General features: G+C 61.9%; 52 protein-coding genes and 2 pseudogenes (2 of these 54 only partly in view). 39 read left to right on the top strand and 15 right to left on the bottom strand.

The annotated features are described in order from the left end of the window. The 6 genes and pseudogenes from J3A64_RS08600 to J3A64_RS08575 form a co-directional block, all read right to left on the bottom strand. Window positions 1-160, bottom strand: partial view of an SIR2 family protein gene (locus J3A64_RS08600; RefSeq protein WP_210064076.1) — the beginning only. It extends 1,139 nt beyond the left edge of the window; 160 of the gene's 1,299 nt are visible here — the first part of the coding sequence; it begins with the start codon at window positions 158-160; its stop codon lies off the left edge, out of view. 90 nt (window positions 161-250) lie between these two features. Next, window positions 251-481, bottom strand: a pseudogene (locus J3A64_RS08595) (IS3 family transposase); the annotation flags it as partial. A gap of 57 nt (window positions 482-538) precedes the next feature. Further along, a complete protein-coding gene (locus tag J3A64_RS08590) occupies window positions 539-1,021 on the bottom strand; it encodes a hypothetical protein (RefSeq protein ID WP_210064075.1) in 483 nt (160 codons plus the stop codon). A gap of 141 nt (window positions 1,022-1,162) precedes the next feature. Next, window positions 1,163-1,513: a hypothetical protein gene (locus tag J3A64_RS08585; RefSeq protein ID WP_210064074.1), complete on the bottom strand. Its 351-nt coding sequence runs from the start codon at window positions 1,511-1,513 to the stop codon at window positions 1,163-1,165. Between the two features lie 248 nt (window positions 1,514-1,761). Further along, entirely contained in the window at window positions 1,762-2,220 is a 459-nt protein-coding gene (locus tag J3A64_RS08580; RefSeq protein ID WP_210064073.1) for a hypothetical protein, read from the bottom strand. 351 nt (window positions 2,221-2,571) lie between these two features. Continuing rightward, window positions 2,572-4,521, bottom strand: coding sequence for a hypothetical protein (locus J3A64_RS08575; protein ID WP_210064072.1), 1,950 nt, complete (start codon window positions 4,519-4,521; stop codon window positions 2,572-2,574). A 1,135-nt stretch (window positions 4,522-5,656) separates the two neighbouring features. Here J3A64_RS08575 and J3A64_RS08570 point away from each other — a divergent pair. Beyond that, window positions 5,657-6,763, top strand: coding sequence for a hypothetical protein (locus J3A64_RS08570; RefSeq protein ID WP_210064071.1), 1,107 nt, complete (start codon window positions 5,657-5,659; stop codon window positions 6,761-6,763). Window positions 6,764-7,224: 461 nt separating this feature from the next. On the opposite strand, the gene J3A64_RS08565 is transcribed toward J3A64_RS08570, so the two are convergent. Together J3A64_RS08565 and J3A64_RS08560 are read right to left on the bottom strand one after the other, a co-directional pair. Next, window positions 7,225-7,797, bottom strand: coding sequence for a hypothetical protein (locus J3A64_RS08565; RefSeq protein WP_210064070.1), 573 nt, complete (start codon window positions 7,795-7,797; stop codon window positions 7,225-7,227). Further along, window positions 7,794-8,345 (bottom strand): annotated as a pseudogene (locus tag J3A64_RS08560) (hypothetical protein); the annotation flags it as partial. The pseudogene J3A64_RS08560 and the gene J3A64_RS08565, both read right to left, overlap by 4 nt. A 1,381-nt stretch (window positions 8,346-9,726) precedes the next feature. Here J3A64_RS08560 and J3A64_RS08555 point away from each other — a divergent pair. Together J3A64_RS08555 and J3A64_RS08550 are read left to right on the top strand one after the other, a co-directional pair. Next, window positions 9,727-11,019, top strand: coding sequence for a DUF6379 domain-containing protein (locus J3A64_RS08555; protein WP_014921457.1), 1,293 nt, complete (start codon window positions 9,727-9,729; stop codon window positions 11,017-11,019). A 25-nt stretch (window positions 11,020-11,044) separates the two neighbouring features. Continuing rightward, window positions 11,045-12,523, top strand: coding sequence for a DUF6379 domain-containing protein (locus J3A64_RS08550; protein ID WP_210064069.1), 1,479 nt, complete (start codon window positions 11,045-11,047; stop codon window positions 12,521-12,523). Between the two features lie 46 nt (window positions 12,524-12,569). On the opposite strand, the gene J3A64_RS08545 is transcribed toward J3A64_RS08550, so the two are convergent. Further along, entirely contained in the window at window positions 12,570-13,511 is a 942-nt protein-coding gene (locus J3A64_RS08545; RefSeq protein ID WP_014921459.1) for a LysR family transcriptional regulator, read from the bottom strand. Window positions 13,512-13,762: 251 nt separating this feature from the next. On the opposite strand from J3A64_RS08545, the gene J3A64_RS08540 reads away from it, so the two are divergent. The 13 genes from J3A64_RS08540 (at window position 13,763) to J3A64_RS08480 (ending at window position 26,102) form a co-directional block, all read left to right on the top strand. Further along, window positions 13,763-15,046: an ABC transporter substrate-binding protein gene (locus tag J3A64_RS08540; RefSeq protein ID WP_014921460.1), complete on the top strand. Its 1,284-nt coding sequence runs from the start codon at window positions 13,763-13,765 to the stop codon at window positions 15,044-15,046. A gap of 56 nt (window positions 15,047-15,102) precedes the next feature. After that, window positions 15,103-16,062 (top strand): carbohydrate ABC transporter permease, encoded by a 960-nt coding sequence (locus J3A64_RS08535; RefSeq protein WP_043470050.1) that lies wholly within the window; start codon window positions 15,103-15,105, stop codon window positions 16,060-16,062. Between the two features lie 2 nt (window positions 16,063-16,064). Further along, entirely contained in the window at window positions 16,065-16,901 is an 837-nt protein-coding gene (locus tag J3A64_RS08530) for a carbohydrate ABC transporter permease (RefSeq protein WP_014921462.1), read from the top strand. Window positions 16,902-16,995: 94 nt separating this feature from the next. Beyond that, a complete protein-coding gene (locus J3A64_RS08525) occupies window positions 16,996-17,772 on the top strand; it encodes a TIM barrel protein (RefSeq protein ID WP_210064068.1) in 777 nt (258 codons plus the stop codon). Continuing rightward, the gene (locus J3A64_RS08520) at window positions 17,769-19,331 is read left to right on the top strand and encodes a GMC oxidoreductase (protein ID WP_210064067.1); all 1,563 of its coding nucleotides are present in this window, start codon (window positions 17,769-17,771) and stop codon (window positions 19,329-19,331) included. Before J3A64_RS08525 ends, J3A64_RS08520 begins: the two co-directional genes overlap by 4 nt. Before the next feature lie 53 nt (window positions 19,332-19,384). Then, window positions 19,385-19,780: a DUF6379 domain-containing protein gene (locus tag J3A64_RS08515; RefSeq protein WP_014921465.1), complete on the top strand. Its 396-nt coding sequence runs from the start codon at window positions 19,385-19,387 to the stop codon at window positions 19,778-19,780. After that, window positions 19,777-20,880: a sugar phosphate isomerase/epimerase gene (locus J3A64_RS08510; RefSeq protein ID WP_014921466.1), complete on the top strand. Its 1,104-nt coding sequence runs from the start codon at window positions 19,777-19,779 to the stop codon at window positions 20,878-20,880. The genes J3A64_RS08515 and J3A64_RS08510 overlap by 4 nt, the downstream gene beginning before the upstream one ends. Window positions 20,881-20,897: 17 nt before the next feature. Continuing rightward, window positions 20,898-21,923 carry a sugar phosphate isomerase/epimerase gene (locus tag J3A64_RS08505; RefSeq protein ID WP_014921467.1) on the top strand — a complete coding sequence of 342 codons (1,026 nt, stop codon included), beginning with the start codon at window positions 20,898-20,900 and terminating at the stop codon, window positions 21,921-21,923. Between the two features lie 10 nt (window positions 21,924-21,933). After that, window positions 21,934-22,704, top strand: coding sequence for a nuclear transport factor 2 family protein (locus J3A64_RS08500; protein ID WP_014921468.1), 771 nt, complete (start codon window positions 21,934-21,936; stop codon window positions 22,702-22,704). Between the two features lie 8 nt (window positions 22,705-22,712). Further along, window positions 22,713-23,111, top strand: a complete 399-nt coding sequence (locus tag J3A64_RS08495) for a DUF6379 domain-containing protein (RefSeq protein WP_014921469.1) — start codon at window positions 22,713-22,715, stop codon at window positions 23,109-23,111. After that, the gene (locus J3A64_RS08490; RefSeq protein ID WP_210064066.1) at window positions 23,108-24,292 is read left to right on the top strand and encodes a Gfo/Idh/MocA family protein; all 1,185 of its coding nucleotides are present in this window, start codon (window positions 23,108-23,110) and stop codon (window positions 24,290-24,292) included. Before J3A64_RS08495 ends, J3A64_RS08490 begins: the two co-directional genes overlap by 4 nt. Before the next feature lie 13 nt (window positions 24,293-24,305). After that, the gene (locus J3A64_RS08485) at window positions 24,306-25,310 is read left to right on the top strand and encodes a sugar phosphate isomerase/epimerase (protein WP_210064065.1); all 1,005 of its coding nucleotides are present in this window, start codon (window positions 24,306-24,308) and stop codon (window positions 25,308-25,310) included. Between the two features lie 3 nt (window positions 25,311-25,313). Next, on the top strand, window positions 25,314-26,102 hold the full coding sequence (locus J3A64_RS08480) for an SDR family NAD(P)-dependent oxidoreductase (RefSeq protein WP_210064064.1): 789 nt from the start codon (window positions 25,314-25,316) through the stop codon (window positions 26,100-26,102). Between the two features lie 19 nt (window positions 26,103-26,121). Here J3A64_RS08480 and J3A64_RS08475 read toward each other — a convergent pair whose 3' ends face one another. Continuing rightward, window positions 26,122-27,135 carry a restriction endonuclease subunit R gene (locus tag J3A64_RS08475; protein WP_210064063.1) on the bottom strand — a complete coding sequence of 338 codons (1,014 nt, stop codon included), beginning with the start codon at window positions 27,133-27,135 and terminating at the stop codon, window positions 26,122-26,124. Between the two features lie 66 nt (window positions 27,136-27,201). Between J3A64_RS08475 and J3A64_RS08470 the strand changes: the two genes are divergently transcribed. Next, window positions 27,202-27,633: a DUF6379 domain-containing protein gene (locus J3A64_RS08470; protein ID WP_210064062.1), complete on the top strand. Its 432-nt coding sequence runs from the start codon at window positions 27,202-27,204 to the stop codon at window positions 27,631-27,633. A 21-nt stretch (window positions 27,634-27,654) separates the two neighbouring features. On the opposite strand, the gene J3A64_RS08465 is transcribed toward J3A64_RS08470, so the two are convergent. Then, window positions 27,655-28,920, bottom strand: coding sequence for an ROK family protein (locus J3A64_RS08465; RefSeq protein ID WP_014921475.1), 1,266 nt, complete (start codon window positions 28,918-28,920; stop codon window positions 27,655-27,657). Between the two features lie 103 nt (window positions 28,921-29,023). Here J3A64_RS08465 and J3A64_RS08460 point away from each other — a divergent pair, with 103 nt between their 5' ends. The 10 genes from J3A64_RS08460 (at window position 29,024) to J3A64_RS08415 (ending at window position 40,495) form a co-directional block, all read left to right on the top strand. Continuing rightward, window positions 29,024-30,058: a Gfo/Idh/MocA family protein gene (locus tag J3A64_RS08460; RefSeq protein WP_210064061.1), complete on the top strand. Its 1,035-nt coding sequence runs from the start codon at window positions 29,024-29,026 to the stop codon at window positions 30,056-30,058. After that, the gene (locus tag J3A64_RS08455; RefSeq protein WP_210064060.1) at window positions 30,055-30,831 is read left to right on the top strand and encodes a hypothetical protein; all 777 of its coding nucleotides are present in this window, start codon (window positions 30,055-30,057) and stop codon (window positions 30,829-30,831) included. Before J3A64_RS08460 ends, J3A64_RS08455 begins: the two co-directional genes overlap by 4 nt. A gap of 98 nt (window positions 30,832-30,929) precedes the next feature. Further along, window positions 30,930-31,946: a VOC family protein gene (locus tag J3A64_RS08450; protein ID WP_210064059.1), complete on the top strand. Its 1,017-nt coding sequence runs from the start codon at window positions 30,930-30,932 to the stop codon at window positions 31,944-31,946. A gap of 167 nt (window positions 31,947-32,113) precedes the next feature. Then, entirely contained in the window at window positions 32,114-33,091 is a 978-nt protein-coding gene (locus J3A64_RS08445; protein ID WP_210064058.1) for a fumarylacetoacetate hydrolase family protein, read from the top strand. Window positions 33,092-33,100: 9 nt separating this feature from the next. Then, a complete protein-coding gene (locus tag J3A64_RS08440; RefSeq protein ID WP_210064057.1) occupies window positions 33,101-34,087 on the top strand; it encodes a cyclase family protein in 987 nt (328 codons plus the stop codon). A gap of 27 nt (window positions 34,088-34,114) precedes the next feature. Beyond that, window positions 34,115-35,251, top strand: a complete 1,137-nt coding sequence (locus J3A64_RS08435) for an FAD-dependent monooxygenase (protein ID WP_210064056.1) — start codon at window positions 34,115-34,117, stop codon at window positions 35,249-35,251. Beyond that, complete coding sequence (locus J3A64_RS08430) at window positions 35,248-36,252, top strand: amidohydrolase family protein (RefSeq protein ID WP_014921482.1); 1,005 nt, start codon at window positions 35,248-35,250, stop codon at window positions 36,250-36,252. Before J3A64_RS08435 ends, J3A64_RS08430 begins: the two co-directional genes overlap by 4 nt. Beyond that, the gene (locus tag J3A64_RS08425) at window positions 36,249-37,214 is read left to right on the top strand and encodes a fumarylacetoacetate hydrolase family protein (protein WP_210064055.1); all 966 of its coding nucleotides are present in this window, start codon (window positions 36,249-36,251) and stop codon (window positions 37,212-37,214) included. Before J3A64_RS08430 ends, J3A64_RS08425 begins: the two co-directional genes overlap by 4 nt. A 42-nt stretch (window positions 37,215-37,256) precedes the next feature. After that, a complete protein-coding gene (locus J3A64_RS08420; protein WP_307807177.1) occupies window positions 37,257-38,858 on the top strand; it encodes an MDR family MFS transporter in 1,602 nt (533 codons plus the stop codon). 20 nt (window positions 38,859-38,878) lie between these two features. Continuing rightward, window positions 38,879-40,495 (top strand): GMC oxidoreductase, encoded by a 1,617-nt coding sequence (locus J3A64_RS08415; protein WP_210064054.1) that lies wholly within the window; start codon window positions 38,879-38,881, stop codon window positions 40,493-40,495. A 560-nt stretch (window positions 40,496-41,055) separates the two neighbouring features. On the opposite strand, the gene J3A64_RS08410 is transcribed toward J3A64_RS08415, so the two are convergent. Both J3A64_RS08410 and J3A64_RS08405 read right to left on the bottom strand, forming a co-directional pair. Beyond that, on the bottom strand, window positions 41,056-41,358 hold the full coding sequence (locus tag J3A64_RS08410; protein ID WP_210064053.1) for a YciI-like protein: 303 nt from the start codon (window positions 41,356-41,358) through the stop codon (window positions 41,056-41,058). Window positions 41,359-41,404: 46 nt separating this feature from the next. Beyond that, entirely contained in the window at window positions 41,405-41,905 is a 501-nt protein-coding gene (locus J3A64_RS08405) for a GNAT family N-acetyltransferase (RefSeq protein ID WP_210064052.1), read from the bottom strand. Between the two features lie 60 nt (window positions 41,906-41,965). Between J3A64_RS08405 and J3A64_RS08400 the strand changes: the two genes are divergently transcribed. After that, window positions 41,966-42,547 carry a TetR/AcrR family transcriptional regulator gene (locus J3A64_RS08400; RefSeq protein WP_210064051.1) on the top strand — a complete coding sequence of 194 codons (582 nt, stop codon included), beginning with the start codon at window positions 41,966-41,968 and terminating at the stop codon, window positions 42,545-42,547. Window positions 42,548-42,588: 41 nt separating this feature from the next. On the opposite strand, the gene J3A64_RS08395 is transcribed toward J3A64_RS08400, so the two are convergent. Further along, entirely contained in the window at window positions 42,589-43,836 is a 1,248-nt protein-coding gene (locus J3A64_RS08395; protein WP_210064050.1) for a beta-ketoacyl synthase, read from the bottom strand. 65 nt (window positions 43,837-43,901) lie between these two features. Between J3A64_RS08395 and J3A64_RS08390 the strand changes: the two genes are divergently transcribed. The 3 genes from J3A64_RS08390 to J3A64_RS08380 all read left to right on the top strand — a co-directional run bounded on the left by J3A64_RS08390 (window position 43,902) and on the right by J3A64_RS08380 (window position 45,666). Continuing rightward, entirely contained in the window at window positions 43,902-44,516 is a 615-nt protein-coding gene (locus J3A64_RS08390; RefSeq protein WP_014921490.1) for a TetR/AcrR family transcriptional regulator C-terminal domain-containing protein, read from the top strand. A 396-nt stretch (window positions 44,517-44,912) separates the two neighbouring features. Then, a complete protein-coding gene (locus tag J3A64_RS08385) occupies window positions 44,913-45,326 on the top strand; it encodes a hypothetical protein (protein WP_210064049.1) in 414 nt (137 codons plus the stop codon). Then, window positions 45,301-45,666, top strand: a complete 366-nt coding sequence (locus J3A64_RS08380) for a helix-turn-helix transcriptional regulator (protein WP_043470057.1) — start codon at window positions 45,301-45,303, stop codon at window positions 45,664-45,666. The genes J3A64_RS08385 and J3A64_RS08380 overlap by 26 nt, the downstream gene beginning before the upstream one ends. 746 nt (window positions 45,667-46,412) lie before the next feature. On the opposite strand, the gene J3A64_RS08375 is transcribed toward J3A64_RS08380, so the two are convergent. Further along, complete coding sequence (locus J3A64_RS08375) at window positions 46,413-47,060, bottom strand: TetR/AcrR family transcriptional regulator (RefSeq protein ID WP_017197445.1); 648 nt, start codon at window positions 47,058-47,060, stop codon at window positions 46,413-46,415. 181 nt (window positions 47,061-47,241) lie between these two features. Between J3A64_RS08375 and J3A64_RS08370 the strand changes: the two genes are divergently transcribed. The 8 genes from J3A64_RS08370 to J3A64_RS08335 all read left to right on the top strand — a co-directional run. Continuing rightward, the gene (locus tag J3A64_RS08370) at window positions 47,242-47,463 is read left to right on the top strand and encodes a hypothetical protein (protein WP_014921494.1); all 222 of its coding nucleotides are present in this window, start codon (window positions 47,242-47,244) and stop codon (window positions 47,461-47,463) included. 32 nt (window positions 47,464-47,495) lie between these two features. After that, a complete protein-coding gene (locus J3A64_RS08365) occupies window positions 47,496-49,298 on the top strand; it encodes a sigma-54-dependent Fis family transcriptional regulator (protein WP_017197446.1) in 1,803 nt (600 codons plus the stop codon). Window positions 49,299-49,518: 220 nt separating this feature from the next. Continuing rightward, window positions 49,519-50,466: a C-terminal binding protein gene (locus tag J3A64_RS08360; RefSeq protein WP_017197447.1), complete on the top strand. Its 948-nt coding sequence runs from the start codon at window positions 49,519-49,521 to the stop codon at window positions 50,464-50,466. Between the two features lie 18 nt (window positions 50,467-50,484). Continuing rightward, entirely contained in the window at window positions 50,485-51,771 is a 1,287-nt protein-coding gene (locus J3A64_RS08355; RefSeq protein ID WP_017197448.1) for an aspartate aminotransferase family protein, read from the top strand. A gap of 2 nt (window positions 51,772-51,773) precedes the next feature. After that, window positions 51,774-52,673 carry a fumarylacetoacetate hydrolase family protein gene (locus J3A64_RS08350; protein ID WP_210064048.1) on the top strand — a complete coding sequence of 300 codons (900 nt, stop codon included), beginning with the start codon at window positions 51,774-51,776 and terminating at the stop codon, window positions 52,671-52,673. A gap of 31 nt (window positions 52,674-52,704) precedes the next feature. Beyond that, entirely contained in the window at window positions 52,705-54,795 is a 2,091-nt protein-coding gene (locus J3A64_RS08345) for a hydantoinase/oxoprolinase family protein (protein WP_017197450.1), read from the top strand. Between the two features lie 3 nt (window positions 54,796-54,798). Further along, window positions 54,799-56,559: a hydantoinase B/oxoprolinase family protein gene (locus J3A64_RS08340; RefSeq protein WP_017197451.1), complete on the top strand. Its 1,761-nt coding sequence runs from the start codon at window positions 54,799-54,801 to the stop codon at window positions 56,557-56,559. A gap of 81 nt (window positions 56,560-56,640) precedes the next feature. Further along, window positions 56,641-57,671, top strand: partial view of a Gfo/Idh/MocA family protein gene (locus J3A64_RS08335; protein WP_237715699.1) — the 5' portion only. It continues 103 nt past the right edge of the window; 1,031 of the gene's 1,134 nt are visible here — the first part of the coding sequence; it begins with the start codon at window positions 56,641-56,643; its stop codon lies beyond the right edge, outside the window.

The following is a 57,671-nucleotide window of genomic DNA, read 5'->3' as shown; positions in this document are numbered from 1 at the left end:
TCCCGAGGGACGAGAAGAAGCTACTGGAAGTACCGGCCCCTACGAGAAAGTTCAGATGGGCGTCCTGCACGATTGTGCGCAAACGGTCTAGGGAGATGCTCGACCACTCACTCATTGGTGCCGCTTGTTGCCGCACTCCGTTAATTCGAACGTCCGCCATGCGTTATGGTCTCCCCAAGACAAATCAGTGTTCAGCCTCAACATGGCTGGTCCGGCAAATTTATCATTCGATCGTTGTTCAAGAGATGATCTGGTCCTCAAACCTGTAAAGGTGGGCCTGCTCGCGCATCTCGGCTGACACCACCGTCGCCGGGCCAGCTCAGGATTCCCCGCGTTCGGCAATGTCAATCCAGCGAATGAGCGTTGTGACCGAAAGCCCGAAATCCTTCGCGATCTGCGTCAACGGCGCCTCGTCACTGCGGACAACATCAATAGCATCGTGGCGGAAATTCGCCCCTTGGGCCGTGGGGTTGGTCGCCATCCTTCCACAAGCATGAGCTCGCTACATCAAGGATTCAATGAAACCGGGGGTAGCCCCTTATTCATCCGGCTTAGGGTAGTGAGGAATTTCGACTAGGTCCCCATTGTGCCAACGCTTCCAACGGGTGCCCGCTGTGTCAGTAAAAGTCGCGTATACGCCATTGACCTTATCGGTCGGCTGGACGGAACCCTCTAAGCTATCAGGTGCAATTGCGTGGAAGTGACGCTGGTAGGACTCGTTTCGATCTTTGTCGATTACAACGAGGGTCACGTTGAAAATGGGGAGCTTGCCGTCGTTGCGGACAGTTAGGTGCCTTCGTTCTTCAGGGTTCTCGCCGAAGTTCCTTACAGCCGGCACATAGTTACCGATTTTCACCGTTACGGCTTCTGCCTGCTCGCGGCGTTTACCCTCCAGCTCTGCGTGTCTGTCGCGTATTTGCCGTTGGTACGTCAAAGCGGCAATCAGGAGCGCCCCGCCCGTAAGGGCAGCGCCAAGTGCAGCCGCCACGGCGCCCCAAACGTCGATATTGCGCTGAGCCACTCCGCTGGGTTCGGCGGTTCCGCTGCCGTTGGGCCTTGGAACAAGTTTGATACCGAGGTGACGACCGCGAAGGTGCCTAGGGTAATCGCCGAGGCGGACATCACTACTGGCCTGTGCGTCCAGTCCCAAAACGCCTTCAGTTTAGTCATGAGAGATGGTCTTAAATTCTGTCGTCCCACTAAGCTCTGTTAGCTTGCCAGTGGAATCTCTTCGCCAGTATGCCCCTCCCGAATCTTTGAACTCCAAGTAGGCACCACCACCCTTGACAAAGGTGGTTGGCAATTGCCACGACTTTCCATCACGGCTTAGTAAAATATGTGGAACGTCCTTCTTCTGTTTTGGTTCGCTGGAGCCGAGAAGGAATACGCGGACATCGTAGATTGGCAACCGGCTGTCGTTCCGGATGCTTAGTTCCCGCTTGTAGGGTTGGTTGAGAACCGAAGAAACTATGATCGCCACTCCAGCGGCCTGGGCGGAATGCTGGTCACGCACTTGGCGAAGATACGTGTGAGCGCCTAGCCATAGAGCCCCAGCAGTTCCTACCGCTCCGAGGGCCTGACCGACAGCGCTTATCCAATCGGTAATACTGGGCATTGGATCTCCGTGCGGCCCCAGAGCCTTGAGGCAAATTAGTGCGGAAAGGGTGAGTAGAGCGACGCTGATAAGAGTTAGAACAAGTGTCGGGGCGTCCCGACGGAACCTCTTCACCAGGTTACGGAACTTTCGAAGGATGGCTGTCATCACTGTCGCCCGAGTGCCGTCACGGTAGAGGTCCAACCGCTGCCACTTTTGCTTTCTCTAGTTCTGCGGACGTGCTGCATAGGTATCTCGTTACCGTATAGAGCCTTATCCGTGTAGATGCCGTCGGTCTCATAGCCATCGAAACCGTACATCACGGACGCGGTGGACTTGAACACTGGCGTTGACCGTTGCATTTGCACTGCATCGTGGCAAGCCTCCTCAGCGTCCGTGAGTCTTTGTGCAGCAGCATCATCAATGGCCTTTTGGGCGTCAACGACTGCCTGTGCGCTGGCGGATACCCTTGCTACCACGCTGGCTTTGGCATCCGCTTCCTGACCCGCTCTGATCGCCTGGGAGCTGACAGCAGTGGCGATGATAGCCAGCAGGACCACGATTGTTGCACCGATGATGATGAGCAGTGTGTTATTGCCTGCAGGGGCGGGCTGTGGGATGGTCATCTGTCAAACCTTCGGTGCGTAACGGCGGGCGAGTAGGGCCGGCTGCGGTCCCCCAGCACTGCACCTCGGATGGAAGAATATCTAGAAGCCCGACGAGTAACAAACTGAGGTGAGAAAGGCCCGACAAAATAAGGCGGGCTTGGGTCGGGGCTATGTCTCTGTTGGCGCGTGTGTACGCGTTCAGGAGCAGTTGCTGCGTCTGTTCGATGCGCTTCCGCTTCGCAGCGCTGTCGTGTTTCCTGCGTCGCGCGGCGCCGGCAGCCTCTGCCCGAGCCAGACTGCGATTACGGCTACCCGCTCATCCGGTTGCACGCCTATTGATCCCGCTCTTGCCGGTCGAGGCGGCGATCCCTATGACTGGGAGCGTCTGTGCAGGAAGAAGTCATCCTCGATCTTCAGCACCAATGACACCATCAAGCGGAGAAGCTGTAGGTATGATGTCCGGTGAGCAGACTCGTCGCGGGGGTCGGCGTTGGTGCCGTGGAGGTACCTATTGCGCAAGTCATGGCCGTCGCTGAACTCACTCTTGTTTAGGAAGAAGTTGAAGTAGCTCGCTTCGGCCGAAGTGAGAAGCGTAGAACCGAACTCGAGCCATCCTCTCTCCACCAGGGATACCGCGGCCGATTCCTCGAACCCATAGTGACCGAAGGGGCCCGCTCCATACTTGTGGACGTCCTGCAGAACTCGGATCATCGGCAGGGAGCTGAAACAAATCACGCCATCGTCGAGCGACATGAGGCCTTCCGCAATAAGCCAGTCGACCGGCTCTACCTGATAGTGGATCAGATCCGTGTAACTGACCTCGTGAGTCAGGACCAGCTCCACGAACGTCCTCGCCCGAAGCTCCTTGTTGACGTAAGTGATCCTCGACTGGTCATTGAACAGAAGATGGAGCGCGGCGTCGCAGTCCCGGCTTTCGGCGCGAATCAGGTGCTTCTGGTCGACGAGGCTGGGGATGTTTCCCCAGGGGCGCGGGGCCGACGTCATCTGCAGGAGCTCGCGGTCAAGTTCGCCATCCTCGCAATAGAGTGTGAATTGCTTGGTGACGCTCTCCATCTCGGCGCAAATATGCCGACAGCGTTCGAGGTACGTGCTGCTCGCGGTGGAAGGCGCATACTCGAACCCTGCGGCATCGAACACCTCGGGGAGGTACTCGCGAAAGTACCAAGCGATCACATCTTCGACTTCGACGCCCTCTCGTTGAAGAAAGTCGTAGTAGGCCTCGGTGCCGAGAATGGTCAGGCAGTCGCGGTGAGCGAAAGCGCCTCCTCGAGGATAGGCGTCCTTTCCTGACACGCGCAGCCCCTCCAAGGTGCCGATCTGGCTCCTGAAGGAGGGGAAGGCTAGCAGCCCGCGTCCTTCCGAGTACCCCACCATGTCCCTGAAGTTCGCGAGGACGTGCAGCGACTCCATCGACGACTTCAGATGTAGGCCGCCGAACGTGCGCTGACGGAGGGTTCTGGTGTCCTTCCGTTCGACGCGGTCGAGGACGGGCTCCCGCTGCTCCAGATCGATTCCCACGGCGTACCCCGTGCTCATGGACGTGTGCGTCTTGTCCTCGAACAAGGCCCGAACGAGGCCGGCTTTACGACGCTGTGCCGCCAGGCGGATCTTGGGGGTGATCCCGTGCTCCAGCTTGTCCTGCGCGTTGGCGATGGCCTCGACGTAGTTGAGATGTGGCGATTCGCTGTCGATGTAGCTCTGCAGGATCTGTTGCGAGTCGGCGGTAGTCAGGCTTTTCGGCAGGGCGTATGCGTCGGAGGAGTTCTTGATCAGGTGGCTCTTCACCAGTAGCTCAGCGCACCGGGCGTCGGCAAGCAGCGCATCGCGCAGCCTTCGGTCATGGGCCTCCACGAACGGCTTGTCCTCGAGCATCGCCCACAGCGGAATACCCGCCCCGACGAGCGCGTCAAAGAGCGCTTGTCCTCCTACGTTCTTCGCTACCTTGTACCTACCGATGAGCAGCAACACGTCCAGCGTGTACTCTCGGTCTAGTCCGTTCAGGTGCTCGTCGATGCTTAAGCTGTCGAGCTTCGAAAAGAAGGCGGCGATCTGTCCGCGAAGCACACGGGATGCCGTTGCCAGCGTGTCACGCTCCTCCTGGGTCAGCGTCCTGGGCAGGACTCCGAGCCTCTCGAACTCGAGCGCGTTGTAGACCTCGAGAGCGTCGTTCATCGAAGCAATTGCCTGCTTGCCGGACTGCGCCCGGATCAGGGCCACGGCCTCATCGACCAGCACGGCGTTGGCCACGTCGTGCGGACCGTAGAACTTGAGCCTGTCGCGTTGTGCTGGATCTTTCATGCAATGAGGTTATCCACATAGTCCCACAAACGAGTGCTATATGACGGTCTCAGCTTCAGACTGCGCGTCGACCGGATCCGTGTGATTTCAAGGTACGGCGCGATACGTTGGGAGTTTGCGCCCTCTCAACAGGCGTTAGTCTGAAACCCCTGTTCATATCTGCTTGAGGTCCCTTGACGGCGCCGTCCCCGCCTTCGGCGCTGGCTCCGCCGCCGAGCTTGTCGCGCCACGAGGTCTCGTCCTCTCTGCGAACGCCCTCGCTCGGCGACACTTGGAGCCGTCTGCTCGTCGGGGTCGATGAACTTGACGCAGCCGCTCAAAAGAGGATCGCGAGCACGGCTACGGCACCGGTCAGGATTTTGTTTCGAGTCTTCATTTCGTTCCACCAGATCTTTACTTCAGTCGACAAATGGTCTGCCCAACAGCCCGGCGCGAAGATAGCCACGCTCAGCCGGCCGAAGACGCAGGTGCTCGCCATCCAGTTCTGGAAGATCCCAGGCCTTTGATCGCAGCGGTGCGGAGCAGCAGCATCGCCAGCATGGAGCCGTAGGAGATGAAGAACAACCGGAGATACGAGCTTCGTGCGACGACTGCTTAGATCGTGTCTACGATGTCGCGCAGCGCGCTCTTGCCCGCTCGATCTTCGCGTCGCCGCTGTTGCGTGGTCTGTTGGCAGACTGTTGCGGATGAGCTGGATCGAGTAGAACGGGAACAGCAGCACGATGCCTGTTCCCGCCAGGTCCGCCCAGCTGCGGCGGGCTACCACGTACGCCAGCCCAGCAGTGCCATCAGCCTGTCAATAGCAAAAACAATCGGCAGCGCCCACAGCACCGCGCTCACGAGTCGGATCCAGCGGGCCAGCCGGCGGTCATCGAGCCTGATCTGTGCCGACCACGAGCCCGTCCACACCGATGCGGTGGGCCTACCGCGGAGCGAGGCAGACAAGCACCAGGGCAGCGCCTGCCCGCTGCTCCTTGCGCGCCTCGCGTGCCTCTCCTCGCCGAGGTACGCGACCCTGAACTCTTCCGGAATGCCGACTGTGCAGTCTCGTCGCAGAGAAAGTAGCGATGTCGAGGGCGAGTCTGCTCCGTCGAGAAGTGGTTTGCGGCTGTGGTGAAAGTTATGATCGGTCCCGATGACAATTGTGATCCTCGATACGAATGCTCTACCGCACGGGCACTTCAACGAACGCGTTCTGAACAACCTGATCAAGGTCGCGAGCCACGGGGCGTCGATCGTTGTCCCCGAAGTGGTTGTGTGGGAGTGGGCAGAGCACGCGCTCCTGGCTCAGGAGTCGCTCGCGGAGATGTTGACGAGCCATCGCGTGGACGCCGCGGTCGTCACTCCTCTCCAGAAGCCTGAGATTCCCGCGATTGACGCGCTGATCGCCAGGATTGAGGCTCTGCTAATTGGCCGGGCTATTGTCTGGTCGCCTCCAGCAGAGACCTGGCGCGATGCCCTCAGGCAGCAAGTGCTCCAGATCGGCACCGGTGAGCGCAAGGCGGGCACCAAGACCGGGGCCGCCGACGCGGTGGTGCTCGCGTGCGTCCAGCACCATCTCGACAACGCCGGGGGCGCAGTCGTGCTGGTGACGAGCGACGGCGGCCTACGCGCTACGTGCAAGGAGCAGTGCGGAGACGCCCTGGTCGCGAACGGCGTGGGCCAGCTTCTGCCCCAGCTGAACAAGTTCGAGCCTGCCGAAGAGGACCTCGCTCTGCGCGCTGAGGAGCAGTTGCCAGTCTTCTTGAACGAAGAGATCGCCGACCAAGGCCAGGCCATGGCGTTCGACGACCTGGGCGTCGAGTTCCAGTCGGGCACCATGCGGCTCGCGATCGACACGTCTCCGCGCTTGTCGGCGGTCCTGCTCTCGAAGGTCGAAATTGCCGAGATCCACGACTTCAGGATTGCCCGCGACGATGGGAACCGCTACGGGCTCGCGGACCTGCGGATCTTCGGGGATATCTCGATCGTGGTCGTCGAGCAGCTCGAGATCGCGCCGGTTCAGTACGCTCCGGTGCCAGAGGTCGTACCCATTTCGATGGCGTACATCGACGTCACGGTTGCGATCAGGTGGAACCACAACTGGCAGCTCGAAGGGATCGAACCGACGGGTGTCGCGGTTGTAGTGGCCGCGGACGACGACGCGCTCGACGACGAGGACGCCTATGAGCTCGAGGCCCCGGAGTTCCAAGCGAAGGCGATGAGGTTCCCAGAGCAGAGCGAAAGGCGCGGCAACCAGTAGAGTAGCGGCCGATGGGTGGCCAAGCGGCTGTACGCTGGCGACGGGCTGCTCTACAACGACATCCATTCGACGCGGTCCCTCTGGACGCCTTTGTGTCCCGCGCAGCACTTGCCGACGGGGTGGTCTGCGGCTCGACGATCAGATTTATGACTCGTTGCTGCATGGCCAGGTCAAGCTCCTGCCAGCGCGCTTCCACGTCGTCGGCACCTGTCAACGCATCTACGGGCTGCTGGCCATCAGTGACTCGAGCCGGCGCTACGCCGCGTCGATCACGGGGCGAGCGGCGCTGCTGCTCGGATAGGAATTCGAGGTTCTTCTCCTTCGACGCCCGCGCACAGCGAAGGCCACGGAGGTCAGCAGCGAGTGGCTATACAACGGGCCACACCCCGCTCCGAGGGCGGCCCGAATAAGGTCCAGCCTGCGTATGGGCCACAGCTCGAGCGGGAGGTGACTGTTCGCCTTTACTCAGGTTTCTCCCTGGAACCCGGTTCAAGGGTGGTGGCTGCGTCGAGGGCGTCATCGACGACGATGAGGTAATTGTTGCGTCCTGTTGCCAGAAGGATGGAGTGCTCGCCGTTTTTGTTGTAGGCGAGGTCGACGGCGTCGTTGGCGTTGGTGATGTTGAGCCGCCGTAGGAGTCGGGCGATGTCGAGGGTGTCCTCATGCCCTTCCGCGGAGATTTTCATGGCGAGGAGTATTTCGGTATCCGCCGCCTGGATGGTGATCCCGTCGAGGCGTTCGAGTTCGACCCAGGTGGCGTTGTCCGGGAGGAAGGCTGCGGCGTTGGAGTTGAGCCAGTCGAGTGCGAGATTGTAGTCATCGGCCATGTCAGCGACGACGGCGTCGACGGCGGTTTTGTCGGCGTAGCTGGCAACGATGTCGGCGGTGGGTCGGTTGCCGATTCCCTGCAGGATCAGTGCCGCACCGCCAACGAGTTCATTTCCCCGTGGATGCCGCGGGCCTGCAGGCGGCGGCCGAGCTCCTCGAGGAGGGAGTGGATTTCCTTTGGTGGAGGTGAGTTCTCCAGAGCTCATGCGGTGGCCAGGGTGCGTTCGCGGATGAAGACGTTCATGGCGGCGAGTTCTTCGGGTGTTTCGGGCATGGTGAGTTGCTTCATGGGTTCGCGGATGTACCGGTAGGACTCGGCAGGCATCCACGCTTCGGTGAGTGGTTTTATGCGTTGGGTCCAGGACGGTGCTGGTTGGCCGAGTCGGTGTGCCGTGTAGTTGGTAATGCCGGCGAGGGCGGCGGCCCAGTGTGGGTCCTTCAGCCGGGGGCTGCGCTGGAGCAGCGGATGACAGGCATTGAGGGAGGCAGTGGCGTAGTCGGCGAGCATTTTGATCGCGAACTCGAAGTCCCGGTTGGCGAGCAACTCGGTGAACATTCGGGCATAGTCACGGCGGGCCGGGTCGTGGTCGCTGCCGCGGAGAATGGGGTCGATGGCTTCCAATGATAGGCCGAGGGCTGCCATGACGGCGAGGGTCTTGCCGAGTTCAGCACGTTCGTGGCTGGCTTCGAGATCTATGAGGAACTTTCGTGACACCCCTGCCTTGTCGGCAAGAGCCTGTTGGGAGAGCCCGTTTGCCTGGCGCCGGGGCGCGGAGGATCGCTGCGGCCGCGGTCGGTGAGTTGATGCTGGTTCTGTACGTCATTATCGTTCTCCCTTCCTGAGTGTTATGTCACCGAATGGTGACAATTGCTTTGTTGGTGGCCGGCGGGCCGTGCCCGGGCAGGCGGGTAATGCTGCCGCGAGGTCGAAGCGCCATGAATGTGTGAAAGGAGGAAACCTGATGAAACCTTCCTGGTCAGCTCTTATCAGTAGTTGCGGTAGCCGCGGTGTACTTGGCGTCCTGATCGTCGTACGTCGCGTTTTCGAGGCCATGGGCGGCAACCCGGCAACCACCGACAGGGGCAAAAAGGAAGTGTGGACAATGTCCACACTTTCCGCCTCGGACTGCCTCATACAGCTGTCGGACTACCCCGTATTCCGCATGTTTCCGCCACTTCCCAGTGTTCCCAAGGTTCGGAATCCCGTTCGAGTCCCACCTCGGGCACGGCATACCCCCTCGTCAGAGGGGGTTTTTGCTTTAACGTGTGTACATTCTGGGTGGTCAAGTCCCTCTGACACTGGCCGCGGGGTGTGCCTGGCGCCGCGGGTCGCCTGTTTGGTTGTGGGGGAGCGGGCTCAGGGTCGTGGCTGACCGGCCCTCCGCTTGCTCTGAGCTGGGTTATGGGTTCCTGTCTTTCGTCCGGTAGGTCGTGGTTGCCCTACACCTGTTCATAGGTAATGGCGGTGAGCGCAACATGACTTAGAGAACCCACGCCGAGACCGGCTTGGTTTCGGGTGGCTCCTGGGGGATGGAGACGAGGTTGGTGGCAGCTCTGCCAGTCCAAAGAGGGGGTGAACATTGTCCACACTTACGTCTTCTCAATTGAGTCTGTTCACGGCCATTGCCTGCCCTTTGTTCGACCTTCATCTACTTAACGCGTGTAAGGGTCCGAGCCGAGACGCCCGTTTGCAAGCGCACCATCTGTAGCACCGCGGCAACGTGAGAGTCCAGCCGCGACGGGCGCCCGGGTACTCAGGGGAGGTCTCTTCCATGTCGTCGACGCGTAACTATGACTAAGTGGGGAGTGTCCGGCGCGGATCGCGGTCCCTTTCAAAGTCGCCGAGCTTTTGGAGTTCGCGTTTATGGAACTCTTTACGGACTCCCGCGAAGGCCGCAAGCGTCAGTTACTCCGTCCCCAAAGCTCCTATTAGGCCGCTAGCGCTGCACCGTGTGACGTACCGCGCCGCGGGATTACATGACCGATCAGCCTTCGAGGGATTCGGCCCAGCTGCGCGAACCCGTCGAGCTCCCTCCGGCGCCGCAAAGAAGTTTGGCCAGTTAGCCACCTACTTATGTTCAAATTATGCTTAAGTGGTCTATGCTCGTAGCATCCCCCTCAAGGAAAGAGCAAAGATGCTTCTCGAGCGAGACCTCATTCAAGCCACCGGCTTCCGCAATGTCCGCGACGGTGATCGCGTGACCGGCTTCCAATTCAGGGTGCGCATGCCGTCGTACCGCGGTATGGCTGCGTCGCTCATCGACGGCATCGCAGTACGTGTCGGCGATGTAGTGGACGTCCCGGCTGAGATTCCTCTCTGGACGCTCAGTGGAAACACGTACACACTTCGGGAACTCTGGGCGAGCGATGGTGCTCGTTGGCAACTCGAAGAGGCTGCAACCGTCACAGTGCCGTTTGAAGGTGGGCTCCCCCAGGGAGTGCATGATGTCCACGTGGAACTGAAGCTGCGTATGTCCTATATACCGATCGAGCATCAGCCCACTGTGCACCGGGCATCGCGAAGAATCACTCTTGCCCCGGAGGGTGGCGACGGCGTGTTCCGCTACGGCGTCTCCCTCTACAGTTTCATGCACGACTACGGAACAGTCCTGGATTTGGAGACGGCCTTGGCAGCCGTGGCAGATACCGGAGCCACCGGGGTCGAAATCCTGGGTGAAGGCCACGTGCCAAACTATCCGGAACCAACCACCGTATGGATCGATCAGTGGTTCAGCCTGCTGGAAAAGTATTCGCTGGAGCCGACCAACTACGGCTCATGGATTGATACCCGGCTCCGACCTGGCCAGGCGATGACGGCTCAAGAGGGAGCGGTTGCACTGCAGCGGGACCTCACGCTGGCCAATCGGCTGGGTTTTGGGTTTGTGCGGCCAAAGATCGGAGTGGTGTCCAGTGACCTGATTCCGGATCCCATCTGGACCGAATCCGTGGAACGTTCTTTGGACCTCGCCCACGAACTCGGAGTGGTCATCTGTCCGGAGATCCACTCGCCGACTCCCATCAAGCATCCGGTAGTGGACGACTACATCGGCTTGATCGAACGCACCGGAACGAAGAACTTTGGCTTGCTGATAGACACGGGAATTTTCCAGGACCGGCCCATCCCTTTGCGCGAAGGCGAAACGCGGGAAACAAGGCCAGCTTTCCTCGATGGCATTGGCGTTGACCCGGCTGACTTCGTAGATGTGGCTCAGTACGTGGTCTTCGTTCAGGCCAAGTTCCACGACATCAACGAAAATCTCGAAGACCAGCAGATTCCTTGGCGTCCTGTGCTTCAGGCGCTGAAAGACGCCGGCTACAACGGCTACCTGTCCAGCGAGTACGAAGGCGAACGGACGCCATGGCGTTCCATCGAACAAGTTCGCCGTCAGCACTCGCTCATCCGCACCATCGCCTCCGAGCTCGCCTGAGTATCCTCACAGTTAGAGAAGAACAATGCCCAATGGACTAATTCACGAAGACAGCCTGCGCGCTCACCCTGAGGGCCTCGCCGTGTCGCTCACGCTTCCCTGGTACAGGAGCCTCTGGCTCTCATCCTTATCCACGCTGAAACTCACAGTCGATGGAGAGGAGGTTCCGAGCGAAGAACTGTCCCTCAGCCTCGGCGGTGCGAGCTATGCCCTGGCCGACCTTCCCCAACAATTCGAAACATTGTGGTTCCTGCAGGAGCACCCGCTGCTGATCGCCAAGCGACCGGAGCCCGTTCAAGTAGGGGAGCGGCACACCATCCAGGTCTTCGGTGAGCTTCGACTTCCCTACATGCAGATAGCGCCAGGTCAGGATGGCGGCCCCGGCATGTACGTACCGAACTTCGTCAACCAAAACCTCGAACTGACGGTCGTGGACGCGGACGCACCGGCACCGAAAACCACGACGGCGGACACGCCCCCACCGCCGAAAGCGGACGAAGACCCGTTCTCACTGGGGCTGACTCTTTACTCAGCCAGTGCAGAATTCCGGGCCGGGTGGTACGACTTCGATGGCTTGCTGAACAGGGTGGCTGAGCTTGGCATCGGTCCGGGCATCGAGATTGTCGCTTCCCAGGTACTGCCGACATATCCGGAAGTTACTGCTGATTTCGCTGCGTCCTGGCAGCAAGCGTTCGACAAACATGGCTTCGACGCGAGTTCCTTCGGAGCAAACCTGGACATGGGGCGGCGCCGGGACCGCGACATGACTCCGGACGAAGAGTACGAATTCACCGAGAGGCTCTTTCAAGGCGCCAGTAAACTGGGCTTCCCCTTGGTGCGGATCCAGAGTGCCAAGCCGGAGCTGCTACGCCGGTTGCTGCCTCTCGCTGAGAAGCTTGAGCTCAAACTCGCGTACGAGATCCATGCTCCGCTCGGGCCCAACTCCCCGGAGATCATGAAGGTCCGGGATGTCTATGCCGAGCTGGACTCGCCGCTGCTGGGGTTCGTTGCCGATTTCTCGTCCACCATGCACAGCATGTCTCCGACGCTGCTGCGGGCCGTTTCCCGGGCTGGCTTGGACGGGGAAGCGCTGGAACGCCTGCAGGCTATTTGGGCCACCGACGCCACCATGCGGGAACGCCAGCAAGAGTTTATCGGTTACCTGCGGGGGCGGGACTTTGACCCTGCCCGGCTGGGCTCTTTCGCCCACTTGGCATTCAACATGCACGGCCACGTCAAGCCGACCGAGTGGGCGGACATCATGCCGCAGATCATGCACGTCCACGCCAAGTTCTATGACATCGATGAGCAAGGCAACGAGCCCGCCATCGACTACCCGGAGCTCGTCAGGGTCTTCGTGAAAGGTGGATACCGGGGCTACTGGTCCAGTGAATGGGAGGGGCACGCCTTCGCTGAATTGGGCGAAGTCGACCCGCTCCTGCTGGTCCGCAAGCAGCACGACCTGATCCGTCGCAGCATGCGTGCTGCCGTGGCACCAGTCTGATATATACCGCATCACGTAATGCCCGGCCGGATTCTCCGGCTGGGCCTTACGTGTTGGCGGCAGTTCCGGCGGCCACAATGGCAGCGGCCTCTTCGAAGAGTCCGCGCATCCAGATGTGCTCGGAGTCTGCGTTGTGAACAGGGTGCCACCACAAGGCGTTGACCAGCGGAGTAGCCGGGAAAGGCAACGGAAGGATACGGACGCCACCCAGGCGCCGGGCAATGGGAGCCAGGGCTGCCTGAATGAGCCCAATCCTGTTGGTGCCGGCGATGAAGTGGGGGAGTGCCTGGAAGCTTTCCACAACTACTTCCACCCGCGGTTCAATGCCCAGTTGCTGGATCTGGCGTTCGGCGGAGGTGAATGCTGACCGGGATTGGTAGGTCATGACCCATGGCAGGGCGGCGATGTTGTCCATCGAGACCTCGTCCCCGACGGACTCATTGGTTTCCGAAACCACCGCCAGCCAGTCATCGCGCCACAGGTCGACAAAGGGAAGGCCGGTCAGGATCCCGTGCGGAATCACCATGCCATCTGCAGCCCGTAGCCGATTGGCCGCGTCTTCGACCACCACAGGGTTGTGCAGCATAAAACGGAATCGGACTCCGGGGGCCCGCTCGGCTGCGAGCTCTGAGACGATGCGGCCAACAGTGGTGAAGCCGTAGTCGGATCCGTAGATGGAAAATTCGCGCGCCGATTCGTTGGGCTCCCAGCTGGCCTGGCTCTCGAATACCCGGCGCGCGGCGTCCAGGGCAAGCGTGGTGTGCTCGGCGAGCCTGAGGGCAAATGGCGTGAGCTCATACGTGTTCCCGCGCCGGGCCAGAATTGGATCGCCGAAGTGGCTCCTGAGTCGGGCCAAGGACGCGCTCAGTGCCGGTTGACTCAAATGAAGGCGTTCGGCGGCCCGCGTTACGCTGCGTTCGGTGATAAGGGCGTCCAAGGACGTCAGCAGGTTGAGGTCGAGCCTGGAAAGCAGTGCGTGGTCCGTCACCCGGGATCCTTTGAGTCTGGGCCTTATGGGAAAGAAGGCGTAGCAGGACCAGTGTATCCATGCCCTTGATGACTCTCCGGTAGCTCATCGGAGGGGCAAATACGGGGTCCGCGACCGGCCGCGAGGCAGAACAGTGGGACTTATGTGCGGCATTCAAAATACTTATGTGTCTTTCTGGCAAATGCCATGCATACTGATGAGTGACCGGGGTCACGGTACTCCGACAGACAAAGAAGTCAGAAAGGCTGAAAATGACACAGCACCGCTTCCGGGGACTTAAGCTCGGCGTCCTCGTTGTCCCAACCGCTGCTGCACTGGCACTAACAGGCTGCTCGAGCTCCACTCCCGCGGCCAGCAACGGCGGCTCCAAGGAATTCTCGCTGACGTTCTCCACGTCCAACACCATCGAGAGCCCCTTCCAAAAGCTAGGCGAGCAGTACATGGCCGCTCACCCGGACGTGAAGATCACGTTCAACGCGCAGCCCAACGACTCATACGACCAGACTGTTCGCACCCAGCTGCAGGCTGGCAATGCCTCAGATGTGATCGTGACCTCGCCAGGCTCGGGCACCGGCCGGAGTATCCTTCCGCTGGTCGAGGCGAACTTCCTCGAGCCGCTGGACGAGTCCGCGAAGAAACTGGTTCCCGTAGGGAGCGAGGCACTGTTCGGCAAGGATGGGAAAGTCTACGGACAGGCGCCGGAGATCACCGTTGTGGGCATCGTGGCCAACGAAACTGCCGCCAAGGCGGCCGGTCTCTCCGATTTTCCTACCGACTTCGCAGCTTTGGAGAAGCAGTGCTCCACCTTGAGCTCATCCGGTAAGTCGTTCTTTGCCCTTGCCGGCTCGGCCGCCCCGAATACTGGCCTCATGGCCATGTCCTTGGCGGCGTCCCGCGTCTACGCCGAGGACCCGAAATGGAACGAAAAGCGCGTCAACAAGGAAACGACCTTCGCTGATACCCAGGGCTGGAAGGACTCCCTTGAGGCCGTCAAGACGCTCAACGATGCAGGATGCTTCCAAAAGGGAGCTGCGGGCGCCGGCTTCGATGCCATCACCAAGGGGCTTGCCAGCGGGTCTTCCATTGCCGGCTTCGTCCCGGGTCCCACCTGGAAGCAAATTAAGACGGCGGCCGCGGATGCAGATTTCGCAGTCCGCGCCCTGCCTGCTGAAGGTTCGGGCAAGAGCTACGTCTACGCCAGCGCCAACTACTCCTTCTCCATCAATGCCGCGTCCAAAAACAAGGAAGCTGCCAAGGCATTCCTGGATTGGGCAGCCGAACCTGAGCAGACCAAGACCTTTGCTGAGGCCGACGGCGCCCTCCCTGTGAGCGGCCTCGAGAGCTATGACTACGGTTCGGGCGCCTACAAGAACGTCGGGGACCTCATCAAGGATGGAAAGTACGGTCCGCTGCCCAACAGCCAATGGCCAAACTCCGCTGTCTACGACGCACTTGCCACTGGTGTCCAAGGACTCCTGACCGGACAGAAGTCCGTTGACCAGGTCCTGCAGGCCATGGATTCGGCCTGGGGCTAAGAGCAGATTCAGACCAACGACGTTCCGACGACTCAAAGGGACAAGCAAGGATTACCATGACTGCGACGATGCAATCGAAAACCGAAGCAGCAAATGCGCCCCGGCGAGGCAGGCGGAACCCGGGGGCGGCCCGCAAGGTCCGCTCCCGGGGTGGCTCCCTGCAGTTCGGACACTGGTGGTGGGCCCTTCCCGGCATAGCCCTCGTCATCGCCATCCACTACGTGGCCACTGGCATCGGCGGCTACTTCGCCTTCACCAACTGGACCGGAATCGGGTCCTTCAAGGTAGTGGGCCTGGCCAACTTTGAGGCCATCTTTAAAGACCCCACCAAGCTTGGGGCCTTGATGAATACCCTGTTCCTGGCCTTCTCCTCAGTGTTCCTTGGCAATGTAGCCGGCTTGGTCATCGCCCTGGGATTGAACCGAGTGGTGAAGACCCGGTACCTCCTCCGCACCCTGTTCTTCATGCCCGTAGTCCTCAGCCCTCTGGCGACGGCCTACATCTGGAAGTACATCTTCGACTTCGACGGTCCCATCAACGTCTTCCTCAAGTCCGTCGGCCTGGAAGATCTCGCCAAACCGTGGCTCGCCGATCCACAGTGGGCCATCTGGACAGTATTGGTAGTCCTGGTATGGGGCAGCACCGGCTTCGCGATGGTCATATTCATGGCCGGTCTGGCCAGCGTCCCCGTGGAAATCGAAGAAGCCGCCGCCATCGACGGCGCCAACCTGTGGCAACGGTTCTGGAACGTCACGCTCCCGGCGATCCGCCCCGCGGTAGCAATCGCAACAACACTCGGCATCGTCCAAGGACTCAGGGTCTTCGACCCCATTATGGCACTCACCGGCGGCGGTCCAGCGGGCGCCACCGAAACCCTGGCCACGCAGGTCTACAAGCAGGCTTTTGCCCTGGGTAACTTCGGTGGCGGTGCCGCCCTGGCCCTGGTGCTTGCACTCATCATCTTGTTCTTCGCCGTAATCCAGCAGCGGCTGACGCGATCGAACCCGGAGGACTAACAATGTTCCGTTACACGAAACTGACTCTTCTCCGCGAAATCGGGCTGTGGGTGTTGGCCCTCCTTTTCCTGGCACCCTTCTACTTCCTGGTGACCACCGCCCTGAAGTCAGACAGTGAGATCTACACCACCTCGCCTCTCGCGCCGCCGTCAAGCCCGGATTTCAGCAACTTCACGGCCGTACTGACTGCTACAGGCAACTCCAACGTGATGCTGGGGCTGATGAACAGCCTGATCATCACGGCGGGCAGCATCCTGGGCCTGATCGCCCTTGGCTCCATCACCGGCTACGTGATCTCCCGTTCAACTAAGCGCTGGAGCAAGGGCGTTTACTACCTGTTCCTGATAGCGATCATTCTGCCGGGGCAGCTCGGGGCGGTTCCGCTGTACATGGGCGCCCGCTCCTTGGGCCTCACGGGTTCAGCCTGGGGTCTGATCGTTCTATACACAGGCATGTTGCTGCCGCTTTCGATCTTCCTTTACGCCAACTTCTTCCGCGGTCTCGGTACCGACTACGAGGAAGCGGCAACCATCGACGGTGCCAGCAAGACGCAGGTTTTCTCCAAGGTGGTCTTCCCCATGATGGCGCCCGCCACCGGAACTGTGACGATCTTTGCGGGCCTGATCGTGTGGAACGACTTCTTTACCTCGCTGATCTTCCTGGGCGGATCCAGCAACCAGACCCTGCCGGTGGCCATGTACTACTTCATCGGCTCCCTTGTTTCCCAGTGGAACTCCATCTTTGCGATCGTGATCGTGTCCATGATCCCGATCCTGGCCCTGTTCCTCTTCGCACAGAAGCGCTTCATCCAAGGCTTCTCCGGCGGCCTGAAAGGCTGAGCGAGACCGAAAGCCGGCTTCAGGCCGTCCCGGCAGATGCAGCCCACGACCACCCCATGTTTTAGAGCAACCCCCTAAATTTCAGGAGACAGCCATGTTCCAACTTGCGCCGAATATCGACCTTCTATTCTCCGAAGCTGGCGAAAGTGCCGCCGACCGGGTGCGGGCAGCAGCAGCTGCCGGCTTTGACGCCGTCGAAATGTGGGGACCCACGGGTAAAGACATCCTCGCCTTGAAGGCAGCCCTGGATGAAACGGGCGTGCAACTCACTGCCCAACTCGCGGAGCCGCGGATGCAGTTCATGATTCCGCCGAAGAACCATGCACCTTTCTACGAAGGTCTGGATGCCGGTGTCGCAGTAGCCCAGCAACTCGGATGCCCGCGCATCGTGGTGGGAAGCGGGACCGGGTTCGGCGGACGCAAACGCCAGGACCAGCTGGACGAACTCATCGAAATCTTCACCAAGGGTGTCAGTCACATCCAGGGGTCAGGCATCACGCTGGTTCTGGAACCGGTCAACGTTCGCGTGGACCACCCGGGCGCCCTGCTGGATCGGACGTCCGAGGCCGTCTACATCGCCCGCGGCGTCAACTCACCGTCCTTCGGCGTCCTCTACGACCTTTACCACTCCACGGTCGAGGGCGAAGATATCGCCAAGGAACTCGCCAATGCCGGCGACCTCATCAAGTACGTTCAGATCGCCGATGCGCCGGGCCGCGGTGAGCCGGGCTCCGGTTCCATTGACTGGGCTGCCCGTCTCAACGACCTTCAGTCCAGCGGCTACACGGGTCCGATCGGCCTTGAGTACTACCCAACCATTGACTCTGCCAAGTCGGTGCGGCGCATCCAGGAACTGGTGGCTTCACGGTGACTCAGCGCTCTTACCCCGCGGCGGTGGACGTCGCCATCGTGGGCAGTGGCCCCACAGCCTCGGCCTACGCGCGGATCCTCAGCGAAGAGGCCCCCGGTGCAACCATCGCCATGTTCGAAGTGGGGCCCACGGTCAGCAACCCGCCGGGTGCCCACGTCAAGAACATTGCAGATGAGCAGCGGCGAACGTTGGCGCAGCGTGCCTCTGAGGGTCCGGGGGCGGGTGCTGCAACGGTCAACTCGCCGGGCGCCGTCAAAAGCGGCAAACGCAGGGCACGTCCCGGAACCTACCTGCTCACCGAAGGCTATGCGTTTGCGGGGGAGGACGGCCTGCCGGTAGCAGCCATGTCCAGCAACGTGGGAGGAATGGGTGCCCACTGGACGGCTGCGTGCCCCCGCCCCGCCGGCAAGGAACTTATTGGATTCCTGCCGGACCTCGACGCTTTGCTGGACGATGCCGAACGCCTCTTGGGCGTCACGACGCACGCTTTTGATGATGCGCCCTTCTCGGACATTGTCCTCAGCAAGTTAGCCGCGGCAGTGGACGATGGGCGCGAGTCCGCCCGCCGTGTCCAACCCATGCCTCTGGCTGTCCACCGCGAGCCGGACGGCCGTCTCATGTGGTCCGGAGCAGACGTCGTCATGGGCGAAGCTACCCGAAACAACCCACGCTTTGACTTGTTCGACGAATCGCTGGTCACCAAGGTGATGCTCGACGGCGGCAGGGCAGTGGGTGTGCAGGTACAGGACCGCCGGACTGGCAGCAGCCATCACGTTGCCGCCCGCTTTGTCGTCGTGGCGGCCGACGCACTGCGGACCCCGCAACTGCTGTGGGCTTCCGGCGTTCAACCGGACGCCCTTGGCCGCTACCTCAATGACCAACCGCAGATAGTCTTTGCCAGCCGGCTGGAAGGCGTCACTGTTGCCGAGACGGCTGAGTCGAACGGTCACGGCGGGCTGACCCGGCAAAGTGGTGTTGCCTGGGTTCCGTATTCCGACGACGTTCCGTTCCATGGCCAGATCATGCAGCTGGACGCCTCACCGGTTCCCCTGGCAGACGACGATCCAGTGGTTCCCGGCTCCATCGTGGGACTGGGCCTGTTTTGTGCCAAGGACCTCCAGCGCGATGACCGTGTGGTATTCGACGACGACGAGCGCGACGCGTACGGAATGCCGGCCATACGCATCCACTACCGCCTGACGGACCGCGATCATGAGGTCATTGAACAGGCAAAGAGCGAGATCGTCCGGCTCGGCAATGCCGTAGGCCTTCCCCTGGACGACCGGCCGTTTGTCCTGCCGCCGGGTTCGTCCCTGCACTACCAGGGCTCTACCCGAATGGGTGCATCCGACGATGGCGAGAGTGTGTGCTCGCCGGACAGCGAAATCTGGGGAGTCGAGGGCCTCTTTGTGGCCGGCAATGGGGTCATCCCCACGGCGACGGCGTGTAATCCAACCCTGACGGCGGTCGCTTTGGCTGTTCGTGGAGCACGCAGAATCGCCCGGAATTTAGCTGCCACTTTACTTATGTCAGAATCAGACAATAGAATGACTAAATAAGGAAAAAGTCGCTGAGGGGCACTGCTGCTCCCAGTGAGACAAGGAGATTTCCGATGATTGCCGACCGCATGATCGAGCAGGGAACGCTCACAACCGAGGCGGGCCGAACCGCCGTCGAAGTCCGTATCCCGTGGTATCGGGCCCTTCCGGGTTCGTGCATTGCCGGGGCCGCGCTCACCATCGATGGTGTTGCTGCTCCTGAGGAATCACTTCGCTGGACCATGAACAACCGCACGTTCAGCTTCGCTGAACTCGTCGAAGAAACGAACGAATGGTGGTTCCCTCTGGATTCAGCCGTCCTGTCCGGCGAGCTGCCGATCACCGACACGGACGCCGAGCATGAAGTCCGCGTGGATCTCAAGCTCTACATCCCCTACATCATCACCGACCACGGCGTGTTGCACATCGAAGAGAACAACACCAAGACCATGAAGGTAGGACAGCGATGACCGGCCTCGGCACGCCCATCCAGGGCGTTACCCTCTACAGCTTCACAAGGGCTTTCCATAGCCGCCAATACGACCTGGACAGCCTGATCCGCAAGGTTGCCTCCGAAGGCTACGGACCCGGGCTCGAGATCATCGGCTTCTCCAGCCTGCGAGGCTTTCCGGACCGGGTGGAGGACTCTTTCGTGGGTCACTTCCGCGACCTCGTAGCCGAAGTCGACCTGGTTCCCACCTCGCTTGCCATCAACGTTGACACCGGCATCCGCAGGGACCGCCTGATGAACCACGACGAACTCGTGGAATACATGCGCAAGCAGATCGAGGTCGCATCCAGGCTCGGTTTCCCGATCGCGCGAGTACAGATCTCCCTGACGCCCGATGCCATGGAAAGTTTGCTCCCCGTGGCGGAACAGTACGGCGTAACCCTCGCGCTGGAGGTCCACGCGGACCAGCACGGTGCCCACGAGCGCATCCTCGCCCTGCGCGACCGGTACGAAAAGCTCAACTCGCCGCTGCTCGGTTTCACCGCAGACTGGGGAGCCACAGTCAGCGGTTTCGCTCCATCGCTGCTCGAGGCGTACCGCCGCCGCGGCGCCTCGGAAGAGCTCCTCCATGACGTCGTGGAACTGTGGAACGGCTTCTACGCTGAGGGCCCGCCCATCACGCAGAAAGTCCACGGCGAGCGCTTCGGCGCCTTCATCGGATTGGCCGCCCGCAATGGACGTCCGGACCTCGGAATCGACTTCGCCATCAACGGAACCGGGCTCTTTGGCCCTGCGCCGATTGATACCTGGCTGGAGATCATGCCCCACGTCCGCCATGTCCACGGCAAGTTCTTCGGTATCGACGAGAACGGTGAGGAACCATCCGTTCCGGTGCGTGACCTGGTCCGCCAACTCGTGGAGAACGGCTACTCCGGTGCGATCTCCAGCGAGTACGAGGGCTGGCACTGGAACAACTGGGAGGATCCCTTCGACATCATCCGGGGCGAACAGGCCGTCCAGCGCTCAGCTGCGACCAACGCCGGCTCCAGGATGATCACCGATCCCGCTGAAGCCCGCAGCATCCTCAACAGCCACCTCACCCAGCCGGTCCTCGGCTGATACGAACGGATAAGAACATGTCTACAGGCATCGCAGGCTCGGGTATCGAGCTTGGAATCACCCTTTACTCCCTGACCTCCGAATTCGCCGCGGGCCACTACACGCCCGAGACACTCATCAAGGCCGTCGCTGATGAAGGCCTGGGCCCCGGCGTCGAATTCAACATCGCACAGATGTTGCGCACCTACCCGGACGTCGACGCTGAGTTCGTCAAGCTGTGGCGCGACAGCATGGACCGATACGGGCTGACCCCCAGCGCGGTGGGCACCAATCTGGACATGGGCCGCCGCAAGGATCGGGACATGACCCCGGACGAAGAGTTCGACTTCTTTGCGCGCCAGCTGAAGACGGCAAACACCTTGGGCTTCAACAAGATCGTCATTCGATCCGCTGGCAAGGAGCTGCTGCGCCGCCTCCTGCCGCTCGCGGAGAAGTACGACCAGAAGCTCGGCTACGAAATCCACGCCCCGCAGGGACCGAACGACCCCAAGATCCTCCAGATACGGGAAATGTATGAAGAGCTGGGAAGCGAGCGGCTGGGCTTCACGGCAGACTTCAGCTCCACGATGCACAGCCTTTCGCCTACCCTGTACAGGACCCTGACCGAGATGGGGCTGCCGCAGGAACACTTCGCGGTGATGCAGGAGATCTGGAAGAAGCCCCTTCCCATGCAGGAACGCAACCAGGAGTTCGAGGACTACCTGCGTTCCAAAAATTTCGATCCGGCGAACCTGGGGCCCTTCACCCGCCTGGCGTTCAACATGCACGGGCTGGTGGCACCCGAGGAGTGGCTGGACATCATGCCGCAGATGTTCCATGTTCACGCCAAGTTCTACGACATCGACGAGCACGGCAACGAGCCCGCCATGGACATCCCGCGCATTGTCCGCCAGTTCGTCAAGGGCGGCTACACAGGCTTCCTTTCGAGCGAGTGGGAAGGCCACGCCTTTGCCGACCTCGGCGAATCGGACCCGATCGACCTCGTCAAGAAGCAGCATGCACTCATGCGCCGCGCCATCGAAGACGCCGTAGTGCCGGCCTAGGGAGATATCCATGCCAGCAACCGATACGGACCTCAGCGCGGTGATCCAGCAGCTCCAAACCGAACTGAAGGAAGCCCAACGTTTGGCTCGCCGCGCGAACGACCGCGGCGACATAGAGAACCTGTTCAACCGCTACATGTACCTGCACAACGCTTTCCAGGACGAGCAGATCATCCCTCTGTGGGTGAAGCCGGGAACTCCCGGCGTCCGGGCCCGTTACACGAACGCGGGGCAGTACACGGACTACGACAGCGTTATCCGTTACCACCAGGGCCGTCCGAACCCGGAGGGCAAGCTGATCCTGCACTACACCACAACCCCGGTCATCGAAGTTGCGGCCGACGGCGAAACCGCCAAGGGCGTTTGGATCATGACCGGCAATGAATCGGGCCTGACGGACCCGGACGTTGCTAAGGAAAGCCCGGACTATATGTACTCTCCGGGCGAAGTCCTGGGAAAGAAAGTCTGGGCACACTGGGTGTGGTGCAAATACGCCGTGGACTTCCTCCGCCAAGACGGTGAGTGGAAGATCTGGAAGTTCCGCTGCTACGAGCTCCTGCGGGCACCATTCGAAGAGAACTGGATCAGCTTCGCCGAAAAGAATCAGCACGCTTTCGCGCTGGACCTCATGTACTTCGGGGACGATGGCAAGCCCGTCTTCATGCCGCCCGCGGACGAACCCGTGCCCAGCGAATACCACCCGTACAACCCGACGGCCCGGCAGACACTGGAGCCGCAGCCGCCGGTACCGCATCAAACCTTCGTCGAGACCTTTGAGTAAGGATCATCATGGCAACCCATAACTCCCTTTTCCAGGACGCTGACGTCCGCCGGCACCCCGAGGGCATCTCTGTCTCCGTGCAGCTGCCCTGGTACCGCAGCTTGTGGCTCTCCGCCGTGGATGATGTCGCCGCCACCGTCAATGGTGTTGAAATTCCCAAGTCCGCCCTGCGGTTCGAACTGCAGGGAAGAAGCTACTCCATTGAGGAACTCCCGGAACAATGGGAAACCTTGTGGTTCGTGGCCGACAAGCCGGACATTATCATCCCGCTGGACCGGGTCCCCGACTCCGGTGAGGAAATCGACGTCGAAGTCATCCTGACCCTCCGCCTGCTGTACATGCAGATCGCACCCATGCGCTACGTGGGCAACCGGGTGGCGGTTGAGCGCAAAGTTGTGCTCGCATGACAAGCCTCCGGGTGGCCATGATCGGCTATGGGTTCATGGGCGCTGCCCACTCCCAGGGCTGGCGGACGGCACCGCGTGTTTTCGATCTTCCGCTTGATGCCCAGATGGCTGTCATCGTTGGCAGGGACGCAACGGCGGTGGCCGCCGCGGCCAGTAAATGGGGCTGGGCCGAATCGGCCACTGACTGGCGGGATGTCATCGCCCGCGATGACATCGACATCGTGGACATTGTGACTCCCGGCGATTCCCATGCGGAGATCGCCTTCGCCGCCTTGGAGGCAGGCAAGCACGTCCTGTGCGAGAAGCCATTGGCCAACACCGTGGCGGAAGCAGAAGCCATGGCGGCCGCTGCTGAACGTGCCGCGGCGCAGGGAGTGAAAGCGATGGTGGGCTTCACCTACCGTCGGGTGCCGGCCGTGACGTTCCTGCGCCAGCTCATCGCCGAAGGCGCGGTGGGTCGGATCGCCCACGTCCGCGCTTCCTACCGTCAGGATTGGCTGGTGGATCCGGACATGCCCTTGGCATGGCGGCTCCAGAAAGAACACGCAGGCTCCGGCGCGTTGGGGGACATCGGAGCCCACGCCATCGACCTGGTGGAGTTCGTTACCGGGATGGACGTCGAACAGGTCTCCGGCGTGCTGGATACCATCGTCAAGCAACGGCCGCTTCTTGGTAGCGGATCGGGACTTTCCGGGAAGGCGACTGCCGGGTACGGGCAGGTCACTGTGGATGACATTGCCATCTTCACAGGACGACTTGCCTCCGGGGCGCTGGCTACCTTCGAAGCCACGCGCTTCGCAACCGGGCGGAAGAACGCACTCTCCATCGAAGTTTCCGGCGACAAGGGTGCCTTGGCCTTCGATTTGGAAGACCTGAACAGCATCCAATTCTACGACCGGACCGCCCCGGCCGATCAGCAGGGTTTCCGCAAGATCCTGGTCACCGAACCCGTTCATCCCTACGTCGCTGCGTGGTGGCCGGCCGGACACATGCTGGGCTACGAGCACGGCTTCTCCCACCAGGTCAAGGATCTCGTGGAAGGCATATACAGGAACACGGATCCGCACCCGACCTTTGCCGATGGCCTGCGGGTTCAGCGCGTACTGGAAGCCGTGGAACGCAGCTCAGACAACGACTCTGCCTGGACACGCGTGGCCGCGGACGTCCGGGTGGAAGCCTAGGAAGGACACTGACATGGCACGACCAATCACCCTCTTCACAGGGCAGTGGGCCGATCTGCCGTTCGAGGAGGTGGCCAGGCTCGCCGGCGAGTGGGGCTACGACGGGCTGGAAATTGCCTGTTGGGGAGACCACCTCGACCCGTGGCGCTGGGATGACGATGCCTACATCCAGGACAAGCTCAACATCCTGGAGCGCAACGGGCTCAAGGTCTGGACCATCTCCAACCACCTTAAGGGCCAGGCTGTCTGTGACGATCCCATCGACCAACGGCACCGGGACATCCTTCCGGACATCGTGTGGGGCGACGGCGATCCCGAAGGGGTGCGCCGCCGGGCCGCCGAGGAGATGAAGAACACCGCCCGATTGGCTGCGAAACTTGGCGTTAAGACGGTCACCGGCTTCACAGGCTCATCCATCTGGAAATACGTGGCGATGTTCCCGCCTGCCAGCGAGAAGATGATCGACGCCGGTTACCAGGACTTCGCGGACAGGTGGAACCCCATCCTGGACGTCTTCGACGAGGTTGGAGTGCGCTTCGCCCACGAAGTCCACCCCTCCGAAATTGCCTATGACTACTGGACCACGCAGCGCGCGCTGGAGGCGATCGGCCACCGTGAGACCTTCGGACTGAACTGGGACCCCAGCCACATGGTCTGGCAGGACATCGACCCCGTCGGATTCCTGTGGGACTTCCGCGATCGCGTCTACCACGTGCACTGCAAGGACACGAAAAAACGTCTCAGCAACGGCCGCAACGGCAGGTTGTCCTCCCACCTTGCATGGGCTGATCCCCGCCGCGGCTGGGACTTCATTTCCACAGGCCACGGAGACGTTCCGTGGGAGGACTCCTTCCGTATGCTCAACGCTATCGATTACGCAGGTCCTTTGTCCGTGGAATGGGAAGATGCGGGCATGAATCGCTTGGTTGGCGCACCGGAGGCGCTGGGTTTCGTGCGGAAGCTATCCTCGTACGAGCCCTCCGCTGCGGCGTTCGACGCCGCTTTCAGCACAAAGTAGGGGATGACCATGCGGTCGCGCAGACTCAGGCTCGAAGGTAAAACTGCCGTTATCACCGGCATCGCCAGCGGCCAGGGCCGCGCGGCCGCTCTCGCGTTTGCGGAGGAGGGGGCGGTCGTCGTGGGGTGTGACATGAACGACGACGGCGCTGCCGCCACCGTTGACATGGTGCGGCAAGCCGGTGGCAGGGCCGAAAGTACGAGCGTAGACCTTACCGACGACGAAGCTGTCGCCAGCTGGGCTGCCAATGTGGCCGGTGCCCACGAACGGGTCCATATCCTCTACGCGAACGCGGCCGCCACCCGTTTCGCCCCCGTGGAGCAGATCTCCTTTGCCGATTGGCGGTGGAACGTGGCGCACGAAATGGATGTCGTTTTTCTACCCGTACGGCACTTTTGGGGACAGTTGGCCGCGGCTGGAGGAGCCGCCGTCGTGCTGGTGGGGTCCACCGCCGGAGTCACCGGCTCCGTCACCAATGGGCGCCTGGCACATACCGCCGCCAAGGGCGCCGTGGTGGCCATGACCAAGCAGCTTGCCGCCGAAGGAGCGCCGGTCGGTATTCGCGTCAACGCAGTGAGCCCTGGCATGATTCGCACGTCAGCTACGGAGGGCGATCTCTTGGCCCCGGGACATCCCATGAACGCTATCGCCGTGCACATCCCGCTGGGGCGCATTGGTGCACCTGAAGAGGTGGCCCGATGCGCCCTTTTCCTTGCCTCTGACGAAGCCTCTTACGTGACGGGGGCCAACCTGATGGTCGACGGCGGTTGGTCCGCCGTGCTGCCAGGTTGACGCCCCGTCATGCGGGTAACTACTGGCCGAGGCGGTCACCTGCGCCGGCAGCCAGCGCATTACGCGCCATCGCCAGATGTCGCCGGGTCATGTCGCTCGGATCGTCCTGAAGCCACTCGTGACCGCCCCATTCGCTGGTCAGCGTGCCGGTGAATCCATGCTGGTCCAACAGCCTTCCCAGTTCCAGCAACGGCTGGGACACGCGGTTGTCGGCATCGTCAAGGTCCCAAAACTTCAAGTGAAACCCACCCACCAGCGGGAGAATGTCCGTAAGATCAGAGGCCTCGCTTCGTCCGAACCGGATGAGCAGGTTCATGAACAAGGTGTGCACTCTGGCCGGTATTGTCCCGGAGCGCAGTGCTGACATCACCGCATCGTTGATGGAAGGGTCCTTCCAGTCTCGCGCGAGCAGCCCGCACAAGACGGGGGATAGGCCCCCTTCGGACAGTTCTTCCAGGTAGGTGACAGGCAGCGCGGGCATCAGCATGCTGATGTCCACCAATACCCGGATTCGGCGATCATCCAATGCGGAAATGTGATCGAGGGCTGGCCTTACCTGAGGATTGAGGGGGCTCTGCTGCCCTTGGATTTCCTCAAACAGCACCAGATCAAGATCGTGCAGAATCGGCTGAAGCAATCCAAGCAATTTCGGTCCCGCCTGACCAATCGGGAGCCGGACGCCCGATGCCCCGACACGGCGTGCGGCGTCCAGCTGCGGAACCAGGAACTCAAGGCGCTGGCCAGTGGTGCGGCGGTCCGACGTCGTCGTGAAATCGTCCAGACTGCAACCAACAATACTGACCTGACCGCCCGCTGCCTGGAGCGCAGTCCGGAATTCGTCAACCTCGTGGTGTTGTGGCGCGGGAAATGACCGCCACAACAGTCCGGGCTCCAGTTCGATGACGCTGGCCACCTTGTTCCCGGCGATGCCGGTCACAATGTCCTGGCTGCTCCGTTGGGCGGAGATGATCTCCGGAGCCCAATTGAAGGAACTGGCCGCGGTGGTCCACCTGGCAGGCAAAGTGGCTTCCATGATGAGCCTTTCCAAATAAGTATCTTAATGACAAACTTATGTCACTTTCAGACAAAGGAGAAGGAAATGTTGGAGAACGCTTTACATGACGGCGCCCTAACTGCAACCCCTGGTGGTTACGAGCTCCGGTTGGGCCTGCCGTGGATCCGCTCCATGCCGTTGTCCTGCATCTCCGGGATCACCGTGACAACGGACGGGTACTCGGCGCCCAGTGAAGATGTGAACGTTAGGCTTCGCGATCGCACGGTTCCGGCGGGTTTACTTATTAACGAGTCCGGCTGGTGGTTTATCCAGGACAGGCTGGTGCTGGCCTTCCCCGCCGGGCCGGTCTCTCGGCGAAAATCTGAGGGCAGGCATCACGTGTCAGTGGACTTTAACTTGTTGGTTCCGTACCTACGGGGCGGCGGGGATGGGCCGCTGGTTCTTCCCATCCACGTGGAGTCCTGGATTGGAGAAACCTGCGAAGGATCTGCTGGCGCGGCCCGGGACGTCGCGTAGCAATTGCAGGAGGAGCTCGTCTTAGTTCAGGGCCATGGTCCTGGCCGGCCGGGGTTTGCCCTGCGCGAACCACCGCGGGAAAGTGGTTTCAAAGAGCTGCTCGCGCGCCAGCTCGATGCCGCCACGCAACGGTTCCCGCTCATCGTTGACGGACAATTGGATCCGGAGGTCCCGCGTGGCAAGCGGCAGGGACAACTCGTACACCCTTTGCCTTACCTCCGCGAGGAATACTTCGCCGGCAGATGCCATGGCGCCGCCGATCACGATGACTCCGGGATTGAACATGTTGACGAGGGCGGCGATTGACTCACCGACGACACGCGCGGAACTCTGAAGCAACCGCACCGCCAGTCCGTCGCCGCTGTTGGCTGCCAGGGCGATGCTCTCCGGTGACAGGGCCCTACCTTGCTCAACTGAGGCGGCGAGTGGACCGGTAGCGCCTTCTTTGATGGCGAGCTCTGCGTCCCGGATCAGAGCCCAGCCTCCGGCGACGGCCTCAAGGCAGCCAACTTTGCCGCACCGGCAGACAGCATCCGAATCCGGAACGCGGACGTGGCCGATGTCCCCTGCAGCGCCGTTGGCACCCCGGTGAATCCGACCCTGCGAGAGCAGTCCCGCGCCGATTCCAGAGCCAATCTTGCAGTAAATGAGGTCGGCGTAGGCGTCCCGACGGCGGGCCCGTTCGCCCAAGGCGAGCAGGTTGACATCGTTATCCACCCACACGGGAGCGTCAAAGCGCTCCTCGAAGGGCAGCCGGATGTCGTAGCCGTTCCATCCCGGCATGATCGGCGGTGCAACGGGTCGGCCGCTTTCAAAGTCCACGGGACCCGGAACCCCTACAACCACGGACCAAACCGGCAAGGTTGCGGCCTCGCCGAGGAGTTCGTCCAGAAGATCCATGGCAGCCTGCAATGTTTCAGCCGGCCCCCGGGAGATGTCCCACTCCCGGTGCCGCTGGTCAATGATGTCGCCATCCAGTTCTGCATAGCCCACCCTGATGTGAAGGGCGCCAAGGGCGCAGACAATGATGCGCCCCTGCTCCGAACGGAAGCGGAGCGTCCGCGGTGCCCGGCCGCCGGACGAAGTCCCAAACTCGCCGTCCCCCAGGAAGCCCATCTGGATGGCCTGATCCACCCGCTGCGTCACGACACCCCGGCCCAGGCCTGTCACGCGGCCAATTTCGGGTCGGGTGGTTGCTTCGCCGGTGCGCACGAGGTTGACGATGCGGAGCAGGCTGGTGACTTCGTCGGTCTGTGCGCCGAAGCGAAGCGTCGAATCTGTGGTCATAGCTCCAGATTCTCCCACAAAGCAGACACTAAGGTGCGGATTTCCAGTGTCTATAGCCAAAATCGCAAATACTTAGGAATAATTCTGACAAAAGGAGTGGGACATGACATGGAACATAGGTTTTCTCGGGGCTGGTCCGGGGGTAGCTGCCCTGCACATCCCCACGATCGCGCGCCTGGGCAACCTGTTCCGACCAGTGCACTTCGCCGACGTCGGCAGTGGAAGGGCGCAAGCGCTTGCGGAGTCCCAGGACGCAAAGTGGTCGGTGGGGGAGCGGGATCTGTTCGCCGACCCCGAAGTCAATGTGGTGGCAGTATGCAGCCCGCCAGCGGAGCATGCACGGCAGATCCTTGCAGCTGTGGCTGCAGGGAAGCGGGCCATCTTTTGTGAGAAACCGTTGGCCACCAGCGCAGAGGAGGTGCTTGAGGTGGTGGCCGCGTGCCGCTCGGCCGGCGCCGTCATGATGGTGGGCACCAATCACGCGCATGATCCCGGCTGGAAGCGGGCCCAGCGCCTACTGGACGGGCACCCGGTCGAAGCCATCACGGTGACTCTCGCGCTTCCGCCTAATGACCGCTATCACCAGGTGGTCTCGGAAGGGGGCCCCTTTCAGTCGCCCGCGCGTGGGCGACCCGACACCGGAAACCCCACTGTTGCCGCAAGCGTCGTCAAGCAACTGATCACGGGCCTGGCCGTCCACGACCTTCCCGCAGTCCGGCGCTTCGCGCCGCGCATTGACAGCGTCGAGTATGCCCGCTTCATCCCGCCGATCGGGTACGCCGTGGGATACAGGGCCGGCAGCGTGACCGTTCAACTGGCCCTCACCATGCTCCCCGCAGGTCCGGATGCCCTCTGGCGAGTCACGTTCTCTACGTCCCACCTTCAGGTGGACCTGGACTACACGCCGCCCTTCGTTCACGCGGGAAGCGGGGCGTTGGCGGTAATGCATGCGGACGGGTCCCGGACGGAGTATCCGACAACCCCCGATGATGGCTACGAGGAGGAGTGGCGGTATTTCGCGAGCCTCCTCGAGGGAGCCGCGCCCGTTGACTACGACGACATCCTGGAGGATGCCTTGTATCCACTCCAGGTGGCAGAGCAAATTCACGCTGCTATGACTGCGGGGGTGCTCCGTTGAAGACGGCTTTGCCTGTAGCGGCAACGTCCTGGAGCTACGAGGCGGCAATAGTTGAACTGTCCGAAAGTGTGCGCCCCAGCGCTTCCTGGCAGAGTGCCATCGTAGCTGTTGACGGACGGGGCGCTTGGTGGGATACCGTGCTCGATGCGCAGCGTGCAGGGGCCCTTGCGGTGGTGGTCGCTGATCCACAGGATGTTCCGTCGGCGGCGGTGGCCGCCGTCACACGTGCGAGCGTGCCAATTTTGGTGGAGCGGCACCGATTGCGCCCGGACGTACTGGGCGACGCACTCGTACTGAGGGCGGAGACCGTAGCCACGTTGGTGACGGTGGAATGTGCGGCACCTTCCTCGAGCCTCGAAAGTGTGCTGCGAGATGCCGTGCGGTGGGCGGCCACCCTGGCTGGTGGCCCACTCCGTAGTGTTGCCGGCAGCTCCGGAATGTTCCTACTTGAGGCGCAGGCTCCCGGAGGGCCGGTCTCAGTGACACTAAGGACCCGGCTGCCCGCAGATACGGCGCAGCACCCGCAGTTCAAGGTGATGGCTTTGGGCGAGGTTCGCACGGAGGTGGAGTGGGGCAGGACTGGAGACAAGGTCGCGGTGACAACAACCACCGCGGACGGGGGATTGCTGGCGCCGGTTCGCTATGAATCGTCGGCTCGGCTGACTCTTCGCAGGGCGGTTGAAGCGTCCCGTTCGAGAGTAGGCCCCAATGACATCGAGATGCTGCTCGAGGATCGGGAGCTTGCAGTGCAACTCCTCGGGCTGCATAACTAAGGCTGATCTGCGGCATAGGCAATATCGTCTTCCCTGATGTGCATGCGACGCCGAGACTTGATGTGGGCAGCTTCACAAAACCATTGAAAGGATCGAAGATGATCAAGCTTCTCTCCCACCTCTCCTACGTAGCCATCACGACCCCCGACGTCGAGGCCTCCGTTGACTTCTACGTCAACCAGGTAGGCCTCAAAGTTGTGGACCGCGTAGACGGCGCCGTCTATCTCCGCTGCTGGGGGGACTACTACCGCTACAGCGTCGTGGTGGTCCCCGGCACAGAACCGGCACTGGACACGATGGCATGGCGCACGTCGAGTGCCGAGGCTCTCGATGAGGCGGCCCGTCGCATCGAGGCCGCCGGAGTCACCGGCGAGTGGATTGATGTCCACGGCATCGGACGCGCCTACCGCTTCATTGGGCCATGGGGCCACAGCATGACGTTGCACTGGGATGTTACCCGCCACCAGGGGGAGGGTAAGGAGCTCTCGACCTACCCTGACCGCCCTTCCCGCCGCAGCATGGTGGCCGGCGCGCCCCGCCAGTTGGACCACGTCACCGTCGCAACGTCCGACGTGGACGGCTTTGCCAAATGGTACAACGACGTGCTTGGATTCCGGATCATGGCCCGCACGGTCCTGGACGAAGCACCCATCTCCGTGTTCTCCGTGCTGACAACCAACGAGAAGTCCCATGACCTCGGCGTCGTTCTGGACGGCTCCACCAGGGCCGGCCGCATCAACCACTATGCCTTCTGGGTGGACACCCGCGAGGAACTCCTGATCGCTGCGGACACGCTGATCGAGAATGGCGTCCCGATCGAGTACGGTCCCTCCATCCACGGCATCGGGGAGCAGAACTTCCTCTACTACCGTGAGCCTTCCAGCCTGCGCATCGAGCTGAACACCGGCGGATACCGGAACTATGTTCCGGACTGGGAGCCGAACACCTGGACCCCGTCGCTTGGCTCGAACAACATGTACCGCAACGGTGCCATGCCGATGTCCATGACTGAATCCTTCCCGCCGGCAGACGGTCCCAGCGCCACGGAAGAAGGCGTGCCGGACGAGATCAAGGAAGCACTCTTCAACCCCTACGCGCGCCAGGGGCAGGGCTAGAGTCTGCCGCGCACCGGAAACTGCTGTTCCTGGTGCGCGGCAGCCTTGGCTCTACTTGGGCATTCACATCGGTGATAAGCGCTATAACCAGAAACTGATTTACTTATGTCGAATTCCGACATTAAATGAAAGTGGGCCGAAGATGGCCCACGAGGGGAGTTACGTTCATGACGACGTCGTCAGGCCAATTGGAAGCACCGTTCGCACTCGCGCGTTACCGGGAAGAGGACGCAGTGCTGCTGGGTCTTATCGCCGGAGACCGGATCCGGGCGCTCGGTGAGAGGGAACTCGGGGCTGCAAGCCTCAACGATTTCCTGAGCGCACCCGACTGGGACCGTTTGGAAGAGCTCACGGGAAACGAGGATGCGTGGGTTCCGCTGGACAGCGTGGTTTTGACGGCGCCCGTCGAGCCGCGGCAGGTGTTGCAGACCGGTGCCAATTACAGAACCCATGTGATCGACCTCGTCGTAGCGGGCCTGGACAAGGCTGACCCCCGCACTCCCGAGGAAGCGCGCGAATGGGCAGGCAAGATGATGGACGATCGCCAGGCCAACGGTGAGCCCTACTTCTTCATCGGGCTTCCTGCCTGTGTTGTCGGCGACGACGTTCCGTTGGTTCTCCCCGGCTACAGCGAGAAACACGACTGGGAGTTGGAACTTGCTGTGGTTATTGGCAAAGAAGCCTTCAAGGTAAGCCGCGAGGAAGCGATGCAGCACGTTGCTGGCTACACAGTGGTCAATGACATCACCACCCGTGACCTGGTCTTCCGCCGGGACATGAAGGAGATTGGCACCGATTGGTACCGCGGTAAGAACGCTCCTGGGTTCCTCCCCACCGGCCCGTTCCTGGTCCCGGCGCAGTTCGTGGATCCCGCCAAGCTCAAGGTGCGGCTCGAGCTCAATGGTGACGTCATGCAGGACGCCTCCACGGATGATCTGCTCTTCGACATCCCCGCCTTGGTTTCAGCCGCTTCGCAGAACATGCCGCTCCTGCCCGGCGATCTCCTCCTGACGGGAAGCCCGGCGGGCAACGGCGCCCATTGGGGAAGGCTCCTCCGGGACGGCGACGTCATGACGGGCAGCATCCAAGGCCTCGGCACCCAGGTAGTGCGCTGTGTGGCCGAACCTGTCGATGAGTCAGCGTAAGGGTCGGCAATGAACCTGGACAATCCGGCATCGCTGGACCGCAACGACCCTGAAGGTGAAATCTCCCGCCGTGGCAAGGCCTACCGGAACTGGGGCCGATGGGGTGAGGACGATGTCCTGGGCACCCTGAACTTCATCGACGCAGCCAAGCGGAAGCAGGCAGCTGCCCTGGTACGGGAAGGCGAAGTCATCTCGCTTTCGCAACCGTTCGACATGAACGGGCCGCAGAAGGGATGGCGTCGCCGGACAAACCCCGTCCACACGATGCTTGACACGGGAACGGATGCCGAGCGGGGTACGCAAGGCTTTCCTCACGGACTTGGCGGGGCTGACGACGTGATCTCCATGCCTCTCCAGTGCTCCACCCAATGGGACGGGCTGGGCCACATCTTCGATCACGGTTCAGCCTGGAATGGGCGCAGGGCTGGCGACGTCGTCACCAGCGACGGCGACCTCGTAACCGGCATCGAGCACGCCGCGGCGGCTCCGGTGTCGCGAGGTGTCCTCCTGGACGTCGGCCGCCACCTCCACCCGGAAACGGGTGAGCTCACTGACGGGTATGCGATCACCACCGCGGACCTGGAGTCCTGCATCGAAGCCCAGCGCAGTGCTGTGGGTCAGGGCGACATCGTCCTGGTGCGGACCGGGCAACTATCGCGAGCAAAGCGGGACGGGTGGGGCGACTACGCGGGAGGCCCGGCGCCGGGACTGTCACTTACGACGGCGGGCTGGTTGCACAGCAGCGAAATCGCAGCCATCGCCACCGACACCTGGGGCTTCGAAGTGCGACCCAACGAGTTTGACGTCCCGGCCTTCCAGCCCCTCCATCAGGTGGTCATCCCCAACATGGGCCTCACCGTGGGCGAACTGTGGGATCTGGACCAGCTTGCGGAAAAGTGCGGGGAACGCGGCCGCTACGACTTCCTGCTGGTCGCGGCTCCCTTGCCCATTACCGGGGCCGTTGGTTCGCCCATCAATCCCATCGCCATCCTCTAACAACCCGACAACTACTAAGGGGTAATCATGACAGCAGTCCAGAAGGTCGCGATCGCCGGCAGCGGTGTGGCTGCCATGGCGACCGCGATCCAGCTCGCGAAGGCGGGGGTCGCCGTCGACGTTTTTGAAGTTAAGCCGGAGCTGAGCGCCCTCGGCTCGGGCATCACGTTGCAGGGCAACGCCCTGCGGGTCTTCGATGCCCTGGGCGTGTGGGACGACGTGCGTGAGAAGGGCATGGCCTTCGAAGGCCTGACACTTCGTGCGCCCGGCCCCGACGCGCCGGTCATCGCTCAGCTTCCTGAGGTCAAAACAGGTGGCCCCGATTATCCCGCCTGCATGGGCATGTATCGACCCGACCTCGCCAAGATCCTGCTGGAGCACGCCGAAAAGGCGGGAGCCAAGGTTAGCTTCGGCGCCAAAGTCACCGGCATCGACGTCAAGGACGACAACACCGTGGAGGTGTTCGTCAATGACGCCACCGCGGGAGCCTACGACCTCCTGATCGGTGCCGACGGCGTCAACTCGACAGTGCGGAGCCTCTTGGGCATCGACACCGCACCCGAGAGCACCGGGATGGGCATTTGGCGGGCCTTCGTTTCCCGGCCCAACGATGTGGAACACAGCGAGCTTTACTATGGTGGTCCGGTCTACATCGCGGGCTATACGCCCACGGGCGAAGACACCATGTATGCGTTTCTCGTGGAAAAGGCCCAGGACCGCTTTGGTGTGTCCGACGAGGAAGCGACGAACATCATGCTCGGCGAATCCATGGCCTACGGCGGGGCATGGAATTCCATTCGCGACGACCTGGGCGCCGGAGCGAAGGTCAACTACACCTGGTTCACCCAGCACCTGGTACCAGGACGGTGGAACCGCGGCCCGGTGGTGATCATCGGCGACGCCGCCCACAGCTGCCCTCCGACGATTGCCCAAGGCGCTGCTCAGGCCCTCGAAGACGCCGTGGTCCTGACTGAGCTGCTGATTGAATCCGATGCCCTCAACGAGGAGCTCTGGGACAGCTTCCACGAACGGCGGGTTCCGCGCGTACAGGCTGTGGTTGATGCCTCCGTCCAGTTGGGTCAGTGGCAGATTGAAGGGAAGAAGGACGCGGATGCGCCTGGCCTGCTCTTCGGTATAGCGCAGAAGATGGCGGTCCCCGCATGAGCATCGATGTGCACGCGCACGTCCTGCTGCCGTCCCTCCAGGCGGAAGTTGAGCGCCGTGCGCCCGAGGCTTTCAAAGTTGCAGGTGAACTGGAGGCCCGGCGCAACGGACCTCAAAGCCTCGCAGCTTCCGGGCGCATGATTGGTGAACGGTTTCCGCGGCTGACAGATGTGAACGCCCGCCTCGCTGCGATGGACGCTCAGGGCGTGGATCACCAGTGGGTCAGCGCGTCGCCAAACCACTTCTATCCTTGGGCCGAAGAGGGCCTGGCCGTCTGGACGGCCAGCGAGGCCAACCGCCTGGTGGCTGAGCACGTCGCCCAAGCGCCGGAACGACTCACAGGCCTCGGGCTGGTGCCCCTTCAGCATCCCAGCCGAATCGTGGAGTGTGTTGACGACGCCATCCTGGGCCGCGGCCTTGCCGGCATAGAAATTTCTTCTTTCGCGGGTGATGTTGAGTTGTCCGACGAACGCCTGGAACCCTTCTGGTCGCGTGTGGAGGAGTTGGGGGTGGTGGTCTTCCTCCACCCGTTCGGCTGCAGCCTTGACGAGCGGCTGGACAGGTACTACTTGTCCAACACCGTTGGGCAACCGGCCGAGAATGCCGTCGCCCTCTCGCACCTGATCTTCTCGGGAGTCCTGGACCGGCACCCCGGACTCAAAATCCTTGCCGCCCACGGCGGCGGATACCTTCCGATGGCCATCGGCCGCTCCGACCACGCGTGGCGGGTCCGCCCGGAAGCCCACGGCTGCAGCGAAGAGCCATCCAGCTACCTTCGCCGCATCTGGTTCGACACTGTGGTCCACGATCCTTCGGCTCTGCGCCGACTCGTGGACGTCGCCGGACCCTCGCAGGTACTCATGGGCAGCGACTTCCCATTCGACATGGGGCCCGAAGACCCCATTGCCGAAGTCCGCACTGCAGGACTGCCGGCAGAGGTAACCGAGAGGATTCTTTCCGGCAACGCCCAGGCACTTCTGGCAGAGCGGGTACGAGCATGAGAATCGCACGGTGGCAAGACAGTACGGAAATCGGCGAGGGCTTCATCATTGATGACACGGCAGTGCCGTTTCCGAACGGCCTCCGCGTCGCGGACGTGTTGGCGCGCGGGTTGGACGGCGCCCGCGCACTTTTCGACCGGGCGAATCACGACGACGGACGGCCCCTTTCCACTGTCCGGCTGCTTGCACCTTTGGTCCCGGCGGCGATCAGGGATTTCGTGGCCTTCGAAGAGCACGTCGAGGGAGTCAGTGCATCTGTGGACGGCAAGAGCGAAGTGGTACCCGAGTGGTACGAGGCGCCCACGTTCTACTTCACTAACCCACACACGGTATTGGGGCCGGACGAGCCGGTGGTGCCCCCCGTGACGCAGCGCCTCGACTTTGAACTGGAAATCGCTGCGGTGATTGGAGGCGCTGGCGGTACCAACCTCGCAGGTGCTGAGGCTGCCGACGCGATCTTCGGCTACACCATTATGAATGATTGGTCCGCGCGGGACATCCAATCCAGGGAAATGAAGGTCCGCCTTGGTCCCGCCAAGGGGAAGGACTTTGGTACCAGCCTGGGGCCATGGATCGTCACTGCAGACGAACTGGAACCGTACACGGATGACGATGGGTTCCTGGCACTGAGGGCCGAGGTGTTCATCAACGGTGAGCGGGTCGGGGAGGACCTCGTCTCCAACATGGGGTGGACGTTTCCGGAGCTCGTCACCTACGCCTCGAGGAATTCCCGCGTGGTGTTCGGGGACGTCCTGGGATCCGGCACCGTTGGCAATGGTGGATGCCTGGGCGAATTGTGGGGTCGAAAGGGCGAACTCAGCCCCGCACCGCTGACTGACGGCGACGAAGTACGGATGGTCGTCGAAGGCATCGGTGAGCTGACAGCCACCGTGGGTGCCGCCGTCGAGGGGCCTTCAATTCCGCGGGCCCGCAGCCGCAGCCGCGCTCGGATTCGTGTCTAATTCAAGCGATCTTATGTTGTTTTTCGACTAAAGTGCGATAGAATGAAAGTGGCGTCGGGATCTCTTCGAAGATCCGTTCTCGGCAGTGACGATGCCGCCGAGGCACAAACCGTCGCGTCGACGGCCCGATCGTTCGGGCAGAACACCATGCCACTCTCACCCATAAGATTTCGCTTCCTCGTCGCGTCCCTGCTGACCGCGTCCTTCTTGGGGGCTCTCGACCACACCGTCGTCTCCACATCGCTGGCCACCATCGCCGGCGAACTCGGAGCACTGGAGCTCATGAGCTGGGTGGTGGTTGGTTACACCCTCGCCAGCACAGTTCTCTTGCCCATCCTGGGAAAGCTCGGAGATGTGCTCGGCCCACGGCACGTCTTCATGGTTTCCTTGGTGGTCTTCCTCCTGGCGTCCCTCGCCTGCGGGTTCGCCCAAAACATGACGTGGCTTGTTACCTTCCGTGTAATACAGGGAATGAGCTCTGCCGGCCTCCAATTAATGTCGCAGACCATCGTCGCCAGGGTGACCACACCCAGGGAACGCCCCCGATACCTCGCGATCATCGGAGCAGCGTTTCCAGCCGCAATCCTAATAGGGCCAATCCTTGGCGGAGCGATCACCGATTACTGGGGCTGGTCCTGGGTTTTCTGGGTCAACGTACCGGTGGGTGTGATCGCCCTGGCGCTCGCATACGTTGCTGTTCCCAAACTGGAACGTGGCGTTGCCCCACGCCACTACGACGTGACAGGCGCTGTCGCGTTCACTGTGGGCTTGGTATTTCTTGTCCTGGGTGTCACCTGGGCTGCGGAACGAAGCGGCGGGGCGCAAGCATTGGCGGCCCTGGTAGTCAGTGGCGTGGCCTTGCTGGGGTTCTTCATTATTGAACGCCGAGCCCCTGAACCCATGGTCCCTTTGCACTTGTTTGCCAACCGAACCATAGCCGCATGCACCGCACTTTCGGCGATTATCGGCGTCGGACTTTTCTCTATCACCGCCTACCTTCCCACCTACTTCCAGATGGCTTACCAAGTCAGCGCAACCGTCTCAGGGCTTGTGCCTATTGCTACGGTCCTTGGCATGCTGGTCAGCAACCTTCTGACCGGGTGGTTGGCGAGCCGCACTGGACGGTACCGGGTATTCACCATTATTGGTACGTGCATGGGGTCGATGGGGCTTTTTGTGATGGCCTGGCTGCCGATCGGTCTTCCGTTGTGGGTACCCATGATCGTCATGGGATTTGTGGGTATCGGGACAGGGTCCTTCATGAGCCTGATCGTTGCAGTCGTCCAAAGTGCAGCACCCCTCAGCCAGACAGGCAGCATCACCGCGACAGTAAATCTGGTGAGGCAAGTTGGTTCCACGGTAGCTACAGCCATCATCGGAGGCACCATCGGTTTCGGGGTTGCGGCCCTCCTGCCCTCCGGCCTCACTGCGGCCAGCCTCACCCCGCATGCTGTGCAGCAAGCAACGCCGGAAATCCAGGAAGCCGTCGCCGGAATTTATGGACAGCTGTTCGTTCCAATCTTCATCGCACTCGCGTGTGCATACGCAATCGGCATCATTGCCGCCGTCCTGCTTCCCCAAGGTCGCCTGACGGACGAAGCGGAAACTACCCAGTCAGAAGTTCCTGAGCCCCTGTCGGCCTGACATTCCACCAAGGAGAATCAATGTCCAAGAATCAGACCATAGCCATTGTTGGCAGCGGACCAATCGGCTCAGCGTACGCCAGGCTTCTGGTGGAAGGCACACCCGATGCCCGCGTCATCATGTTCGAAGCAGGACCGCAGCTGACCGACCGGCCCGGCGAAAGCGTGCGCAACATCGCCGACCCCGATCAGAAGGCCAAGGCGCGCGAGAAGTCGCAGGGGCCGCAATCCGGGGCATATCGGGAGTCGCTTGGCATCCCGGCCGGGACCGTGACCGAAGGCATGTTCACCGCGCGCCAAGGTACTCATCTCCTGGATTTCGGAGCAGCGGGATCGGCCCACGCAGAGACGTTCCCCGCCGCCGCAGCGGCCACCAACGTCGGGGGTCAAGGCGCCCACTGGACATGCGCGACGCCGTCGCCGGCCTTCAGCGAAAAAGTTCCGTTCATTGCCGACGACGAGTGGGAAGACCTGCTCGCTTCCGCCAAAGACCTGCTGCACGTGCAGAGTGCCGCCTTCGCCGACTCCGGCGTCGGGGCAGCCATCCGTTCCCTGCTGCAGGAGGAGTTTGAGGGCGAATTGCCCGAAGGGTACGGCGTGGATACGCTTCCCGTCGCGGGGGACCCCCAGCCTGACGGTTCCATGCGATGGGCAGGAGCGGACGTCGTCCTAGGACCGCTCATCGATCCCCGGTCCCCATTGTCCGAGAGATTTGAACTCCGTGACCTCTCGCTGGTCCGCCGCGTGGAAACTGATGGAAACCGCACCACAGGGGTCACGGTGGAGGACCTTCGCACGGGGGAGACCACTTTCGTTCCCGCCGACGTCGTGGTGGTAGCAGCGGATGCCTTCCGGTCGCCCCAATTGTTGTGGACTTCCGGGATCAGGCCAGCGGCGTTGGGGCGCTATCTGACAGAACACCCCGTGGTCATCTCCACTGTGGCACTCGATCCTCAGAAAATGGAAAGGTTTGCCAGCGAAGCGGACCTGGAAGCTGAGCTGGCCCGCCGCGCGCAGAATCCTGCCGATCCCGTCGCCGCCGTTAACAGAATCCCGTTTTCTGAACCCGACCACCCCTTCTCCGTCCAGGTCATGTACTCCGAGACGACGCCGTTCCCTATGGCGGCGGATGCGCCGCACGCCCGGAACCGCTGGGGCTACGTCAACATGGGCTACGGGATGCGCAAGCACCCGCGCGTTGAGGACGGCGTGACGTTTGACGACAACGAGCTGGACTACCGGGGATTCCCGAACATGACCATCAGTTATTCCCTCACCGAACGGGAGAATGCGGAGATTGAAGACGCCACCGCACGTCTGCGCCGCGCCGGCAATGCGTTGGGCGTCTTCGTGGCAGAGCCCCGGCTCATGCCGAACGGGTCCAGCCTCCACTACCAAGGAACGATGCGCATGGGTGCGTCCGACGACGGCACATCGGTAGCTGATCCATGGTCGCGTGTGTGGGGCTACGAAAATCTGGTGGTCGGCGGAAACGCGCTCATCCCCACGGCCACAGCCATGAACCCGACACTGATGAGTGTGGCCATAGCGGTTCGCGGGGCGCGGAGAGTAGTGGACGAACTCGCTTCGCGGGGTACTGCGGCAGTTGAAGAAGATCTCGGGCGGGCGCGGGTCTGAGGTGGCGTAGGACGTGTCTTGGAGGTCCCTGCATCGTCCGGACCGGCTGCATTACGACTGTGTGGTGTCCTGTAAGTAGTCACCTAGAACTAGACGATGCACATTTGCAGGCGCCGCACACGGGTGCGGCGATGGTGTCTGGTCCCTGTGTAGGGTGCTCGAAAACGGCCAAAATGGAAGTGTGGACAATGTCTACACTTCCACCTCGGATTGCCTCGTACAACCACCGGACGCCCCGGATTCCGCATGTTTCCGACACTTCCCAGCAATGCCAAGGCCTGGAATCCCGTTCGAGTCCCACCTCGGGCACAGCAAACCCCCTCTACGGAGGGGGTTTTTGCTTTAACGCGTGTACATTTCTGCTTGGTCAGGTCCCTCTGACACTGGCCGTGGGGTGTGCCTGGCGCCGCGGATCGACTGTTTGGTTGTGGGGGAGCAGGTTGAGAATCGTGGTTGTCGGGGCCCTCTGCTGGCCCGGTAGCAGGGCATTACTGTCGTCTCCGCGCAGGAGGCTGAAACGCTCAAGAGCTCCATGACTAACTCGTTGACTGGCTCGTCGTCTATGGCCTTATGGGCGTGGTTGCTTCGTTTCCGACTACGGTGCGCCATGGGCGTGCGGTCCAGGATGTCACGACGCCGTTGATTACGTAGGGATCGGCGGCGGCAAAGGCGCGGGCCGTCTGGAGCGCGTCCGTTCCGGTGAAGATTAATAGTGCGGTGAACGGGCCGTCACCGACGGCACCTCCGAGGACGAGTTCGCCTCGCTCTACCGCCGCCCAGGCTGCCGTGAGATGGGCTGAGCGGTGCGCTTCGCGGGCGTGGAGGTAGTCGTCACCGTAGGTGTATTCAAGGACGGCATGCATTTGGTTTCCCGTTCTGTTCGTGCGTTGGCGTGCGGGGGGTGGTTGTTTACAGGTCGAGGACCCAGGTCTGCTCCATGTAGTCCCCGCCGAACAGGTGCGTGGGTGACTCTGATTGGAGCTCGAACCCTGCTCGTTCATAGAGCCGGCGTGCGGCGGTGAGGTTATTTGTCGTCCAGAGTGACACGTGTTTATACCCGGCCGTGTGTGCGAAGCGGAGGTGTTCTTCGACGAGTCGCGCCCCGATGCCGAGGCCGCGTGCGAGCGGACTGACCAGCAGGACGCGGAGCTTGGCTGTTCGCTCATCGTGGGGCATCAGCATGATGCACCCTGCCCGTTCGCCGTCGACTTCGGCGATCCACGCCGCTTGGCGGCTGTTGTCGGCGGGCTTCGTGTAGTCACTGACGATGCTTGCCACGAATCCCTCAAAATCTTGGCCCCAGGCGCACAGTTCAGCGAAGACTTCGCCGTGGGTCTGCACTATCCAGCCCAAATCACCGGGCAGTTCTGCACGCCGTACGGTGACCCTGTGTTGCTCTTCCGCGATCACTCTGACTCATCTTCCTGTTCACTGACACAAGCGTGTCAGTGGTTTTGGTAGAGTATCGGCATGGACGATCGGTCAGCAACTCCTTCAGCTCGGCAGGTCGAGCTGCTCGAAGCGGCTTACCAGTATGTGCTGCAGCATGGAATCTCCGGGCTGTCCCTGCGTCCGCTGGCCGCTGCGATCGGGTCCAGCACGCGTGTCTTGCTGTTCCTGTTCGGGAGCAAGGAGGGGCTCATTCGGGCTCTACTCGATCGTGCCCGTGCGGAGGAACTGGAAGCTCTTCACGAGCTGATGCCGGAGCGCCGGGGGTTGGCGGCTGGTGTCGAGGTGCTCTGGGAATGGCTTTCCTCGGAGGTCCATCGGCCGCTGCTCCTGCTGTGGGTGGAATCTTATAGTCGATCACTCGCTGACCAGGGCGGGCCATGGGCTGACTTTGCGCAAGGGACCGTGACGAGGTGGCTGGACATCCTTGCGCAGTGCCAAGACGAGGGTGATCGGATCAGCCCGTCGGGCGAAGTCGAACGGACACTGGCTCTTGCCGTGCTCAGGGGCGCGTTGCTCGACCTTTTGGCCACGTCGGACGTTGCCCGTTCATCGGCGGCGGTGCGGCACTACGCCACTCGCATGAACGCTCAGAACATCTGAAAGGCATTCCCCAAGTCCGACATCACCGCTGAGGCAGCTGATTAGTTTTTGCTGAAGATCAGGCTGACGTTCTGGCCGCCAAATCCGAAGGAGTTGGACAGTGCTGTGGGAGGTGTTCCGTGGCGTTGTTTGTTGATGTGGCGCTGTTCGGTAACCAGGTCCAGTCCGATCTCCGGGTCCACGTTTCCGGGATGGAGGTTTCGGGTGGGAGGGATGATCCCCTGCGCAACGCTCCGGGCAGCGATGATGGCTTCGACAGCGCCGGCGGCCCCGAAGAGGTGTCCAAGGGATGCTTTGGGCGCAGTCACGGGGGTGTTGTCGCTGAAGATGGCCCTGATGGCTTTCGCCTCAGCGAGGTCGCCAAGGGTGGTGCCGGTGGCGTGGGCATTGACGTGACCTACCTCCGCGCCGTTCATGTCGGCGTCGCTGAGGGCTTTGGTGATGGCGGTGATCTGGCCTTCGCCATCGTCCGCCGGTGCCGTCACGTGGAAGGCATCGGAGGTGATTCCCACTCCGCGCAGGACCGCCTGGACGGTGGCGCCGCGGGCCGTGGCGTGTTCGGCGCTTTCGAGCACAACGATGCCTGCTCCCTCGCCGAGGACGAAGCCGTCGCGGTCGGAGGCGAAGGGGCGTGAGGCGGAAGCGGGCTCGGCCGTGAGGGTTGAGAGGGCCCTCGTTTGCAGGAAGGCGGCGACGGTGAAGGGCGTGATCGCGGCTTCGGCGCCGCCGGCAATGACGACATCAGCTTCGCCGGAGCGGATCAGCCTGGCGGCCAGGGCGATGGCTTCGGCGCCGGAGGAACATGCTGAGACCGGGGTGTATGAACCTGCCTTGGCGCCGTAGCGGATGCTCACGGCCGCGGCGGGTCCGTTGGCCATGAGCATCGGTACGGCGCGTGGGGAGACGCGGCGCTGTCCGCGGTTCTCCAGGGTGTCGTCCTCGCGGAGTAGTGTGCCGATTCCGCCCACGCCTGTTCCGATGGCTACGGCCAGTCGGGTGCCGTCCACCTGGGGTGAACCGGCATCCGCCCAGGCTTCCGCCGCGGCAACCAGGGCGGCTTGCTGAACCCGGTCCAGTCGTTTGGCTTCGACGGCGTCAAGTCCGGTGGCGGGGTCGGTAGCCATGGGTGCGGCGATGGTGACCGGGAGTCCGCTGTCCCGCAACATCTCCTCCCCGACGTCCCGCACCCCTGATACGCCCTCAAGGAGGGCGGCCCAGGTGCTCTCGACGGTGCCTCCCAGCGGCGTGGTCGCGCCCATTCCTGTCACAGCGATATCTCGTTCCCTCATGACAACTCCTTTTCTTGTATGCCATACAAGATATCCAGAGAGTTGTATGAAGTACAATTTTCCTCATGATCGCAGAGCGCAAGGGCAAGCGTCAGCCGGGGGGCCCAACTCAAGCCCGTGGCCACTCAACCCGGGGGCGGATCCTGGACAGCGCGGTCAAGCTCTACCTCGCCACCCCCTCCGATGCGGTGAGCGTGGCGGCCATTGCCGCCGATGCCGGAGTATTTCCCAATCAGGTGACCTACTACTTTGGTTCCAAGGACTCGCTCTTCATCCACGCAGCCTTCCTTGCCCTCCTCCACGACGCCGAGCGCATTGAGGCCATCGGCCACAGCGCCGGGAGTCCGGAGTCATTTCGTAGGAACATGTCCCGCACAGCGCTGATGCTCCCGTCGATGCCGCTGGTGGTGCGTGCCTTGGCTGTGGGGACATCCCGGCCATCCCTCGCTGCGGTAGTGGACCAGCACCTGAATCTGCTCTTCCGCCAGTCCGAGCGCTACCTTAGCCGCCTTCTGGCCCAGCGGGACTGGGAAGTGCAACGCGCCCTTCGTGTGGAAACCAGGACGTTTTGGAGCGCAGCCTTCGGAGCCACTCTCCTGTCGCAGGCCGGCGTCACGGGCTCCGGAAGCGACGTGGACCTGGCCGGCACGCTGACGGTCCATTCAAAGGGAGAGGTCTAAGCGGCGGGCGGTGGGCAGCTACTCTAAGGCCCAAGGGTGTGGGATCACGGCCCAGGGGTCAATCGGGCGGCCTGGCTCGAATTCGACTTCCATACAGGTCAGGGTAAGGGTGAGCGGTGACATTATGGGCCAAGCCACGGGGCCCGCTAGTTCTGACGCGGAAGGTGAGCGATAACGGACGGTCGGCGTATGGGTGATGACCCGCTTGTCCCGGCCCAAGTGGTGCGGCTCTCCCAGATGAACCTTCGGGCCAATAGCGGACTCTCCTTCAGAAGGAGGACGATGGGCTGACCAAAGATGTAGCCCCGTTATACCGGCTGACAGTGCGAATTGTGCCTTCGGAGATGGCTCTTTGAATGACTTTCAATGCATATGCCTTCAAAGTCATAATTGCCTATGGAACTTTTCTGGCCGGACAGCTTTGACGAGCAGCTGGACCGACTCGAAGAGGAGGCCGAAAGCGGTGATGAGAGGGCTGAGGCTGTATTCGAATATGTAGCCGCAGAGATGGACTATCTGCGGCGCCTGAGCGCACCACCCGCCGAAGAGACTCCGACACCCAAAACGGTGCGTCAGGCGAAGAGGTACCAAGTATGGCGGGTTTCTCACCCGTACCATCACGGGATCGCCGTCCGACTGATCGTCTGGTTTCCACACGATGAGAACGCAGCGGTGGTGGCCCTGTTTTCGGGTGATAAAGCCAACATGGGCGATGTCTTCTACGACAGTGTGGGAAGCAGAGCTGACCAAATAATCGATCAATGGATCAGAGAAGGGGAGGTTGATGAAAATGGTGAGGAAGACATTTAGGAAGGGCGATGACCGGCTCGGACGTATCCTGGCAAAGCCGGGTATGACAGAACGCGTAGCCGAAATTCGGGATGCTTCCGCACGCGAGGACCGTATTTACGCCCTTAACCTAGCCACAATTCGCAAGGCCGCAGAACTGACACAGGATGACTTGGCCCAGAGGCTTGGAATAGATCAGAGTGTTGTTTCGAAGACAGAGCGCCGCGAAGACATGCTTCTGTCAACGCTTATGGACTATCTCTCAGCCGCGGGCGTAGAAGACGCAAAGATGGTGGTGCACGTTAACGGCCGCGAAATTGAACTGGACCTCCGCAGTCTGCAGCATCAAGTGCAGGGCTGAGAACGTTTGCGGAAGGACCTGGCATCGCAACCCAGAGGGGACTCCGCATAGTCGAGCTTGCTTCCGGTGATGTGGGCACTGCTGACGCGGCTGGGGGAGTGCGGCCGGTCTCAAGAGTCATGTGAATGGGGCAAAAGGAAGTGTGGACAATGTCCACACTTTCCACCCCGGACTGGCCCGGATTCCTTATGTTTCCGCCACTTCCCAGGTGTTCCCAAGGCCCTGAATCCCGTTCGAGTCCCACCTCGGGCACAGCATACCCCCTCGTCAGAGGGGGTTTTTGCTTTAATGTGTGCACAAATGTGGACATGAGACTCTGATGTGTGGTGCCGGCTCGTGCCTGGCCGCCGGTTGGCCTGTTCAGTTATGGGGGAGCGGGTTCAAGGTCTTGGCTGGGCGGCCCTCCGCTTGCTCTTTACCGAGGTTCGTACTTCCATTCCGGTTGCATGGCGGCCAGGGTTAGCCGCTCACTACTCCATACGCCCGGGTAGTCCTGAGAACATGACTTTGAGCGACTCCTTCCGGAGTCTTTCCAGAGTTGTTGCTGTGTCCTCGAGGGAAGACGTGCGCCTGCCGGAACTTAGACCGAACAATGGATATGTGGAGACCAACCCTCGCTCATTCCGAAGCATTGGCCATGATTTACCACTCCCGGCGGTCCCGATTGGTGGGGGAACGAGATGCCGATAGATACCGGCGACCTCCTGAACAGCTACCCGGCCATCCCGCCGCAGCTGACCCTCCTGCTAGAAATCCGCCGCAAGAATCGTACGGGACAGGACGACGGCCCGGTCGGTGAGTTCAGCAAGCTCGGCATTGTCGCATTCCGGTGATGCCCACCGGGTGGCTCCTTCGAGGAGCGTCACGACGACTTTGACCCGTTCTTCAGCCTGTGGAAAGCCCATGTCAACGGCGGCGGCGACGTACATGTTTTGGTGGAGGTTCACCCAATCGTCTACCTGGGAACGCAGCTCGCTGGGGAGAATGTTGGCCATCCTGTCGGTCGCAACCAGAAGGTCCCAGAGGTTGCTTTCGGGGAGTCTCACCTGGCGGGTGAAGTGCAGCCGGACCATGCAATCCCAAAATTCGGATGCCGATTGCGCGTGGTCCACGGCCTCCAGTAGTGCTTGGCCGAAGCGGTGGAAATGCCAGCGCAGCGATTCGGCGACGATCTCGTCCCGTCCGCCCGGGAAATGCGAGTAGAGGCTGGGTGGCTTGATGTTGACGGCATTGGCGATGGTGCGCATCGATACGGAGTTGAATCCGCTGGCAATGGCCAACTCCAGAAAGGCTTCAAGGATGTGCCGCCTTGATGCTCCTTGGCCAGCCCAATCCCATTCCTCCAGACGGTGCGCGAACGTGTCGCGGGCGGACTTGTAGGACGTGCTGCTCATGATGTGACCCTAACAGTCGGGTGGACGCTGCCTCATTTATCGTGACGCGAAGGGCGTTCGAAGTTCAGTCCAACTCTACAGAAACTCTTGGCTAACGACCATTAGTTAGGTACTCTGAAAGTGGCGCAAAGCAGCACCCGCTGGCTCCGCCGTCTGAACGCCTTAGCGGAAGGAACGAGTCATGGATATCGAGGATTCGAGCCGGGGGGCCAAAGGAAGCACCATCATTTTGGGCAGCGGCCTCTCTGGCATGGTGGCCGCTTATATCAGCGCCCGGGCGCTGGAAGACGACGCCACCCACGACCCAAACTGGCGCGCGCAACAGGCTTTCCGTCCTAAAGGCCGAGGCTGGAGAAGCAAGTGGCTGGCTTCGCGCCGTGGCGGCACCGCCGTCGTCTCCTGACAACCTCCACCCCACGAAGGAACGTGTTTGATATGGCCGCTGCTGAAGTCCTTTCTCCTTGGTTGCCCCATGAGTCGCTGCGCCAAACAGACCGGCTGCGCGAACTCTTCCTGATGCAGCCTCACGCTGACCTCACCGGAATCCGGCCGATTGTGGCACGCTCCTGGTACAGAAGCCGTGCGGCTGGCGTCGACGCTGTGGTGGACCGGGGATTCTTTGATGAAGGCCGGGTGGACGAGTTCACCATCAGTGCTGCGGGCCCGCACTTGCAGAAATTGGATGAAGTCGCAGCTGACATGGGAGGCTACGTCAACATCACAGCCCCGAACGGAGTCCTCGTCAAGGCAGACTTCCTGCGCGACGACGGCTTTCCAGCAGGGTATTCACTCTTGGAAGAGAGTTGCGGCAGCAACGGAGAAGGTCTCGCTCTGGAAGAAGGGCGGGGCGTCTGGCTCGCACCGGAGGAACACTTCCGCGAAGACATGAGGGGCAACTGGTGTTTCGCTTCCTTGGTCCGTGATCCCTTCCACAACCGGGTCCGGGCTGTTATCGGTCTTACGTTGCCGGCCAACAGGGTCTCCGCGCTGGAACCGTCATCGACCCTGCTGATGCTTGAGGGGGTTGCATCCCGAATCGAACGCGACATCGAGGTCCGCACGTCATCCAGGGAACGGGCGCTGCTCAGCGAATACTTGACGGTCTCGCGCCGCAGGGGCAATCGCGCCGTGATTGCCTTGGATGGCAAGAACTCCCTTCTCAATGCCTCCGCAACCGCTAGCTTGGAGGACAGCGACTTCTCCATCATTTCGGGCTACGCAAAAGCGGTGATGTCCTCCGGTCGGGAAATGAACTATGAGGTATCGCTTCAGGGACCCGGGCGTTCCACGCTTGAAGTTTCACCGGTGACGCTCTCTGCATCCAATGTCGGTGCCATCGTGGTTGTCCGTCCTCATGTTCCTGTGAAGGTGCGCATTTCCGAGTCCGTCAGCGACCTTAATAGACCGGAACCATCATTGCCGGACACTACGAACCGGCTCATGAAGCATTTGGACGGGACAAGCATGGGTTTCAAACGTGCCCTGAATCTGGCCCGCAAAGCTGTAGAGCAAGAACGCTCAGTGGTAGTGATCGGTGAACTGGGCAGCGGTAAGCGCAGGTTGGCCGGCGCCATTGCGTCGATGCGTGGTGAGCAGATGGTGGTAGATGCGAGGACTGGGGCGCTGAGGAATCCGCAAATTCGGGACGTGATTCACCGCGTGTCCACGGAGCTTCCGCCAACTTTGGTTGTTGAACACGCCGACGAACTCTCCCAAAATGAAGCCGCCGAGCTGGTCAGTAACCTGAGAGGCAACACCACCACCAAACTGGCGTTCACTATCACTCACCCCACGGATGCCACCCTCCTGCTCTCGGACGCATTCGACGTCCTGGAAATCTCGGTGGAGCCCTTGCGTAATCGCAGGGAAGACATCCCACCGCTTGCTTCTGCCATCGCCGCAGAGATGGGCGACCGGAAACTGTCCCGCCGTCTCCTCACCACCCTGACTCACGCGGATTGGCCCAGGAACATCGATCAACTGCGGGCCGTCGTGTCGAATGCCGTGGAGCGTGCCGCCGGGGCCGAAGTGACTGTGGACGATCTTCCTCAGGGCTACCACAGGGTCCTTACCAAGGGGCGGCTGTCCAGGCTGGAGGACGCCGAGCTCAGTGAGCTCCGCACGGCCCTCCAGGAAGCCGATGGCAACCGCAGCCTGGCAGCAGTGGCCTTGCAGATTGGCCGTTCCACCCTCTACCGCCGGATGGACTACTTCCGCAGCCGCGGATTCGACCTCTAATTCGGGAACTTAAGGCAGCCGGCTACCGCTTAGGGCCGGCTGCTTTTTGCTGCCTGCCAAACAGCCTGGCGAAGCTGGGACAGTGTCCCACCCAGGTGTCTCGATCTGGTACGGATCAGCCATACGGACCCGCGTTCTACTTGAAACTACCCGGACACCGGCACCCCTCCACGGGGCGCTGGCAGATCAAGAGGGTACAAAAACGAACAGGACGACGACTATGACCCGCGATGCCCACGGAACCATTCTTGTGGCCCCACATCACTTTCCGAACCTGGACCGCGAGCACGCGCTCGCCAAGGAGTTCGGTTACACACTCAATCCGGCTGCCGACGCCGATTCCTTTCGCAAAGGACTTCCCGACGCCGACATCGTGATGATCACTCCGTACGCGAAACTCACGGCGGTGGACTTCCCTCTGATGTCCAACTGCAAGGCTGTCATCAGGTATGGAATCGGCTACGACAACATTGATGTTGCCGCAGCTACCGAGGCCGGCATTCCGGTATCCATTGTCCCTGGGACTGCGTCGGAAGAAGTTGCCTCGCATGCTTTTGCCATGGGCCTGGCCTTGGCCCGCAGGTTGCCTGCTGGTAATGCGTCCATCCGGGACCTCGGCTGGGCCGGGACCATCGGCTACGACACCCCGGTTCTTTCCGAACTAGAGGTCGGCGTTTTGGGAATGGGCCGCATCGGCCAGCACGTTGCCCGCATGTATCAAGCTGTTGGGGCACAGGTCCGGGCCTACGACCCATTCGTCACGGAGAGCTTTGTGGACCTGACCACTCTGGAAGACATCCTGGAGAATTCCGACGTCGTCTCACTGCACCTGCCGCTGACTGCGGATACGGCCAACCTCATTTCCAAGGATGTTCTGGCCCGGATGCGCAAAGGTGCGGTGGTTGTCAACGTGTCTCGTGGCGGCCTCATCGAGGAATCAGCCCTTGCCCAGGCGCTCACCTCCGGGCACATTGCCGGCGCCGGCATCGACACCTTCGCCGAAGAGCCACTCGGTGCTGAACACCCGCTTCGTTCAGCGCCCAACACCATCCTGACGCCCCACATTGCGTGGCGTTCCAACCGCTCCACGGGTGCTCTGCAGGAGGGCGCCGTGGAGAGGGTCCGCCTGGCTTTGACGGGGCAGCCGCTGATCGACCTCGTGAACTGAAAGACTGGAGAGAACCAAGTGGGAACAGAGCAAAAGAACGCCATCACGCAGAACCACCCCGCGGAGGATCCACATCTGCGCAGGGGACCCCGCGGCTTCCCGTTGCTGCCCGGCGGCTATGGCCGATCGACGTACTACACAGGTGCCCCGAGCCCTTACGCCATCCGGGGCGAGGGGTACCGTGTCTGGGATGACCGCGGCCACGAACTGATCGATGCAAACAACAATTTCACGTCCCTGATACACGGCAACGCCCACCCTGAGATCACGGAGGCCGCCACCAAGGCACTCACAGCCGGTGCCAGCTGGGGAATCCCCAACCTCTACGAGTGGGACCTGGCCGACCTGCTGTTGTCCCGTCTACCCGACCTCGATCAGGTGCGGTTTGCCAACTCCGGCACGGAAGCGGTGATGTCCGCGATTCGCATTGCGCGGGCCAGTACCGGGCGGGAACGCGTCATAGTCACCAAGGGCGGCTACCACGGCACATCCGAGGTCGCTCTGGTTCCAGGCGGCCCCTCCTACCAGAGGGGAGTCACTCAGGGTGTCATTAATGACGTCACTGCGGTGCCGCTCAACGATGTCGAGGCCCTGCGTCAGGAGGTGGAGGCAGCACCGGAATCCTATGCTGCGATAATCCTTGACCTGCTGCCGAACCGTGCTGGCCTGCTCCGGATTTCCGAGGACTTCGTTCACACGGCCCGTGAGTTGGCCACGCGGTACGGGATCGTTCTGATCATTGACGAGGTCATCAGCCTTCGGCTTGGTTTCAACGGCTTCAGTGGAGAGTACGGCGTTTCTCCGGACTTGCTCACCACAGGAAAGTTGATTGGCGGAGGGTTCCCCGTGGGAGCAGTGGCTGGTCGTGCTGAGCTGATGGCCGAAGTGGATCCGACCCGCCCCGGCAGCTTGCCACACGGCGGCACGTTCTCGGGGAACCCGGTCAGTATGGCAGCCGGAGCAGTTGCTTTACGCCTTTTCACTCAAGAAGAAGTCAAGAGACTGAATCACCTCGGCGACACAACACGGGACGCCGTGAACGCGCGGATCGCAGACGCCGGCTGGGAAATACGTGGGCGGGGTTCGCTGCTGCGGGCTGTTCCCTCAGGCGCGGAGAAAGTGGGCGAGCGCACCCAGCATGAACTGTGGTGGGCGTCCTATGAGCGGGGTTTGCTCGGCTCGCCAGCCAACCTGCTGTCCTTGTCCACGCCCATGGACGAAAAGGTCGCGGAGGACATCGCAGATCGACTGACCGATGCCGTGCTCGCCGTGGCAGATGGCACGGCCACGAAAGGGGAGAAGTAACCATGAAGATCGTCTCCTACAAACACGAATCCGGCGTTCGCGGCGGTGTCCTGATCGACGACGCTGTCTATGATCTCGAACTGCTGCTCCAAGGATCCACGGACGCAGTTCACGGCGCCACCAGCTCCGTCCGAGGTTTCCTGGACCTTTACGGCGACCGGATCCCGGCGATCTCGGCGGGGATCGCTGCTGTAGCAGCTGAGGACCCCGTGGCCCGCGTCGGCGCGTTGTCTGAGGTTACCTTGACCACCCCTGTGGCGGACCCGTCAAAGGTGCTCTGCATCGGCCTCAATTACAAGGACCACGTGGCCGAAACCGGAAGGGCGTTCCCTGAATACCCGGATGTGTTCGCAAAATTTGCGTCAACGATGATCGGCCCACAGGACGAAATCGGCGGAACCCGGGTCAGTGAAAACCTCGACTTTGAAGGGGAAGTCGCTGTGGTGATTGGCCGCCGGGCCAGTGAAGTGTCTGAGGACGAAGCCTTGGACTACGTTGCCGCACTGGCGCCCCTGAACGACATCACCGCACGAGATCTCCAGTACCGCGGCACCCAATGGCTGGCCGGTAAGGCCGTTGACGGTTCCACCCCCTGGGGTCCTGCGCTGGTAACGCTGGACGAAGTGGGGGACCCGCAGGCACTGGACATCACCACGCGGGTAAACGGCATCGAAGTCCAGCATTCCAACACGCAATACCAGATCTTCTCCATCGCCCGTGTTGTCTCTTACCTGTCGAGCTTCCTCACCCTCGAACCCGGAGACGTCATTGCCACAGGTACACCGCAAGGCATCGGCGCCAAGCGCAACCCTCCCGTCTGGCTCGAACCGGGCGACACGGTCGAAATTGAGATCGAAAAGGTCGGGCTGCTCCGCAACCGCGTGGCCAAGCCCCAGCGATAAACACTTCAACTCCTAGAAAGACAGAAATCCCATGAGCGAAGTACAAACACAACCGGGTGAAGCGAGGTACCGCATCGCCGTCGATACCGGTGGCACGTTCACAGATGTGGTGGTCGGATCAGATACAGGGGACATGGCCGTTGGCAAGGCCCTGACCACTTACGACCGCGTCTTCACCGGCTTCGAAGCCTCTGTCCGCCGCGCTGCCGAATCTGTTGGCTGGAGCGGCGATGACGTCCTGCGGAACGCAGATGTCATTGTCTACGGCACCACCCACGCCACCAACGCTGTTCTCACCGGCAAAGTGGCCAAAACGGCACTGCTGACCACGGACGGTTTTGCCGACACCCTCCTGCTCCGTGAAGGTGGCCGCAGGGATGCCTTCGATTCAAAGGCCGCCTACCCGCCGCCCTACATTCCCCGCCAGCTGACCTTCGAAATCACCGAGCGCATCTCTGCCGAGGGCGACGTCCTGGTGTCACTGGACGAAGAGCAGGTCCGCGAAGTCCTCGGATCCTTCAAGGAACAGGGCATCGAAGCCGTAGCAGTCTCCTTCCTGTGGTCCATCATCAACGATGCCCACGAGAAGCGGGTTGCCGAGCTGATCCAGGAAATCCTCCCCGGAGTTCCGTACACGCTCTCCAACGCGGCAAACCCCACCATCCGCGAATATCGACGCTCCTCGGCAGCCTCGATCGACGCTTCCCTGAAGCCGTTGATGGCCGACCACTTGGGCAAGCTCCGCTCGGACCTCCAGGAGTACGGTTTCGCGGGGGACCTCTTGGTGGTCACCTCCGAAGGTGCCGTCCTCGACGTCGCCGATGTCCTTGACCGTCCCGTCCTGCTTCTGAACTCCGGCCCGTCCATGGCACCGTTGGTGGGCGCGGCTGCTGCTCCAGACCACGACACCGTGGTGGTCTGCGACATGGGCGGCACCACCTTCGATGTTTCCTTGGTGGAGAACGGCGTGGTCCGTCACACCCGTGAGGCGTGGCTGGGGGAGCCGTTCGTCGGTCACCTCACCGGTTTGTCCTCCGTCGCGGTGTCCAGCATTGGCGCCGGCGGCGGCAGCATCGCCTGGATCGACGGCGGCGGGCTGCTTCGCGTGGGCCCGCAGAGTGCACGCAGCACCCCCGGTCCGGCAGCCTACGGCCGCGGCGGCGAAGAACCAACCGTCACGGACGCTTGCGTGGCGCTCGGCTACCTCGACACAGAGGGCTTCGAAGGTGGCTTCACCCTGAACCGCGAGGCTGCCATTAAGGCCATTGACACCCGCATCGCCGGGCCGCTGAAGATGGACACCCTGCAAGCTGCCCAGGCCATCCTGGATGTCTCCGCCAACCACATGGCCACCGCCATCCGACAGTCCGCCCTCGAACAGGGCGTTGATCCCCGGGGCGCGCTCATTGTTGCCGGCGGTGGCGCAGGTGCCATGGTCGCAGCGATCATTGGCAGGCTGCTGGAAGCCGACACCGTCCTTGTCCCGGCGACCGCCGGCGTCCTGGCCGCCTACGGCGCCCACCGCGCCCCGATCGCCACAGAGTTCCTCTCTCCGCTGCACAACGACACCCGCAGTTTCGACGCCGGTTCGGCCTCCCGTGCTGTGGAGGACCTGACAGCCAAGGCTGAGGTCTTCGTGAAGCGCTTCGATGGCGTGGGAAACGAGCCCAACGTCACCTACTTCGTTGATGCCCGCTACCCGGGCCAAGCCTGGGACCTTCGTGTCTACCTGGACGCTGCGCCAGATACCGCAAGCGACGCCGCAGGGATCATTGAACGCGCCTTCCACGAAGAGCACGACCGTCGCAACGGCACGCACGATCCTGATAGCCGGGTGGAGATCATCACCTGGGGTGTCCGCGTGGAAATCCCGCGGCCGGAACACACCAAGGAAGAAGCGGGGATCAGCCGGGAGACCGAAGTCCACCGCACCGACTCCATTGTCTTCGGTGGAGAGAGCTTCAGCACTCAGCGCTACCGCGGAGTCACCCTTGCCCCTCGGGACAAGATCGAAGGCCCGGCCGTCATCGACCAACCCACAACCACCATCGTGGTCCCACCAGAGTGGAACGCCACGCTTGACGAACGATCCAACATCTACCTCACCCGTAAGGAGGCGTAGGAAATGACACGCGAATTTGACCCCGTAAAGCTCTCGGTACTGGCCAACGCATTTGACGGCATTGTCCGCGAAATGACCAGCGGCCTGCTGCGTTCGGCCCGATCCTCCGTGATCAACACTGCCCGCGACTTCTCCTGCGCAGTACTTACAGCGGACAACCAGCTCCTCGCTGCTGCAGAGGGGGTACCGGTACACGTCTTTGGTGCCGGACCCCTGGGCGAAGACATGGTGGAACTGCACAAAGACATCCGCGAAGGCGACGCGTTTCTCCATAACGACCCCTACATGGGAAACTCGCACGCCGCAGACCATGTGATCCTGGTTCCGATATTCGTCCACGGACGGCACCTGTTCACGGCCGTCACCAAAGCCCACCAGGCAGATTGCGGCAACTCGCTCCCCACCACATTCTTTGCTACCGCACGGGACGTCTATGAAGAAGGTGCGCTGATCTTCCCTTGCGTCCGGGTGCAGCGCAACTACACGGACATTGACGACATCATCCGTATGTGCCGGTCCCGCATCCGCGTCCCCGATCAGTGGTACGGCGACTACCTCGCATCGGTCGGGGCTTCGCGCATCGCCGAGCGCCGCATCCACGAGCTCGCCGAAAAGTTCGGGGTGGAAGACCTTGAAGACTTCGTGGACGCCTGGTTCGACTACTCCGAGCGCCTCACCGCGAGCGCGATCGAAACATTGCCCGAATACGTCCTCCACGGATCCTCTGACCACGATCCCTTCCCGGGTACCGGCCCAGAAGGCGTGCACCTGCAGGCAACCCTTGAGGTAAAGCCCAAGCAGGGCAAGATCATCATTGACCTGCGGGATAACCCGGACAACCTCCCCAATGGCCTGAACCTGACCAAGGCCACAGCCACTGGCGCGGCACTGGCAGGAATCCTCTCCGGCATCCCGGAGAACCTTCCCAGCAACGCGGGAACCTTCCGCCGGGTGGAGGTGCTGCTTCGCGACGGCTGCGCCGTAGGGGTGCCGAAACATCCGTACTCCTGCTCGTCGGGTACTACCAACCTGGCCGATCGGGTGGTCAACATTGTTCAGGCCGCTTTCTCGCAGATCGACGACGGCTATGGCACCGCTGAGGGCGCCGCCGGGCAGGCACCGGCAAAGTCGGTGATCTCGGGTATCGACGAGCGCAACGGCAACGCCTACGTCAACCAGATCCTGGTGGGCGGGGTTGGCGGCCCGGCTACTCCCTACGTAGACGGCTGGCCCACATACCAGCGTCCAGTGTGCGGAGCCCTTCTTTACCACGACAGCGTGGAAGTCGATGAGCAGCGCTACCCGATCCTGGTCCACGAACGCACCCTGGTAGCCGACACCGGCGGAGCCGGCCGCCAGCGCGGCGGACTCGCAACCCGGGTCACCATGGAACCCCGTGGGGAGAGCGTCACCCTCACCTACGGCATCGAAGGCAAGATCAACCCGCCCAAGGGTGTCCGTGGCGGCCACGACGGGGCAGAACCGTCCGCCTGGGTAGAGGACCTCAAGACCGGCGAACGGCGCGAGATACCGGTAGTAGGCCGCTACGACCTGCAGTCGGGCGAGAAGGTCGTATCCATCACCCCCGGCGGTGGCGGCTACGGCGATCCGCTGGAGCGTGACGTCCTGGCAGTCCTCGACGACTACCGGGAATCACGCGTCACTGCCGAGGCCGCAGCTGCCGATTACGGCGTCGTTATCACCGACGGCGCAGTTGACGAGGCAGCCACGGCGAAGGCCCGCCAGGAACGCCTGGCCGGCTAGCCGACAGCTATCGCAACCCATCCCGAGGCGGGGTATATTCCTCGCCTCGGGATGTTCCAACAAACATTTACGGAGATTCACATGGAACCCATTCGAGTCGGCATCATCGGCGTCGGAAATGTCCTTAACCAATACCTGGACAAGATCGGCGTCCACCCCGACGTCAACATCGTTGCGCTCGCGGATGTGAACCCCGAGGCAGTGCGGAAGCGTGCTGCCGAGTACGACGTTCCCAAGGCCCTCACTCCGGACGAGTTGCTCGCAGATGAAGACGTGGAGTTGGTCCTCAACCTCACGCCGCCCAAGCTCCATGCGCCGGTCACCCTCCAGGCGATCGCGGCCGGCAAACATGTCCTTTCGGAGAAGCCCTTCGCAACCTCCCTTGAGGAAGCCAAGCAGATCCTGGACGCAGCAAGGGCAGCCGGCGTCAAAGTCGGCTCCGCGCCCACCACGTTCCTGGGTTCCGGCATGCAGACCAGCCGCAAACTCATCGACGACGGCTGGATCGGCGAGCCGGTGGCGGCCTTCGCATCGTTCGCGTGCCGGGGCTATGAGCACTGGCACCCGAACGTGGACCCCTTCTACAGCCCCGGGGCTGGCCCAATGCTGGACATCGGCCCGTACCTGATCACCAATCTGGTGAACTTCTTCGGCCCGGTGAAGCGGGTATCCGCGACAACGCCGCGTTCCTCCGAGACCCGTCCCCGCCCGGGCAAAGAGGGCGAAGTCATCCAGATCCAGACCCCCACGCACGTCACGGGCGCCCTCGACTTCGAGTCTGGCGCTACAGCTACGGTGATCGTCAGCTGGGACATCTGGAACCACAACCTGCCGCACCTGGAAATCTACGGCACGGGCGGTTCGCTGGCCGCTCCGAACCCGGACCACTTCTCCGGCGCTCCCGTGCTGCGCCGCGGCGAGCCTGGCGACCTTGCGTTGGACATGACACCTCCCGGTGGCGGAGATTGGCGCGAAACGCCCATCACCCACCGGGACGACGCCTACCGTGGCATCGGCCTTGCCGAATTCGGTTACGCCATCCGCAACGGCGTGGAACCCCGGACCGGCGGCGACTTCGCCTATCACGTACTGGAGGTTCTGCTTGCTTTCGA

Origin of the sequence: Pseudarthrobacter sp. PvP004 (assembly GCF_017876035.1) — a bacterium.
In the GTDB taxonomy this organism is placed as follows: domain Bacteria; phylum Actinomycetota; class Actinomycetes; order Actinomycetales; family Micrococcaceae; genus Arthrobacter; species Arthrobacter aurescens_A.
This window is presented reverse-complemented; position numbering and strand designations above follow the sequence as displayed.

Coding starts and splice junctions, on each gene's coding strand:
- J3A64_RS08365 (WP_017197446.1), top strand. CDS start 47,496: ATGGCCGCTGCTGAAGTCCTTTCTCCTTGGTTGCCCCATGAGTCGCTG.
- J3A64_RS08450 (WP_210064059.1), top strand. CDS start 30,930: ATGATCAAGCTTCTCTCCCACCTCTCCTACGTAGCCATCACGACCCCC.
- J3A64_RS08410 (WP_210064053.1), bottom strand. CDS start 41,358: ATGCATGCCGTCCTTGAATACACCTACGGTGACGACTACCTCCACGCC.
- J3A64_RS08435 (WP_210064056.1), top strand. CDS start 34,115: ATGACAGCAGTCCAGAAGGTCGCGATCGCCGGCAGCGGTGTGGCTGCC.
- J3A64_RS08555 (WP_014921457.1), top strand. CDS start 9,727: ATGCTTCTCGAGCGAGACCTCATTCAAGCCACCGGCTTCCGCAATGTC.
- J3A64_RS08385 (WP_210064049.1), top strand. CDS start 44,913: ATGGAACTTTTCTGGCCGGACAGCTTTGACGAGCAGCTGGACCGACTC.
- J3A64_RS08565 (WP_210064070.1), bottom strand. CDS start 7,797: ATGAGCTCTGGAGAACTCACCTCCACCAAAGGAAATCCACTCCCTCCT.
- J3A64_RS08575 (WP_210064072.1), bottom strand. CDS start 4,521: ATGAAAGATCCAGCACAACGCGACAGGCTCAAGTTCTACGGTCCGCAC.
- J3A64_RS08440 (WP_210064057.1), top strand. CDS start 33,101: ATGAACCTGGACAATCCGGCATCGCTGGACCGCAACGACCCTGAAGGT.
- J3A64_RS08470 (WP_210064062.1), top strand. CDS start 27,202: ATGTTGGAGAACGCTTTACATGACGGCGCCCTAACTGCAACCCCTGGT.
- J3A64_RS08515 (WP_014921465.1), top strand. CDS start 19,385: ATGATTGCCGACCGCATGATCGAGCAGGGAACGCTCACAACCGAGGCG.
- J3A64_RS08500 (WP_014921468.1), top strand. CDS start 21,934: ATGCCAGCAACCGATACGGACCTCAGCGCGGTGATCCAGCAGCTCCAA.
- J3A64_RS08400 (WP_210064051.1), top strand. CDS start 41,966: ATGGACGATCGGTCAGCAACTCCTTCAGCTCGGCAGGTCGAGCTGCTC.
- J3A64_RS08360 (WP_017197447.1), top strand. CDS start 49,519: ATGACCCGCGATGCCCACGGAACCATTCTTGTGGCCCCACATCACTTT.
- J3A64_RS08345 (WP_017197450.1), top strand. CDS start 52,705: ATGAGCGAAGTACAAACACAACCGGGTGAAGCGAGGTACCGCATCGCC.
- J3A64_RS08475 (WP_210064063.1), bottom strand. CDS start 27,135: ATGGAAGCCACTTTGCCTGCCAGGTGGACCACCGCGGCCAGTTCCTTC.
- J3A64_RS08425 (WP_210064055.1), top strand. CDS start 36,249: ATGAGAATCGCACGGTGGCAAGACAGTACGGAAATCGGCGAGGGCTTC.
- J3A64_RS08570 (WP_210064071.1), top strand. CDS start 5,657: ATGACAATTGTGATCCTCGATACGAATGCTCTACCGCACGGGCACTTC.
- J3A64_RS08350 (WP_210064048.1), top strand. CDS start 51,774: ATGAAGATCGTCTCCTACAAACACGAATCCGGCGTTCGCGGCGGTGTC.
- J3A64_RS08465 (WP_014921475.1), bottom strand. CDS start 28,920: ATGACCACAGATTCGACGCTTCGCTTCGGCGCACAGACCGACGAAGTC.
- J3A64_RS08390 (WP_014921490.1), top strand. CDS start 43,902: ATGATCGCAGAGCGCAAGGGCAAGCGTCAGCCGGGGGGCCCAACTCAA.
- J3A64_RS08395 (WP_210064050.1), bottom strand. CDS start 43,836: ATGAGGGAACGAGATATCGCTGTGACAGGAATGGGCGCGACCACGCCG.
- J3A64_RS08525 (WP_210064068.1), top strand. CDS start 16,996: ATGTTCCAACTTGCGCCGAATATCGACCTTCTATTCTCCGAAGCTGGC.
- J3A64_RS08505 (WP_014921467.1), top strand. CDS start 20,898: ATGTCTACAGGCATCGCAGGCTCGGGTATCGAGCTTGGAATCACCCTT.
- J3A64_RS08430 (WP_014921482.1), top strand. CDS start 35,248: ATGAGCATCGATGTGCACGCGCACGTCCTGCTGCCGTCCCTCCAGGCG.
- J3A64_RS08445 (WP_210064058.1), top strand. CDS start 32,114: ATGACGACGTCGTCAGGCCAATTGGAAGCACCGTTCGCACTCGCGCGT.
- J3A64_RS08480 (WP_210064064.1), top strand. CDS start 25,314: ATGACCATGCGGTCGCGCAGACTCAGGCTCGAAGGTAAAACTGCCGTT.
- J3A64_RS08370 (WP_014921494.1), top strand. CDS start 47,242: ATGGATATCGAGGATTCGAGCCGGGGGGCCAAAGGAAGCACCATCATT.
- J3A64_RS08375 (WP_017197445.1), bottom strand. CDS start 47,060: ATGAGCAGCACGTCCTACAAGTCCGCCCGCGACACGTTCGCGCACCGT.
- J3A64_RS08510 (WP_014921466.1), top strand. CDS start 19,777: ATGACCGGCCTCGGCACGCCCATCCAGGGCGTTACCCTCTACAGCTTC.
- J3A64_RS08495 (WP_014921469.1), top strand. CDS start 22,713: ATGGCAACCCATAACTCCCTTTTCCAGGACGCTGACGTCCGCCGGCAC.
- J3A64_RS08340 (WP_017197451.1), top strand. CDS start 54,799: ATGACACGCGAATTTGACCCCGTAAAGCTCTCGGTACTGGCCAACGCA.
- J3A64_RS08460 (WP_210064061.1), top strand. CDS start 29,024: ATGACATGGAACATAGGTTTTCTCGGGGCTGGTCCGGGGGTAGCTGCC.
- J3A64_RS08490 (WP_210064066.1), top strand. CDS start 23,108: ATGACAAGCCTCCGGGTGGCCATGATCGGCTATGGGTTCATGGGCGCT.
- J3A64_RS08530 (WP_014921462.1), top strand. CDS start 16,065: ATGTTCCGTTACACGAAACTGACTCTTCTCCGCGAAATCGGGCTGTGG.
- J3A64_RS08550 (WP_210064069.1), top strand. CDS start 11,045: ATGCCCAATGGACTAATTCACGAAGACAGCCTGCGCGCTCACCCTGAG.
- J3A64_RS08580 (WP_210064073.1), bottom strand. CDS start 2,220: ATGACCATCCCACAGCCCGCCCCTGCAGGCAATAACACACTGCTCATC.
- J3A64_RS08420 (WP_307807177.1), top strand. CDS start 37,257: ATGAAAGTGGCGTCGGGATCTCTTCGAAGATCCGTTCTCGGCAGTGAC.
- J3A64_RS08540 (WP_014921460.1), top strand. CDS start 13,763: ATGACACAGCACCGCTTCCGGGGACTTAAGCTCGGCGTCCTCGTTGTC.
- J3A64_RS08535 (WP_043470050.1), top strand. CDS start 15,103: ATGACTGCGACGATGCAATCGAAAACCGAAGCAGCAAATGCGCCCCGG.
- J3A64_RS08485 (WP_210064065.1), top strand. CDS start 24,306: ATGGCACGACCAATCACCCTCTTCACAGGGCAGTGGGCCGATCTGCCG.
- J3A64_RS08415 (WP_210064054.1), top strand. CDS start 38,879: ATGTCCAAGAATCAGACCATAGCCATTGTTGGCAGCGGACCAATCGGC.
- J3A64_RS08380 (WP_043470057.1), top strand. CDS start 45,301: ATGAAAATGGTGAGGAAGACATTTAGGAAGGGCGATGACCGGCTCGGA.